The sequence below is a fragment of the Streptomyces sp. NPDC094034 genome (assembly GCF_040303865.1).
In the GTDB taxonomy this organism is placed as follows: domain Bacteria; phylum Actinomycetota; class Actinomycetes; order Streptomycetales; family Streptomycetaceae; genus Streptomyces.
Window position 1 is genome coordinate 113552 of the sequence record NZ_JBEOUD010000006.1, and the last position, 57671, is coordinate 171222.

47 protein-coding genes, 4 tRNA genes and 1 pseudogene (2 of these 52 running past the window's edge) are annotated in these 57671 nt (G+C 69.7%); 23 read left to right on the forward strand and 29 right to left on the reverse strand.

Features of this window, described 5'->3' with window-relative positions; translation table 11 throughout:
• From ABTZ59_RS08335 to ABTZ59_RS08365, 7 genes are all read right to left on the reverse strand, one after another.
• Window positions 1-1358, reverse strand: partial view of a bifunctional glycosyltransferase family 2/GtrA family protein gene (locus ABTZ59_RS08335; RefSeq protein ID WP_351392624.1) — the 5' portion only. It extends 16 nt beyond the left edge of the window; 1358 of the gene's 1374 nt are visible here — the first part of the coding sequence; it begins with the start codon at window positions 1356-1358; its stop codon lies off the left edge, out of view.
• 25 nt (window positions 1359-1383) lie between these two features.
• Window positions 1384-3213 carry a sensor histidine kinase gene (locus ABTZ59_RS08340; protein WP_351392627.1) on the reverse strand — a complete coding sequence of 610 codons (1830 nt, stop codon included), beginning with the start codon at window positions 3211-3213 and terminating at the stop codon, window positions 1384-1386.
• A complete protein-coding gene (locus ABTZ59_RS08345; protein ID WP_351392630.1) occupies window positions 3210-3965 on the reverse strand; it encodes a response regulator transcription factor in 756 nt (251 codons plus the stop codon). The genes ABTZ59_RS08340 and ABTZ59_RS08345 overlap by 4 nt, the downstream gene beginning before the upstream one ends.
• Before the next feature lie 168 nt (window positions 3966-4133).
• A complete protein-coding gene (locus ABTZ59_RS08350) occupies window positions 4134-5084 on the reverse strand; it encodes an amidohydrolase family protein (protein ID WP_351392632.1) in 951 nt (316 codons plus the stop codon).
• A 17-nt stretch (window positions 5085-5101) separates the two neighbouring features.
• Window positions 5102-6202 (reverse strand): DUF2797 domain-containing protein, encoded by a 1101-nt coding sequence (locus ABTZ59_RS08355; protein ID WP_351392635.1) that lies wholly within the window; start codon window positions 6200-6202, stop codon window positions 5102-5104.
• Window positions 6198-6270: transfer RNA gene (locus ABTZ59_RS08360), tRNA-Arg, on the reverse strand. Before ABTZ59_RS08360 ends, ABTZ59_RS08355 begins: the two co-directional genes overlap by 5 nt.
• A 286-nt stretch (window positions 6271-6556) precedes the next feature.
• Window positions 6557-6647: transfer RNA gene (locus ABTZ59_RS08365), tRNA-Ser, on the reverse strand.
• A gap of 192 nt (window positions 6648-6839) precedes the next feature.
• On the opposite strand from ABTZ59_RS08365, the gene ABTZ59_RS08370 reads away from it, so the two are divergent.
• Window positions 6840-7355 (forward strand): SSI family serine proteinase inhibitor, encoded by a 516-nt coding sequence (locus ABTZ59_RS08370; RefSeq protein ID WP_351392638.1) that lies wholly within the window; start codon window positions 6840-6842, stop codon window positions 7353-7355.
• 421 nt (window positions 7356-7776) lie between these two features.
• Window positions 7777-12480 (forward strand): PAS domain-containing protein, encoded by a 4704-nt coding sequence (locus ABTZ59_RS08375; RefSeq protein WP_351392641.1) that lies wholly within the window; start codon window positions 7777-7779, stop codon window positions 12478-12480.
• A gap of 217 nt (window positions 12481-12697) precedes the next feature.
• On the opposite strand, the gene ABTZ59_RS08380 is transcribed toward ABTZ59_RS08375, so the two are convergent.
• The 3 genes from ABTZ59_RS08380 to ABTZ59_RS08390 all read right to left on the reverse strand — a co-directional run bounded on the left by ABTZ59_RS08380 (window position 12698) and on the right by ABTZ59_RS08390 (window position 15891).
• Window positions 12698-14344 carry a long-chain fatty acid--CoA ligase gene (locus ABTZ59_RS08380; RefSeq protein WP_351392644.1) on the reverse strand — a complete coding sequence of 549 codons (1647 nt, stop codon included), beginning with the start codon at window positions 14342-14344 and terminating at the stop codon, window positions 12698-12700.
• 332 nt (window positions 14345-14676) lie between these two features.
• Window positions 14677-15303 carry a SigE family RNA polymerase sigma factor gene (locus tag ABTZ59_RS08385; RefSeq protein ID WP_351392647.1) on the reverse strand — a complete coding sequence of 209 codons (627 nt, stop codon included), beginning with the start codon at window positions 15301-15303 and terminating at the stop codon, window positions 14677-14679.
• A 273-nt stretch (window positions 15304-15576) separates the two neighbouring features.
• Window positions 15577-15891, reverse strand: coding sequence for a hypothetical protein (locus ABTZ59_RS08390; protein ID WP_351392650.1), 315 nt, complete (start codon window positions 15889-15891; stop codon window positions 15577-15579).
• A 326-nt stretch (window positions 15892-16217) separates the two neighbouring features.
• On the opposite strand from ABTZ59_RS08390, the gene ABTZ59_RS08395 reads away from it, so the two are divergent.
• Window positions 16218-17336, forward strand: a complete 1119-nt coding sequence (locus ABTZ59_RS08395) for a bifunctional DNA primase/polymerase (protein ID WP_351392653.1) — start codon at window positions 16218-16220, stop codon at window positions 17334-17336.
• Window positions 17337-17397: 61 nt separating this feature from the next.
• Here the strand turns inward: ABTZ59_RS08395 and ABTZ59_RS08400 are convergent, their stop codons facing one another.
• The 3 genes from ABTZ59_RS08400 to ABTZ59_RS08410 form a co-directional block, all read right to left on the reverse strand.
• Window positions 17398-18075, reverse strand: a complete 678-nt coding sequence (locus ABTZ59_RS08400; protein WP_351392656.1) for a histone deacetylase — start codon at window positions 18073-18075, stop codon at window positions 17398-17400.
• Window positions 18076-18495: 420 nt separating this feature from the next.
• Window positions 18496-21210, reverse strand: a complete 2715-nt coding sequence (locus ABTZ59_RS08405; protein WP_351392659.1) for an ADP-ribosyltransferase — start codon at window positions 21208-21210, stop codon at window positions 18496-18498.
• Between the two features lie 443 nt (window positions 21211-21653).
• A tRNA-Ser gene (locus tag ABTZ59_RS08410) sits at window positions 21654-21744 on the reverse strand.
• A 154-nt stretch (window positions 21745-21898) separates the two neighbouring features.
• Between ABTZ59_RS08410 and ABTZ59_RS08415 the strand changes: the two genes are divergently transcribed.
• Window positions 21899-22378 (forward strand): hypothetical protein, encoded by a 480-nt coding sequence (locus tag ABTZ59_RS08415; protein ID WP_351392662.1) that lies wholly within the window; start codon window positions 21899-21901, stop codon window positions 22376-22378.
• An 86-nt stretch (window positions 22379-22464) separates the two neighbouring features.
• On the opposite strand, the pseudogene ABTZ59_RS08420 reads toward ABTZ59_RS08415, so the two are convergent.
• Both ABTZ59_RS08420 and ABTZ59_RS08425 read right to left on the reverse strand, forming a co-directional pair.
• Window positions 22465-22602: pseudogene (locus ABTZ59_RS08420) on the reverse strand (tyrosine-type recombinase/integrase); the annotation flags it as partial.
• 158 nt (window positions 22603-22760) lie between these two features.
• The gene (locus ABTZ59_RS08425; protein WP_351392665.1) at window positions 22761-22976 is read right to left on the reverse strand and encodes a hypothetical protein; all 216 of its coding nucleotides are present in this window, start codon (window positions 22974-22976) and stop codon (window positions 22761-22763) included.
• A gap of 797 nt (window positions 22977-23773) precedes the next feature.
• Between ABTZ59_RS08425 and ABTZ59_RS08430 the strand changes: the two genes are divergently transcribed.
• Window positions 23774-23911: a hypothetical protein gene (locus tag ABTZ59_RS08430; RefSeq protein ID WP_351392668.1), complete on the forward strand. Its 138-nt coding sequence runs from the start codon at window positions 23774-23776 to the stop codon at window positions 23909-23911.
• Window positions 23912-24750: 839 nt separating this feature from the next.
• Here ABTZ59_RS08430 and ABTZ59_RS08435 read toward each other — a convergent pair.
• The 4 genes from ABTZ59_RS08435 to ABTZ59_RS08450 all read right to left on the reverse strand — a co-directional run bounded on the left by ABTZ59_RS08435 (window position 24751) and on the right by ABTZ59_RS08450 (window position 26798).
• The gene (locus ABTZ59_RS08435) at window positions 24751-25053 is read right to left on the reverse strand and encodes a hypothetical protein (protein ID WP_351392671.1); all 303 of its coding nucleotides are present in this window, start codon (window positions 25051-25053) and stop codon (window positions 24751-24753) included.
• Complete coding sequence (locus ABTZ59_RS08440; protein ID WP_351392935.1) at window positions 25050-25751, reverse strand: GntR family transcriptional regulator; 702 nt, start codon at window positions 25749-25751, stop codon at window positions 25050-25052. Before ABTZ59_RS08440 ends, ABTZ59_RS08435 begins: the two co-directional genes overlap by 4 nt.
• A gap of 28 nt (window positions 25752-25779) precedes the next feature.
• Entirely contained in the window at window positions 25780-26004 is a 225-nt protein-coding gene (locus ABTZ59_RS08445) for a hypothetical protein (protein WP_351392674.1), read from the reverse strand.
• A 515-nt stretch (window positions 26005-26519) separates the two neighbouring features.
• Complete coding sequence (locus ABTZ59_RS08450) at window positions 26520-26798, reverse strand: hypothetical protein (protein WP_351392677.1); 279 nt, start codon at window positions 26796-26798, stop codon at window positions 26520-26522.
• 79 nt (window positions 26799-26877) lie between these two features.
• Here ABTZ59_RS08450 and ABTZ59_RS08455 point away from each other — a divergent pair, with 79 nt between their 5' ends.
• The gene (locus tag ABTZ59_RS08455) at window positions 26878-27633 is read left to right on the forward strand and encodes a GntR family transcriptional regulator (RefSeq protein WP_351392686.1); all 756 of its coding nucleotides are present in this window, start codon (window positions 26878-26880) and stop codon (window positions 27631-27633) included.
• A 146-nt stretch (window positions 27634-27779) separates the two neighbouring features.
• Here ABTZ59_RS08455 and ABTZ59_RS08460 read toward each other — a convergent pair.
• Window positions 27780-27866 (reverse strand) — tRNA-Ser (locus tag ABTZ59_RS08460).
• 475 nt (window positions 27867-28341) lie between these two features.
• Between ABTZ59_RS08460 and ABTZ59_RS08465 the strand changes: the two genes are divergently transcribed.
• Complete coding sequence (locus tag ABTZ59_RS08465; protein ID WP_351392689.1) at window positions 28342-28803, forward strand: hypothetical protein; 462 nt, start codon at window positions 28342-28344, stop codon at window positions 28801-28803.
• A gap of 428 nt (window positions 28804-29231) precedes the next feature.
• Here ABTZ59_RS08465 and ABTZ59_RS08470 read toward each other — a convergent pair whose 3' ends face one another.
• Window positions 29232-30815 (reverse strand): trypsin-like peptidase domain-containing protein, encoded by a 1584-nt coding sequence (locus ABTZ59_RS08470; protein ID WP_351392692.1) that lies wholly within the window; start codon window positions 30813-30815, stop codon window positions 29232-29234.
• 216 nt (window positions 30816-31031) lie between these two features.
• Here ABTZ59_RS08470 and ABTZ59_RS08475 point away from each other — a divergent pair, with 216 nt between their 5' ends.
• From ABTZ59_RS08475 to ABTZ59_RS08485, 3 genes are all read left to right on the forward strand, one after another.
• A complete protein-coding gene (locus ABTZ59_RS08475) occupies window positions 31032-31937 on the forward strand; it encodes a glycerophosphodiester phosphodiesterase (RefSeq protein WP_351392695.1) in 906 nt (301 codons plus the stop codon).
• A 95-nt stretch (window positions 31938-32032) separates the two neighbouring features.
• Window positions 32033-32737 carry an ATP-binding protein gene (locus tag ABTZ59_RS08480; protein WP_503002375.1) on the forward strand — a complete coding sequence of 235 codons (705 nt, stop codon included), beginning with the start codon at window positions 32033-32035 and terminating at the stop codon, window positions 32735-32737.
• Between the two features lie 363 nt (window positions 32738-33100).
• The gene (locus ABTZ59_RS08485) at window positions 33101-34066 is read left to right on the forward strand and encodes a DUF5926 family protein (protein ID WP_351392701.1); all 966 of its coding nucleotides are present in this window, start codon (window positions 33101-33103) and stop codon (window positions 34064-34066) included.
• Window positions 34067-34269: 203 nt separating this feature from the next.
• Here ABTZ59_RS08485 and ABTZ59_RS08490 read toward each other — a convergent pair whose 3' ends face one another.
• Together ABTZ59_RS08490 and ABTZ59_RS08495 are read right to left on the reverse strand one after the other, a co-directional pair.
• Window positions 34270-34752, reverse strand: coding sequence for a hypothetical protein (locus tag ABTZ59_RS08490; RefSeq protein ID WP_351392704.1), 483 nt, complete (start codon window positions 34750-34752; stop codon window positions 34270-34272).
• 640 nt (window positions 34753-35392) lie between these two features.
• Window positions 35393-36076 (reverse strand): bifunctional DNA primase/polymerase, encoded by a 684-nt coding sequence (locus tag ABTZ59_RS08495; RefSeq protein WP_351392707.1) that lies wholly within the window; start codon window positions 36074-36076, stop codon window positions 35393-35395.
• Window positions 36077-36703: 627 nt separating this feature from the next.
• Between ABTZ59_RS08495 and ABTZ59_RS08500 the strand changes: the two genes are divergently transcribed.
• A complete protein-coding gene (locus ABTZ59_RS08500; protein ID WP_503002378.1) occupies window positions 36704-38302 on the forward strand; it encodes a PP2C family protein-serine/threonine phosphatase in 1599 nt (532 codons plus the stop codon).
• A gap of 95 nt (window positions 38303-38397) precedes the next feature.
• Entirely contained in the window at window positions 38398-39879 is a 1482-nt protein-coding gene (locus ABTZ59_RS08505; protein WP_351392712.1) for an aminopeptidase P family protein, read from the forward strand.
• Window positions 39880-40025: 146 nt separating this feature from the next.
• Here ABTZ59_RS08505 and ABTZ59_RS08510 read toward each other — a convergent pair whose 3' ends face one another.
• Window positions 40026-40535 (reverse strand): ATP-binding protein, encoded by a 510-nt coding sequence (locus ABTZ59_RS08510; RefSeq protein ID WP_351392715.1) that lies wholly within the window; start codon window positions 40533-40535, stop codon window positions 40026-40028.
• 351 nt (window positions 40536-40886) lie between these two features.
• On the opposite strand from ABTZ59_RS08510, the gene ABTZ59_RS08515 reads away from it, so the two are divergent.
• The 9 genes from ABTZ59_RS08515 to ABTZ59_RS08555 all read left to right on the forward strand — a co-directional run bounded on the left by ABTZ59_RS08515 (window position 40887) and on the right by ABTZ59_RS08555 (window position 51293).
• Window positions 40887-41711, forward strand: coding sequence for a hypothetical protein (locus ABTZ59_RS08515; RefSeq protein WP_351392718.1), 825 nt, complete (start codon window positions 40887-40889; stop codon window positions 41709-41711).
• A gap of 204 nt (window positions 41712-41915) precedes the next feature.
• Window positions 41916-42575, forward strand: a complete 660-nt coding sequence (locus ABTZ59_RS08520; RefSeq protein WP_351392938.1) for a YcnI family copper-binding membrane protein — start codon at window positions 41916-41918, stop codon at window positions 42573-42575.
• A gap of 170 nt (window positions 42576-42745) precedes the next feature.
• The gene (locus ABTZ59_RS08525) at window positions 42746-43426 is read left to right on the forward strand and encodes an SCO family protein (protein WP_351392720.1); all 681 of its coding nucleotides are present in this window, start codon (window positions 42746-42748) and stop codon (window positions 43424-43426) included.
• Window positions 43423-43917 (forward strand): copper chaperone PCu(A)C, encoded by a 495-nt coding sequence (locus tag ABTZ59_RS08530; protein WP_351392723.1) that lies wholly within the window; start codon window positions 43423-43425, stop codon window positions 43915-43917. The genes ABTZ59_RS08525 and ABTZ59_RS08530 overlap by 4 nt, the downstream gene beginning before the upstream one ends.
• Before the next feature lie 14 nt (window positions 43918-43931).
• On the forward strand, window positions 43932-45980 hold the full coding sequence (locus ABTZ59_RS08535) for a copper resistance CopC/CopD family protein (protein WP_351392726.1): 2049 nt from the start codon (window positions 43932-43934) through the stop codon (window positions 45978-45980).
• A 78-nt stretch (window positions 45981-46058) separates the two neighbouring features.
• Complete coding sequence (efeB, locus tag ABTZ59_RS08540; RefSeq protein ID WP_351392942.1) at window positions 46059-47318, forward strand: iron uptake transporter deferrochelatase/peroxidase subunit; 1260 nt, start codon at window positions 46059-46061, stop codon at window positions 47316-47318.
• Between the two features lie 72 nt (window positions 47319-47390).
• A complete protein-coding gene (pheA, locus tag ABTZ59_RS08545; protein WP_351392728.1) occupies window positions 47391-48326 on the forward strand; it encodes a prephenate dehydratase in 936 nt (311 codons plus the stop codon).
• 733 nt (window positions 48327-49059) lie between these two features.
• A complete protein-coding gene (gene serS, locus ABTZ59_RS08550; protein ID WP_351392731.1) occupies window positions 49060-50337 on the forward strand; it encodes a serine--tRNA ligase in 1278 nt (425 codons plus the stop codon).
• A gap of 161 nt (window positions 50338-50498) precedes the next feature.
• The gene (locus ABTZ59_RS08555) at window positions 50499-51293 is read left to right on the forward strand and encodes an HAD family hydrolase (RefSeq protein ID WP_351392945.1); all 795 of its coding nucleotides are present in this window, start codon (window positions 50499-50501) and stop codon (window positions 51291-51293) included.
• A gap of 366 nt (window positions 51294-51659) precedes the next feature.
• Here the strand turns inward: ABTZ59_RS08555 and ABTZ59_RS08560 are convergent, their stop codons facing one another.
• From ABTZ59_RS08560 to ABTZ59_RS08580, 5 genes are all read right to left on the reverse strand, one after another.
• A complete protein-coding gene (locus ABTZ59_RS08560) occupies window positions 51660-52352 on the reverse strand; it encodes a hypothetical protein (RefSeq protein WP_351392734.1) in 693 nt (230 codons plus the stop codon).
• 326 nt (window positions 52353-52678) lie between these two features.
• On the reverse strand, window positions 52679-53398 hold the full coding sequence (locus tag ABTZ59_RS08565; protein ID WP_351392737.1) for an ABC transporter permease: 720 nt from the start codon (window positions 53396-53398) through the stop codon (window positions 52679-52681).
• 25 nt (window positions 53399-53423) lie between these two features.
• Entirely contained in the window at window positions 53424-54335 is a 912-nt protein-coding gene (locus tag ABTZ59_RS08570) for an ABC transporter ATP-binding protein (protein ID WP_351392740.1), read from the reverse strand.
• Window positions 54332-55243: an ABC transporter permease gene (locus tag ABTZ59_RS08575; protein ID WP_351392743.1), complete on the reverse strand. Its 912-nt coding sequence runs from the start codon at window positions 55241-55243 to the stop codon at window positions 54332-54334. Before ABTZ59_RS08575 ends, ABTZ59_RS08570 begins: the two co-directional genes overlap by 4 nt.
• The gene (locus ABTZ59_RS08580; protein ID WP_351392948.1) at window positions 55233-56249 is read right to left on the reverse strand and encodes an ABC transporter ATP-binding protein; all 1017 of its coding nucleotides are present in this window, start codon (window positions 56247-56249) and stop codon (window positions 55233-55235) included. The genes ABTZ59_RS08575 and ABTZ59_RS08580 overlap by 11 nt, the downstream gene beginning before the upstream one ends.
• 232 nt (window positions 56250-56481) lie before the next feature.
• Here ABTZ59_RS08580 and ABTZ59_RS08585 point away from each other — a divergent pair, with 232 nt between their 5' ends.
• The gene (locus ABTZ59_RS08585; protein WP_503002425.1) at window positions 56482-57312 is read left to right on the forward strand and encodes a M24 family metallopeptidase; all 831 of its coding nucleotides are present in this window, start codon (window positions 56482-56484) and stop codon (window positions 57310-57312) included.
• Between the two features lie 14 nt (window positions 57313-57326).
• On the forward strand, window positions 57327-57671 hold the 5' portion of the coding sequence (locus ABTZ59_RS08590) for an SDR family oxidoreductase (RefSeq protein ID WP_351392749.1). It continues 1455 nt past the right edge of the window; 345 of the gene's 1800 nt are visible here — the first part of the coding sequence; the start codon lies at window positions 57327-57329; its stop codon lies off the right edge, out of view.

Below are 57671 nucleotides of genomic sequence, written 5' to 3' on the forward strand. Positions count from 1 at the left end.
GGGTCGAGGTCGGCGGAGTCGGAAGCGGAAGCGGAAGCAGGAGCGGGAACGGTGGGGGAGGCTGTGGCTGTGGCTGTGGCGGAGGACGTGGCGGTGTCGCGGGCGGGGAAGTCGTCCGTGCGGCGCTCGGGGAAGACCCAGGCGCGCAGGAGCAGGAAGCGCAGCACCGTCGCGGCGAGGTTGGCGGCTATCAGCACGGCCAGCTCCGTGGAGTGGGAGGGGGTGCCCGTGGCCGCGTCCAGGGCCGCCAGTGAACCGCTGGTCAGGGCGAGTCCGATGGCGAAGACGACCAGGCCCTGGGCCTGGTGACGTACGGCGCGCTCGCGGCCCCTCACCCCGAAGGTGAGCCTCCGGTTGGCGGCGGTGTTGGCGATCGCGGAGACCAGCAGAGCGGCCGCGTTGGCGAGTTGTGGACTCGCCATTGATCGGAAGCCGGAGTACAGCAGAAGATAGAAGAGCGTGGACAGGGCGCCCACGAAGCAGAAGCCGACCAGTTGCCTGGCGAGTCCGCCGGGCACCCCACCGATCCGGCGGTCTCTCGGGTCATCCCCGAATGGCCTGGCCAGCCGGTCCAGAGGCAGCGCGCCCACCGCCAGTGCCCGCCCCACCCGCCAGACGCCCTTCAGATCCTCGGCCGCGGTCTTGACGATATGCACCGTGCTGTCGGGGTCGTCGATCCAGTCCACCGGGACTTCGTGGATCCGCAGTCCGGCGCGTTCGGCGAGCACGAGCATCTCTGTGTCGAAGAACCACCCGGCGTCCTCGACCATCGGCAGCAGCCGCTGGGCGACGTCACCCCGTATGGCCTTGAACCCACACTGCGCGTCGCTGAAGCGCGCGGAAAGAGAGGACTTGAGAATGAGGTTGTAGGCCCGCGAGATGAACTCGCGCTTGGGTCCGCGTACGACCCGTGACGAACGGGACAGCCGCGACCCGATCGCCAGATCCGAGTGGCCCGAGATCAGCGGCGCCACCAAGGGGAGGAGTGCGTTGAGATCCGTGGACAGATCCACGTCCATATAGGCGAGGACGGGCGCGTCGGAGTGCGACCACACGGTACGGAGCGCCCTGCCGCGGCCCTTCTGCTCCAGGCGGCAGGCGCGCACCTCCGGAATCTCCGTGTCGAGCCGGGCCGCGACCTGCGGGGTCCGGTCGGTGCTGGCGTTGTCGGCGATCGTGATGCGAAAGCTGTACGGGAAGGTGCGGGCGAGGTGTTCGTGCAGGCGCCGCACACATGGTTCGAGGTCCTGCTCCTCGTTGTAGACGGGGATCGTCACGTCAAGTACGGGGGCATCGGTCACCTCGACCGGGAGATGCTCCCGGGCCGGGAGTGTGCCCCATGAAGTGTCGGTTCGCATGGCTCGACATTCGCGAGGCGCGCTGTCACGGCAGTGTGGTGAGGCTGTGCCCCGTCTGTGAGTCACGGCCGGGCCCCGACGAGCGCTGCTGGGGCCGATGCTGATGCCGCTGTCCGGGTGAGGGGTGGCTCTGCCCCTGGCTGGGCGGGCCGGGCAGACGTACGGAGAACACGGTCCGGCCGGGGACGCTCTGCACGGTGACGGTCCCGCCGTGGGCGGTGACAACCGCTTGGACGATCGCCAGGCCGAGGCCGGTGGAGCCGGCCGCGCGGGAGCGTGACGCGTCTCCGCGCGCGAAGCGTTGGAAGACATGCGGAAGCAGTTCGGGAAGGATGCCGGGGCCGTCGTCCTGCACTTCGAGGACGACGGAAGGGCCGCCGCCCGACGACCACACATCCCACGGTCCGCCGCCCCAGTACCCGCCGTCGCTCCTGCGGACGCGTGCGGTGACGGTGGTGCCTGGCGGGGTGTGCGTACGGGCGTTGGCGAGGAGATTGACGAGCACTTGATGGAGGCGGGAGGCGTCGCCGTACACCGTGGCGGACGGCTCGTCCGGCTCGGGCAGTTCAAGGCGCCAGTGATGGTCCTGTCCGGCGGCGTGCGCGTCGCTCACCGCGTCCACGACGAGAGGGGAGAGATCAGTGCTCTCGTACGAGAGAGGGCGTCCGGCGTCGAGCCGCGCCAGCAACAGCAGATCCTCGACCAGGCCGGTCATCCGTTCCGCCTCGGCCTCGATACGGCCGAGCGCGCGCCGGGTGTCGGGGCCGGTCTCCTCGCGTCCGCGCCGGGTCAGCTCGGCGTATCCCCGGATCGAGGCGAGGGGCGTACGGAGTTCATGGCCCGCATCGGCGACGAACTGCCGTACCCGCGTCTCGCTCTCCTGCCTGGCCGCGAGCGCGGAGCCGACATGCCCCAGCATGCGGTTGAGGGCCGCGCCGACCTGTCCGACCTCGGTGCGTGGATCGGCCTCCGCGGCGGGGACCCGTACGAGCGGTGCCACCTCACCGCTGTGCAGAGGCAGTTCGGAGACCCGGGTGGCGGTCGTGGCCACGCGCCGGAGCGGTCGCAGCGCGACGCCGACGAGGGCGCTGCCCGCGATACCGGCCGCGATCAGCCCGGCGACGGTGACACAGACCTCCACGAGGACAAGGGTGTTGAGACTGTCCTGCACTTGGGCGGCCGGTATACCGACGAGGTAGGCGCCGTTGACGCCGTCGACGTACTGGATCCGGTAGTCGGCGCCGTCCGGCAGCGTGACGGTGTGGGCCGCGTCGTCGCGCGGGACGGCCGCTATGGCCGCCATCTGCGCTTCGCTGAGCGGCGTTTCGGCGACCGGCGGCCACGTGTTCTCGTTCTTCTGCAGGGCGCTCATCAGCCCCCGGCCGACGGAGCCGTCGGCCGCCAGCTCGACAGCGACCGTACCCACGGGTGCGCCGCCGCCCGTAACGACTTTCAGCGGGTCCTTGCCCTCGGGGGTGGTGTCGGATGACCGATCGCTGTCGCCGGTGCCGTTCCCGGTGCCGTCCTGCACCCCGTTCCCCGCGCCGTCCTGCGCCCCGTTCCCCGCGCCGTCCTGCGCCCCGTTCCCCGGGCCGTCCGTCGGTCCGTTCCCTGCGGCGTCCGTCGGTCCGTTCTCGCCGTTGTCCGCCGCCCTCCCTGGCGGCGGCCCCGCGGCCCGTTTGGCGACGGCCTGCACCTGCGTGTCCAACTGGTCGTACAGATACGAGCGGTAGGCGATCGTCGTGACCGCCCCGATCACCGCACCGACGATCGCGATCAGCGCGACCGCCGACACGACGAGCCGGGTCCGCAAGGACCAGCGCCGCTTCGTCGCCCCGCGCCGACGGCCCTTCATCGCGGGGCGTCCCCCGGCTCACCGGGCTTGATCAGATAGCCGGCCCCGCGCCGGGTGTGGATCATCGGCGGGCGCCCGGCGTCGATCTTCCGCCGCAGATAGGAGATATACAGCTCGACGACATTGGCCTGGCCGCCGAAGTCGTAGGACCACACCCGGTCCAGGATCTGTGCCTTGCTCAGCACCCGCCGCGGGTTACGCATCAGATAGCGCAGCAGCTCGAACTCGGTCGCGGTCAGATGGATGGACCGCCCGTCACGGGTGACGTCATGGCTGTCCTCGTCGAGCGTCAGATCCCCGACGACCAGCAACGACTCACTGCGCACAGCCGCCGCGCCGGACCGCCGGATCAGCCCGCGCAGCCGCGCCACGACCTCCTCCAGGCTGAACGGCTTGGTGACATAGTCGTCACCGCCCGCGGTCAGTCCGGCGATCCGGTCCTCCACGGAGTCCTTCGCGGTGAGGAAGAGCACGGGCACCTGCGGCAGCTCGTGACGCAGCCGCCCCAGCACCGCCAGCCCGTCCATGTCGGGCAGCATCACGTCCAGCACGACCGCGTCGGGACGGAAGTCCCGCGCCGAACGCATGGCGCCCGCGCCGTCACCGGCGCTGCGCACCTCCCAGCCCTCGTACCGCAGGGCCATGGACAGCAGCTCGGTGAGCGAGGTCTCGTCGTCGACGACAAGCACGCGGACGGGGCTCCCGTCCGGCCTGAGCATTTCGGTACGCCCCCGGGGCGAGGTGATGGTCATGCTTTTCACCCTGGGGACGACCTCTGAGATTGACCTTGTCGCTTCCTGTGAAATCCCTGAGAAACGAATACGGGCGAGAGGGGCCCGGGAGGCCGGGTCTCCCCGAACGCCGGGCCTGGAAGCCGAGCCTGGAGCCGGGCCTCCCCGAAGGCCGGCCCGGAGCCGGGCCTAGAGGCCGCGGTCGGCGATCCCGAAGAGCCGGGCCCCGTTCTCGTAACAGACCGCCCGCAGCCACGCGTCCCCCAGCTCCAGTCGCTCCAAGGCCTCCAGCTGATGAACGTACGGATAGGGGATGTTCGGGAAGTCCGTCCCCAGCAGGATCCGGTCCCCCAGATCCGCCAGCCGCGCCCTCGCCTCCCGCGGGAACGGCGCGAAGGCCTCACTGAAGTCCGTGAACGCCATGGTCGTGTCCAGCCTGACCTCCCCGTACCGCTCGGCGAGGTCCAGGAAGTCCACGTACTCGGGCATCCCGAGATGCGCGACGATCAGCCGCAGCCGGGGGTGGCGCGCCAGCAGCCGCCCCACCGGCTCGGGCCCGGTGTACTTGCCGGGCGCCGGGCCCGAGCCGCAGTGCATCACCACCGGTACGGCGGCGTCTGCGAGCAACCCCCAGACCCGGTCGAGCCGCTCGTCATTCGGGTCGTACGCGCCGACTTGGAGGTGCGACTTGAAGATCCGGGCGCCGCCGTCCCCCGAACCGCCCTCGACGGCCTCACGTACGTACGTCTCGACGCCGTCCTCCGGGAAGAGCGTGGCCGTCCGCAGACAGTCCGGCGTACGTGCCGCGAACGCGGCGGCCCAGCCATTCAGCCATTCCGCCATCCCCGGCTTGTGCGGGTAGAGCATCGAGGTGTACGCCCGGACGCCGAACGCGCGCAGCAGAGCGACGCGTTCGTCCTCCTCCCGCCGGTAGGAGATGGGCCACTCCCGCCCGATGAGCGGCCCGGCGGCGTCGAAGTACGCCCAGACCTTCTTGAGGACCCGCTCCGGCATGAAGTGCGTGTGTACGTCGACGAGGCCCGGAAGCCCCGTCCGCTCCCGGAACCGCCGTACGGCCTCGACTTCACCCTCGTCACCTTCGACACCCTCGTCACGCTCGTCACCCTCGTGACCACGCATGCAGGCCCCATCCCCCTTCAGAAGAGCTCGTCCTGTACCCCGCCGCCGTCCACGTCCCTGACCGGCACGGTGACCACGCCGTCGCCGCCCGCCATCGCGGTCAACTCCCACCCACTCATCAGCCGGGTGTCCAGGACAATCATCCCGCCGTCCGCGGTGGCGAGATGGAGATCGGGCCCGGCGGCGGCGACCAGCCGCCCGGCGACACACCCCGCGTCCACCAGTTCCACCACCACGCCGGTGGCCGGCGCCAGCCCGGCCAGACCGAAGGCCCCGGCATGATCGACCGCCGCGAACTCCAGCCGTTCCAGCGACGGCGGCCACCCTTCCAGCGCCACCGCCCGTACATACAGCCGCTCGATCTCGGCCACCCGCTCCTCCGGCGCCGGCAGCGCGGCCCGTACGGCCCGCTTCCGCGCGTACGGGATACGGTCCGGCACCCCCAGCGCCCTGCGCAGCAGATCCTCGGTCCGCCGCGCGGCCATCAGCGGGCCGCGCCCGAGCCAGCTGAACGCGACCGCTCCCTGCTCCAGGAGGCGCGCGGACCCGCGCTCCTCGGCGGTGATCCCCACCTTCACCATCCCGGGCCCGAACCACGCGAGATAGACGCGGTACGTCCGCGGATCATCGGCGATGGTGTCGGCGGCCACGGAGTGCGCCCGGTCCAGCCGCGCGCACTCGGCGCACTGCCCGCTCGTACCGCGCCCGGCGACCAACGCCCCGAGGGGACACACATTCCCCCGCGCCCCGACGCACATGCGCGCCCCGACGGCACGGAACCCCACGTCACGCCCGTACTCCAGAACACTCTCCCGCCGGACACTCTCCCGCCGGACGCCGCCCCTGGCCCCGTCCCCGCCCCGCCGCCATCCGAGCACGGGCGCGCCGCCGCCCCAGCGAAGCCCCTGGCACTTCCATCCCCTACCCAACCCCGTCACCCGCTCACCCACTCCCCCTGCGAACCCCCACGCCACCGCCGGATATCGCGGGGCGGGTTGGCAGGCGAAGGTCCGCGAGCCGACATCCGAGAACCCGTCGGCTCCGTCGCTGTACTTCGCCGCTGTACGGCCCAACGCGAGAGGCCCCCGGATTTCTCCGGGGGCCTCATCTGTGTGCACTCGGCAGGATTCGAACCTGCAACCTTCTGATCCGTAGTCAGATGCTCTATCCGTTAAGCTACGAGTGCTCGGCGTTCCGGGCTTTTCTTCCCGGTCGGCGTTGCGGGAACAACATTACATGACCTGTGGCGCCAGGTGAAATCCATTCGCCAGACCCCAGCTGACCTGCGAAAACGCCTCAGAATCCGTTCCTGGGCGGCGCGTCGGCAGGGGCGTGGACGATCACTCGTCGGGGCACTCACCCGTACGGGTCATCGCTGCCGGAGCGCGGGAACGACCGAAAGCGCGGGAACGCCGGAGCGCGGGAACGACCGAAGCCCCGGCTGTGGGGCCGGGGCTTCGGTGATCAACACGCGGAGGCGGAGGGATTTGAACCCTCGATGGGCTTTAAGACCCAAACCGCATTAGCAGTGCGGCGCCATAGACCGGACTAGGCGACGCCTCCAGCACACCCGCGCGGGCGCGGATGGTGCGTGCAGATGATGACACAGCCAGGTGGGGTGTCACCAATCGCTTCTCACGGTACTAGGCGGGTGGCCCGCAGAGCAAAGCGCTTCCGCGTGCGAAACGCCGGGGCTTGACGCGCGTTAGACACGGCGGGGCGTTGGCCCCGGATCCGTCACCGTCAGGAGCTCCCATGCCGCGTCGCCTCGTCCTCACCGCCGCCGCCTCCATCGCCGCTTCCGCCGCCCTGCTGGGCGCCGTCGCGCCCGCCGCCTCCGCGGACGCCTCGGCCCGCGCCGACACCGGCGCCTTCATCGAGTCCGCCGACTCCACGCTGACGCGGCTCGCGCCCGTACCGCTGCCCCTGGCCGAAGACGCCCCGGACGAGTTCACCGTCACCGTCGCGGACTCCGGTCTCCGGGGCGCCGACGGCACGTACCGCCTGAAGTGCCGGCCGGCAGGTGGGACGCATCTACAGGCGCGGGCCGCGTGCGACCGGCTGGCGCAGCTGGCGAGCGAGCAGAAGGATCCGTTCGCGCCGGTGCCGAAGGGCGCGCAGTGCACCATGCTGTACGGCGGTGACGCCACCGCGCGCATCACCGGCACCTGGCAGGGCCGCGCCGTCGACGCCGCGTTCAACCGGAAGAACGGGTGCGAGATCGCCCGCTGGCAGACGCTGGAGCCGGTACTGCCGAGCACCCGCGGATAAACCCCGGGCCAGGACCGTACGTCGCTCATGTAGGCCCGTGCGCGCGCGGAGCGACGTACGGGCTTGGCGCCCCGGGCGTACGGGCATGGCACCCCGGCGTACGGGCATGTCGCCCCGGCCCTACCGCTCGTCGGCTCGTCCCTACCGTCGGCTCGTCCCTGCCGTCGGCTCGTCCCTGCCGCTCGTCGCCCAGTCGCCGGGCAGTACGTCCCACAATGAGGCAATCGCGAGGTGCGGGAGGCCGCGTGAAAGGCCAGTGGCACAAGCCATTCGCACACAACCCCTGCGAGAGCTCCCGCTCATCCGCCGTCGCGGCCACTTCCCCAGCCTTTAGACTCCCTTCCGTGACAGGCCGGAACCCGAGGGGCAAGATGGGTGCCGCGGTCCGCAAGGTGCAGTGGTTCAGGGAGGAAGCGTCGTCGTGAGCAGCAGGCCATCCCGAGGCGCTGCTCGCCTCGCGGCGATACTCGACGCACTCCCCGACGGCTTGGTGCTCGTCAACGCCAACGGCACGGTCGTCAACGCCAACACCATCGCGCTGGAGATGTTCGAGACCCCCGGCACCGCGCTGGTCGGCCGCGGGCTGCTCGATCTGCTGCCCGAGTTCGACTCCAAACTGATCCCCGGTTCGATGCGCCGCCCGGAGACGGCGGACGCGCGCGGCCGTACGAAGCCGACGCGGATGATCGCGCGGCGTACGGACGGCGGTGAGTTCCCGGCCGAGGTCACCAGCGCGAGCCTGGAGGACGGCCGCGACGCGTACAACGACTCGCACAGCTACACCGGCGACGAGCTGCTGATGCTGGTCGTACGCGATCTCTCCGGCACGATGGACACCGAGGCCGAGCTGGCGCGCTCGCAGCGGCAGACCGAGATGATCCTGCGGGCCGCTTCGGAGGGTGTCGTCGGTACGGACACCGAGGGCCGGGTCGTCCTCGTCAACCCCGCCGCCGCGCAGATCCTCGGCTTCCGCGCCAGCGATCTGGGCGGCCACCGGCTGCACCCGCTGATCCTGCACTCGCGCGCGGACGGCGAGCCCTTCCCGTACGAGGACTCACCGCTCGCGGACACGCTCAGGTCGGGCCGCAAGCATCGGGTGCGGGGGCAGGTGCTGTGGGCGAAGAACGGCAAACAGGTGCCGGTCGATCTGACGACCGCGCCCGTACGGGACGGCGACCAGCTCGTCGGCGCCGTGATGACCTTCACCGACCGGCGTCCGTACGACGATCTCGCCAAACAGCACGCGACCGAGCTGGCGACCGCCGAGGAACGGCACGCGGCGGAGCTGACGGAGACGACGGAGCGCCTCACCACCGAGCTGACGGACGCGACCGCGGGCCTCCGCGCCGAGCTGGCGGAGACCACCGAGCGGCTGCGCGCCGAGCTGGACGAGGCGACCGAACGGCACGCGGCGGAGCTCGCGGACCGCAGCGACCGGTACGCGGCCGAGATCGAGGAGCTGACGGAGCGGTACGGCGAGACGTCCGACCGGCACGCGCAGCTGACCGCCGTCCTCGGCGAGTCGCTGCGCGGACCGCTGGTCGAGTTGCGCGGCGAACTGACCACGCTCGCCGCCGACCCGGCCGGCCAGCTCTGGCCCGAGGCCAACCAGATCCTGCACCATCTGGCCGCGGGGTACTCCCGGATGACGACGCTCGTCGACAACGTCCTCGGGTATCAGCGGCTCGACGCGGGCACGGAACAGCTGATCAAGACGAACACCCTGCTCGACGGGGTCGTGGCGGCCGGGGTGGAGGGCGCGGTCGAGCTGATCGGCCCTGGCCGGGCGCAGTTCGCGGTGCACGCCCCGCCGATCGAGGCCGAGGTGGACCCGGGCCGGCTGGCGACGGCGCTGGCGCATCTGATCGCCGATGTCGCCGGGGTCGACTCGACGGGCCGGGCCAGGCTGGTGCCGGGCGGCGGATACGTCGACTCGACGATCGTGGTGGCCGCGGCGCAGCGCAGCGATGTCGTACGGATCGAGGTGCGCGGCCCGTTCGCCGGGGGTGATCCGGTGCATGAGCCGATCGTGCGCGGGATCGTACGGGCGCACGGCGGGGTGCTTCAGACGCACGAGATGCCGGGTATGGGCGGCAGCGCCTACGTACTGGAGCTGCCGCTCGGCGAGGGCGCGGGTACGGTCAGGCCGCCCGCCGGGCTGCCGGGGTCCGCACAGCCCGCCCTTCCCGCGCAGGTATCGGGCACAGGCACAGGCGCGGGTACGGGTACGGGGACGGGGGCGGGCACTTCGGGTGGCGGCGGCAGGCGGCGCGCCCGGCGATCGTCCACGGACGCCTTCCTGGCGTCCGCGACGGAGGACGCAGGGGAACCAACCGGACGCCGCCGGGCGCGTGCGGCCGAGCCAGGGGCTGAAGCGGCGCTCGGGACCGGCGCGGCCGGGGCCGGGACAGCTGGGGGCGGGACTGACGGATCCGGGGCCGGGGCCGGGGCGGAGACTGCCGGTCCAGGAGGCCCGGGAGTCCGGCAGGACCTGATCCCCGCGCAGGACAGCGGCGGCGGCAGTGGTACGGGGCGTCGGCGCGGCCGTCCGAGCCCTGCTGAGGACGCCGCGGCAGCCGCGGGCGCCGGGTCGGGTGTCGGCGGGTCGGGTGTCGGCGGGTCGTATCCGGGGTCCGCTGTCGCGCTGCCGGCCGCCCCGGCCTCCGAGGGGTCGGTCGTGACGGCTGCCGAGGGAGCACATCCGACGGGTCGGGCGGCACTCGGCCAGGCCGTCCCGCCGCAGGGCGTGCCCACGGACGCCGCCGGGACCGGGCGCAGGGCACGGCACGGAGGCCAGGGCGGCCCGGGCGGCCAAGCCGACCAGGGCGGACGAGGTGGCCGGGCCGGACAGGGGCAGCGGGCGCTTCCCGCGCTTCCGGCCGGTCCGCTGACTCCCACCGCTCCGATGGCATCCGCCGCCCCCGCCTCCGCGCCCGTTCCAGCGCCCGTATCCCCGCCCGCGCCGACCGGTGTCGCGACAACCGCCGCGCCCACTGCGGCTGCCTCGCCCGGCGTGCCTGCCATTCCTCCCGTTCCTCCCGTTCCTCCCGTTCCTGCCGTTCCTGCCGTTCCTCCCGTTGCTGCCGGGCCTGCCGCCGCCGTTCCACGACCGGCATCGGCGCCTGCGGGCACGGCCGCTCCGGCGCCCATGGCACCGCGTTCCGCTCAGCAGGCGCCACCGGCCGGGCGCCGTGCCCGGCGTGCGCTCGCCCCCGCGCAGGAGCGGCACATCCCTGTGCCCGCCGAGCCGGAGGGCGCGCGCAGCCCGTTCGCGCTGCCGCCGGCCGACGCCGACCGCACGCCCGGACCGGGCCACGGCCATGTCCCCGGCCTCGCCGCGGGTCCAGGTCATGGTCCCGTTGCCTCGCCCGCGCCCGGTGCCTCGCTGCCCGGTCGCCATGACGCCGTACGGACGAACCCGGACGACGACCACACCCCGCCGCAGCCACACCCGCTGCCGTCGGGGCGCGGGCGCGGGGGGGCGTTCGCCGAGACCGAGGACGCCCCGAACCCGAACGTCTGGGGAAGCCCCGCCCCGACCCCGCCCGGCCGGTTCGCGCAGGATCACGGTTACGGCCATGGCGCGGACGCGGCGCCCCGGACCGGCCCGGCTTCCGACGGCCAGGGCATGGCCTCCGACCACCAAGGGATGGCCTCCAACGGTCAGGGGATGCCGACGACTTCCGGCTTCGGCACGATGGCCGCGCCTCCGGGCTGGCCCGACGACCCCGCCGCGACCAACCCCCCGGCCAACTCCCCGACCAACTCCGGGACCAGCGCGCCGGGCAACACCCCGGGCAACGCCACCGGCAACGTGTCGGTCCCGTCGGCTGCGCGTACCTCCGCGGCGCCCGGGGAGGCACCGGAGGACCCTTCCGCCCAGTCCCAGTCCCAGTCCCAGTCCGCCGCCCCCGCTGTCGCCGTACCGAATCCACGGCGCGGCGCTCATCAGCCGCTCCCGCCCGCGCAGCCCCTGCCCGAAGAGGCGCCGGTCCCGGCGGACTCCACCCAGGGGCGGGCCTTCAGCGTGCGGACCCTCGGCCAGGGTGTTCCCTTCACACAGCAGCCCCCGCACCAGCAGAACCAGCCCCAGGCCCCCGGCCAGCCGCCGAACCAGGCCCCGGGCCAGCCGCAGTCCCTCGGCTCAGGCCGCCGCCGCAAGCTCGGCACCCCGCCCGACGGCACCGAACGCCCCGACCCGAGCGGCCCCGGCGCGCACCCCGCCGTCGGCGCGGGCGCGGCACCGGGCGGCTCGCGCCTGCCCCACGCTCACCCCGAAGGCCGTTCGTACGCGATAGGAGCACCCGACGAGGGCGCCGAGGGCCCCGAGCCGCTGGACGGGCCCGGAGGCGCGGTCGAGGTGGCCAACCGCCCCCAGCCGCGGCCCGTCGACGACGAACTCCCCCCGGAGCCGCTCGACAACCCGCGACGGCTGCTGGTCTGGCCCGCGCCGGACGTCTCCACCCAGCAGGCGCTGAGCGACCGCGGCTACCGCCCGGTGGTGGTGCACTCCCGCGAGGAGGTCGACGCGCAGATCGCCGCGTTCCCGGCGGCGCTCTTCGTCGACCCCCTGACCGGACCGATCACCCGCACCGCGCTCCAGTCACTGCGCCAGGCCGCGGTCGCCGCCGAGGTCCCCGTCCTGGTGACGGCGGGTCTCGGGCAGGCGACCCGCGAAGCGGCGTACGGCGCCGATCCGGCCGTACTCCTCAAGGCCCTGGCCCCGCGCGACAGCGAACAGCACCCCCCTCGCGTCCTGTTGATCGAGGAGAACGAGGAGATCGCGCTCGCCCTGACGGAGACGCTGGAGCGGCGCGGCATGCAGGTCGCGCTGGCGGCCACCGACAACGAGGCGGTCAACCTCGCCACCCAGATGCGGCCGAACTTGGTGGTCATGGACCTGATGCAGGTACGCCGCCGCCGCGCCGGGATCATCGACTGGCTGCGGGCGAACGGCCAGTTGAACCGAACGCCGCTGGTGATCTACACCTCGGCCGGAATCGACCGTACGGAGCTGCCGCGGCTCGCCTCCGGGGAGACGGTGCTGTTCCTGGCGGAGCGCTCCACCAGCGACGAGGTGCAGTCCCGGATCGTGGACCTGCTCGCGAAGATCGGAACGAACTAGAAGAGCTAGAAGAGCTAGAAGAACTGGAAGAACTGGAAGAGCTGGAAGAACTGGAAGAGCTGGAAGAGCTGGAAGAGCTGGAAGAGCTGGAAGAGCTGGAAGAGCTGGAAGAGCTGGAAGAGCTAGGCGAACCAGTCGAACCAGACGACCGGGACAGACCCTGCCCAACCAGACGGACAGGGCCGAAAACACCCGAACACACCCGAACACAAAGACCCTAGACGCGAGTGACGTCCAACTCACCGTCCGCGTACTGCTTGCGAATCACCTTCTTGTCGAACTTCCCGACGCTCGTCTTCGGCACCGCGGACACCACCGTCCACCGCTCCGGCAGCTGCCACTTCGCGATCTTCCCGGCGAGGAACTCCTTGAGTGACACGTAGTCGGCCGTCGCCCCGTCCTTGAGAACGACCGTCGCGAGCGGCCGCTCGCCCCACTTGTCGTCCGGTACGGCCACGACCGCCGCCTCCGCCACCTCCGGGTGGGCCATCAGCGCGTTCTCCAGCTCGACGCTGGAGATCCACTCGCCCCCGGACTTGATGACGTCCTTGGCGCGGTCGGTGAGCGTGAGATAGCCGTCCGGGGCGATCCGCCCCACGTCGCCGGTCTTGAGCCAGCCGTCCTCACTGAACTTGTCCGCGGGCTTGATCTGTTCACCGTCCGCGCCCCCGTAGTACGCCCCGGCGATCCAGGGACCCCGTACCTCCAGCTCGCCGGCCGACTCACCGTCCCACGCCAGCAGGTCGCCACCGGGACCGGTCAGCCGGGCCTCGACACCGGCCGGGAAACGGCCCTGGGTGATGCGGTACGGCCACTCCTCCTCGGCGGTGAGCCCGGCGGGCGGGTTGGACATCGTGCCGAGCGGCGAGGTCTCCGTCATGCCCCAGGCGTGGCAGAGCCGTACCCCGAGCCTGTCGTACGCCTCCATCAGCGAGGGCGGACAGGCCGCGCCACCGATGGTGACGCGGGCCATCGAGGTCAGATCGCGGGGCCGGGCGGTGACCTCTGCCAGCAGCCCCTGCCAGATGGTGGGGACCGCGGCCGCGTGCGTGGGCTTCTCGCGCTCGATCATCTCGGCGAGCGGGCCCGGCTGGAGGAAGCGGTCGGGCATCAGCATGCCGACGCCGGTCATGAAGGTGGCGTGCGGCAGGCCCCAGGCGTTGACATGGAACTGCGGGACGACGACCAGCGTGGTGTCCCGGTCCGTCAGCCCCATCGACTCGGACATATTGACCTGCATGGAGTGCAGATAGATGGAGCGGTGGGAGTAGACGACGCCCTTGGGGTCACCGGTGGTGCCGGAGGTGTAGCACATGGCCGCGGCGGACCGCTCGTCCAGCTCGGGCCAGGCGAACGTGGTGGGGCGGCCGGCGATCAACTCGTCGTAGTCGTGCACGCGTACGGCCGCCCCGTCGAGCGGCGCGCGATCGCCGGGACCGGAGACGATGACGTGCTCGACGGTCGGCAGATGCGGGAGGAGCGGAGCCAGCAGCGGCAGCAGCGACCCGTTCGCGAGGATCACGCGGTCGGCCGCGTGCTGGACGATCCAGATCAACTGCTCGGCCGGGAGCCGGGGGTTGAGGGTGTGGAGGACCGCGCCCATCGAGGGGATCGCGAAGTACGCCTCGACATGTTCGGCGTTGTTCCACATGAGGGTGGCGACACGTTCGTCGCCGACGACACCGAGCTCGTCACGCAGGGCGTTCGCGAGCCGCGTCGCGCGGGCGCCGACCTCGGCGAAGCTGCGGCGCTGCGGCTCGCTCTCCCCGGTCCAGGTCGTGACCTGCGACGTTCCGTGGATGGTCATCCCGTGGTGCAGGATGCGGGTCACAGTCAGCGGTACGTCCTGCATGGTGCTCAGCACGGCGTCCTCCCGGTGGGCGCTTGCGCTACATGGCAGTTATGGGTTGCGGAGATTCTGCGCACGTACCGTGCGGTATGTCACTACCCGGGAGTAGAAACGGCGGTCGGAAGTCAAAGTCTCGGGGCCACGGTCTGCGGGCCAAGGGCTGCGGGCCAAGGGCTGCGGGCCAAGGGCTGCGGGCCAAGGGCTGAGGGCCAAAGACTCGGGGGCAGAGACTCGGGAGCCACGTAAGCCAGGCGCGAGCCGCGTGGCGCGCCCGGTGCGGGCCCGGTGCGTCGTGCCCGGTGCGAGCCCGATGCAGGCCCGGTGCGGGCCCGGTGCGAGCCAGGCCGTCAGTGGACGGGCGAGAGCTCCGGGTCCTCGCGGAGCTTTCCGAGCGCGCGGGACACCGCGCTCTTGACCGTGCCGACCGAGACCCCGAGCACCTCGGCGGTCTGGGCCTCGCTGAGATCCTCGTAGTACCGCAGGACCACCATGGCCCGCTGGCGGTCGGGAAGCCGCATGACCGCGCGCCACATCGCGTCGTGCAGCACCTGCTGCTCGGCCGGATCGGGCTCCGGCTGACCGGCGGGCTCGGGCAGTTCCTCGCAGGCGAACTCGTCGACCTTGCGCTTGCGCCACTGCGAGGTCCGGGTGTTCAGCAGGGCGCGGCGGACGTAACCGTCCAGTGCCCGATGGTCCTCGATGCGGTCCCAGGCGACGTACGTCTTGGTGAGGGCCGTCTGCAACAGGTCCTCCGCGTCGCACGGATTGGAGGTGAGCGAGCGCGCCGTACGCAGCAGTACGGGCCCCCGCGCCCGTACGTACGAGGAGAACGACGCGAAGGGCGGGTACGGCGAGAAGTGGGCACTCTGGGCGCCGTGGGCGCCGTGGCCGGAGGCCGGCGGGTGACTCGGGTACGACGAGTGCGCGGCCGGCTTGGCGGCTTGAGAGGCGCTCGTGCAGACAGGCGTGGTCATGGCTCAACGCTAGGAGCGAGGCCCACCTCAGGGGATCGGCCCCAGGTCCCGAAGCCTTCTCCGCCTCAGGGTGTACTGAGGGTGCCGACTGCACCTCCTGTAGGTGGAGGAGCGGTCGGGGAGACCGTCAGGGTCACCCTGTGGGAGGACGGATCCAGCACTGTACGAGAACGATCGGTCACGCGAAAACGCCCTACGCGGCGGCACCGGAGAACCGGTACCGCCGCGCAGAACGTATCTCACCCCTCAGTCACGCCCCCGTCGGGCCGCACTTCACCACCAGAGGTTGTTGAAGCTCACCGAAACGTTCTCGTTGGACTGGTCGATCGACGTGAAGCCCGAGCCGATCACGTTCGCGGTGTTGTTCTGATTGGACGCCCCTTCACCGGTCGCTACCTGCTGGGTCGTCGTCGAGTTGCCGAGGTTGTGTCCGCCCACCCCACTGCCAGTGAGATTGGCCACGGTCGCGTTGGATCCATCACCGGAGAAGGCGCCGTTGTCGGCCTGAGCAACCCCGGTGAAGAGCGCGGCGGCGAGGGGCAGCGCGGCGACGACGGCGAAGGCACGGGCGGTACGGAAGCTTGCCATGACATTTCCTCCAGGAACCAGAAGTACGGCTTTTTCCGAAGCAGTTGGCCGACTGCCTCGGTCGTGGTGACGACGTCGCGACCTCAGAATTGCCCACCGAATCCCTCTCGAACCAGCCCGGAGAGCCTGATTCCCTCGCAAGCGTGAGGACATGTCGATAAACCCCTAATGCGCCCCCAAAGCCCGGAGCCGCGCGCGCCAGGATCGTGCGACCCGGCTCGCGATCCCCTCCCCCACAAGGGAAGAAGCGTTTCCGCACCCCCTCCGCTCGACCTCCTCGAACCACCCCCCTTCCCTTCTTCGAACACTTGTACGAACATAGACCCATGGCCATCACCGCCGGGCACCCCGCCACCCTGGCCCTCGCACACGCGCTGTCCGCCGCCGAGCGTGGGCTTCCCGTCTTCCCGCTGTCCCCCACCAAGCTCCCCGCGCTGCGCTCGCCACACAGGGGTGAGCCCGAACCGGTCGTCTGCCACGGCGAATGCGGGCAGCCCGGCCATGGTGTGCATGACGCCACCACCGATCCCACCGGCGTGCGCTCCTTGTTCGCCGCCGCCCCCTGGGCGACCGGCTACGGCATCGCCTGCGGCCGGCCGCCGCACCATCTGATCGGCATAGACCTGGATGTCACCTCCGGACGGACGGAACCGACGGAACCGACGGGGCGGGCGGGGCGGGCGGAACCGCTGGCACGGGCGGGTGGGGCGGGACGGACGGAACCGACCACCGAAACGGCGCCCACCTCGAACCAGGTCTCGACCTGGGCCACGAACCAGGTCTCGAACGGGGTCGCGAACGGGGTCAGGAACGAGGTCAGGAACGGGGCCTCGACCTGGGAATCGCCCCTCGGCTCAACGTTCGACTCACCCCCCGACTCGGTGGCCGCGCTTCAGCAACTGGCACTCCAGCATCTCTTCACGCTCCCGGAGACCGTGGTGATCCTCACCCCCAGCGGTGGCCGTCACATCTGGCTCACAGGCCCGCCCGACGTGGTCGTACCGAACTCCGCGGGCCGGCTCGCCCCCGGCATCGACGTACGCGGCGCAGGCGGCTATCTCGTGGGCCCCGGCTCGGTCACGGCGCGGGGCGCCTACCGGCCGGCCCCCGGTACGGCCGAACTGGCGCCCGCACCCTGCCCCCGCGCTCTGCTCCGTCTGCTCACCACCCCCGCGTCCCCTCCCCGCTCCCAGCGCCACCGGCACCGCGCGGGCGCGGAACAGGAACAACTCGCGCGCGGCCACGGCCTGGTGCAGTTCGTACGCGCGGCGCACTCGGGTCAGCGCAATACCCGGCTGTTCTGGGCCGCCTGCCGCGCGTACGAACACGGTTTCGGCGAGACGCTGACGGAATCCCTCGTCGATGCCGCCGTGTTCACCGGCCTGACGGAACAGGAGGCCCGCGCGACGATCGCCTCGGCCGCCCGCCTCACCGCGGGCCCCTGACCCGACGGCACGCCCGACGAACCAGGCCGCGCCACGGCCGGCCCCACCCGCCACGCTTCCCTCAGGAGGTGGCGATCAGGTCCGCCACATCGCGCGCGTTCCACTGGCCGGCCGCACCTGGGCACGCCGCGAGATAGCGCGCGACGCTGTCCAGCTCCCAGGCGCCCGCCTCCAGCAGACCGGAACCCAGCATCCTGACGTACGGCGCGGAAGGCGCGTTCCACTCCAGCTCGCTCACGCTCCACGGAGCGGTGAAGGTAACCACCGGAATCCCGTCCATCGCCCCTGGGCAAACAAGCGTCTCGTACCGCCCGTCCCCGAGCACCGCCCGCCCGTCGGTCATCACTTCCGTCAGATCGAGATCGTCCCCCGGCTCGCGGTACATCTCCTGTGCCGCGATGTCCGAGAACTGCCCGACCGAGACAAGGTGCGCCCTCGCCAACACCCTTCCCCCGACACCGGGGTCGTAGAAGGCCCTGCCGCCTCCCCAGACGAGCGATTCGGTGGCGAAGTACATGACACCGTCGAGCTCCACCGGCACGGAGGCCCTCGGCGGACGCTTGTCCCTGCACCCCGGATACCCCTTGGCGGCGCCCGGCGGCCGTCCGCCGGTGATGTAGTACGAAAGCCGCTCAAGGCACGTATTGGAACCGTAGGACGTGTACCAGACCTGACTCGGCGAAGCGCCGCCGCTCTCTCGACTCTGTACGGCACGGGGGACGGCACGGGAACTGCTCACTGATCCACCGATCGCTAGGTCCTGCGCGGTCGCTCCCGCGCCGGTCACGGCCATTCCAACGCGACGAGCGCCCATACTCGCGGACGATCCGCGGCCTGGGTGTCGTCCCTCGATGTCCTCCGTGCCGAGCGACTTTGTCGAGCGCCCGGTCGGGGCCACGGATACGCGGGGCCATCGCGAGGCCGAGGACCACGGCGTCGAAGTGCTGGTCGGTCGCAAGCTCCTTGTCCGACTGCCGCCCCCGGTGGCCCGGATCGTCACGGCGTCGGAGGCCCGTACGGTGCAGCGGCCGGACGGCTTTGCGCAGCTCCTCGGGGCCGTACGCGTGGCTCAACTCACCTGGCTGAATCCAACGGGCTCAGTCCACCGACCTCAATCCACCGACGTCAACCGACCTCAAGCGACCTCAACCGACCAGGCTCAACCCACCTGCTTCACCTGGATGACCTTGTACTCCTTGCCACCGATGATTTTCGTCGTCTCGCCCGTTTTCACGAACTTGCCGCCGCGCGGGATAAGGACCTCCGACTCCCTGCCGCGGTAGCGGGAAAGAGGGTCGATGTTGCGGCCGTTGTCCGTGGTGATTTCCATCAGCACATTCTCGCCCGTTCGACCGTTGGCCTTCGCGTTCTCGGCGGCGCGGTCGGCCTTCGCCGGGTCGCTGGTGGTGCTGAGGTACTCGGGCATCTCGACCTCTTCGCCGTTGGCGAACCTCTCCATCAGCTCGTTCGGCATGAATGTCCCCCGGTAGAACGTCCCGTTGACCGGCGGCAAGTGCTCCAGAGCACGGTCCATTTTCTCGATGAACTCCGGGACGCGCTCCGCACGGCGGCCGGAGATCGGCTGACCACGCAGGTACTTGTTCGCGTCCTCGGCCCACGGGCCGGTGTAGTCGGCGATGATGAGCGCGTCCTCGGCGGTGAGATCCTTTGTCAGCGAGTTCTCGTCGGCCTTCTTCTCGACCTCCTCCGACCACTTCGTCCTGTCCCCATTGCGGTACTTCGGGACATCGTCCAACGCGGTCATCGGGTTGGGGCGGTCGGAGCAACTTCCCCCGTCCGGACCCGGTTCGGGCTCGGGCTCCGGTTCGGGTTCGGGCTCTGGTTCGGGCTCGGGTTCGGGCTCGGGTTCGGGCCTCGGCTCAGAAGTGAGGCCAAGAGCGATGACGACCCTGTCCTCCACGCTTTGGAACGTATCGACACCAGCGAGGGAGGATCGGGACAGCGCCTGCGCCGCGTCCATCGGGGAAGCGCCTCCGGAGTCGGCTGCGAGCGCGACGCCGCCAACGACAACGCGCGTCTGGCCTGCGGCCGAAGCAAGCGTGTAGCGACCGTCGCCGGCCGCGCCGGTGCTCACGGGGCTGGAGAACGCGACATTGGTGGCGTTCAGGCAGTCGTCCTTGTCCTTGTTGTCGTCCTCGTCCTCGTCCTTGTCCTTGTCATCGTCCTTGTTGTCGTCCTCGTCCTCGTTCTCGTCCTTGTCCTTGTCGTCGTTCTTGCCGCCGCTGCTCCCGCTCGTGCCACCGGTGCTTCCGCTGGTGCCCGTTTCCCTGCAGCTCTGCATGATGCCCCAGGGGGCCATGACCGGATTGCACTCGTAATCGCCACCCGACCCACCACTGTCCGAACCGCCATTCGAGCCACCACCACTCGAACCACCGCTGCTGGAACCGCCACTACTGGAACCACCGCTGCTGGAACCACCGCTGTTCGAGCCACCGCTGCTGGAACTGCCGCCACTCGAACCACCACTACTGGAACCACCACCGTTGGAACCACCGCTGCTGGAACCGCCACCACTCGAACTGCCGCCGCTCGACCCGCCACCGTCCGAACCACCACCACTCGAACCACCGTTGCTGGAACTGCCGCCATCCGAACCACCGTCGGAACCACCACTGTCGGATCCACCGTCGGAACCACCATTCGAGCCACCACCGCTCGACCCGCCATTGGAACCACCACCGCTCGACCCACCGCCATTGGAACCGCCGCCACTCGAACTGCCGCCGCTCGACCCGCCACCATCCGAACCACCACCATCCGAACCACTGCCGCCATCCGAACCGCCGCTGTCGGACCCACCGTCCGAACCGCCGTCGGAACCACCATTCGAGCCACCACCGCTCGACCCACCGTTCGAACCACCACCACTCGAACTGCCGCCGCTCGACCCACCACCGTCCGAACCACCACCATCCGAACCACCACCGTCGGAACCACTGCCGCCATCCGAACCGCCGCCGTCGGACCCACCGTCCGAACCGCCGTCGGACCCGCCATTGGACCCACCGCCGTTGTTCCCACCACCAGAGTCGCCACCGGAGTCACCACCGCCGGAAGCGCCACCACCGTTGTCACCACCACCCGAGGCACCGCCTCCGTTAGCGCCTCCGCCAGAGTCACCCCCACCGGAGTCACCCCCGCCGCTGCCGCCACCACCCGACTCGCCGCCACCCCCGGCGACCGTGTCGCTCTCGCAGTCGCCGCCGAGGATGTTGCAGACCGCCGTCTGAAGACCACCAGCAAGCTGAGTCCCCACACCACTGAAAACAAGCGCGCCAATGATCAGGGCAACAACACCGATCATGCCCACGTACTCGACCGTCGACTGACCCCGGTTCCGCCGCCACCCGATCATGTGCGGAATCGACGGAAACGCCTCCCGACGCAACCGCTCCCGCGTCCACCGCGGCCTCAGCGCCCGCTGCTCCTCCGGCAGCTCGAACCACGCCCGGCTCGCACCCGCACTGATCAACGCCAACAGAGCACCCGGCAACAGAAGCTGGCTCAGCCCCCGCTCCGAACCCCCGTACAGATTCACGACACTGCCGACCAGCAGCCACGCCTGAAGCCCAACCAGCGCGAACCAGACGACCTTCCCACCGGTCCACAACCACCGCGCCAGAACCACCGCAACGATCCCCGGCGCCACCGCGTACAACGCCACCAAAGAAAGTACCGGCGTGATGTGAGTACCCAGCTCCAACAACGAGTTCACCACACCCACACCGCCCAGCAGCGTGAGAGCGAACATCAGATAGAGCAGAACCCGGGTCACGACGAGCGATCTCGGCAACTCCCAGCGACGCGTGGGTATGCCGACCTGGACCGCCAGGCTTTGCGAGTCCGACACGGGAAACCCCTCCAGCAAACTGCCTAGGATGTCCAGCCCAGGCGTCCAGTCGTCGCCTCTATCTCGGCACAGTACGGAGACGCACGACCCATTCCGAAGGGCCCACGGACCCACTTGGGGCCCAAACCCCGGCCCGCACCGCGTCTCAGCGACTCTCCGCGTCCCCGAACGACTCGGGTGACCGACCTGGGCGGCGGCTGCGTTGCACAGGTTCGCCGGATGGACGAATCGCTGGGCGGGCGAAGGCGGTCAATACCCGAACAGCGGCCCGCGACGGGCGCGGGGAACACCTCGCGCGACCGTCCTGCGGCGCAGCGCGGCTGGGGGACGCGTACTGATCCACAGCGGTCCAGAGGCGAGAAACCCGGAGAGCAGGAGCAACACGGAAAGGGGCGCCTCCAAGCCGGAGACACCCCTTCTGACCAGCACGTACGCTGGCCTGCTGCGGTGGGTGTGGGATTTGAACCCACGGTGACATCGCTGCCACGACGGTTTTCAAGACCTTTCGGCCGCCGGGCGGCCGCTCACCTCCGCCACAGGTCAGACGGGTACCGGTACCCAGGCGTCGTCGTTGTCATCGTTGCCGTGCCCGCTACGTGCCCCTCGCTCGTGACGGTGTCCGTTGAGCCAGGAGTCCGCTCCTTCCATGACCCGGACCGCAGCCTCCCTCGAAGGTACGTTGCCAATCATGACCACCCAGATCTTCACCTTGGTCGGCGTCCTCATCGGCGCCCTGACGTCCTACTTCGCAACAGCAGTCGCCGAACGGGCCAAGTTCCGGAGGGAGATGGCCACGCGATGGGACGAACGAAAGCTTGACACGTACATCGAGTACGTGACGTGCATCAAGGAGATCCAACGGGCCGGCATGGCTGCTGGGCGGGCCCGTGACCAAGGAACGGACGCGTCTGACGCGTTGAAAAACATGGAGGAGAGCGAGAACAGAAGATCGATCCTCTTCGAGACCTTTGTCCTGCTGAGCAACGAGAAGGCTGCCACCGCCGCTCACTCGGTCAACCAGCGAACATGGGAGCTGCTGGAGATGGCCCGGATCCCCTCAAGCGGGGTAGCCGAAATCCACCCGATCCCCTTGGTGCAGGCGCTCAACGTGCTTCACGAGGCAGCACGATCAGATCTGACGATATCGAGCAGCATCATCGCCCGGTGAAGTCTGCGTACGCACGACGACGTACAGCGGCACCCGACCACTTGTGTGATCAGAGGCCGTTGAACAGAGCGAGTGTGGCGTGACGGTCAGTCTGAAGTGGCGTCCGCAGAGCCGTCAGCATCGGTGCCCGATCCACTCAGCCAGGTATCCGCCGCTTCCGCCACTTGATCGTCGCGACCGGCGACCGGCCGGGCGTAGTGCCTGGTGGCGACGCCGACGGACGACGGCGGACGCGCGCGGACGTCAGTGGACCGTCAGCGCAGGTGAGGACGACTCCAGCCCAAGGAAGCACCCTCACCTAAGTTGCTTCGGGACGAAGAGGTCGCGTGCCACAAGCAGGATGACGACGGGGCGGCCTGGTGAAGGGCCGCCCCGTGATGATCTAGGCAGTGCGCTTCATGTACGCCAAGACTCCCATGCCTGCACTGAACGCAGCTGCAAAGGCGCTGCCACTGCCAGCAAGGGCAGCCAGAGGGTCGCCGTCCAGCGCCATCACCATGATGGCGGCTGCGAGCGCCATCACGGCCGAGCCAAGCGTGACGATCGTGACATCCCGGGCCGGGTGGTTGCACGTCTGATGGACCGAGTTGGTCGACACCGTTCCTCCATTGACTTGTTCACTCGTTGGCTGAATGCAGACACACATCACCTAGGTGAGTGGTGCCAAAATCAGCCGCGCGTAACGGGCTAGGCAGCCCGCCACCAGCGAGGCGCTGGTAAGAACGCGCCTAACGAGGACGTCAATGAAGCCTCCAGACAGGCAGACGGGGGATTTGCGTTCGACAGCCTATCTGCCCGGCAAGTGACCAGCAAGGAGGGCATGTTGTTACGGACACGCGCGCCGGGCCGATCCATCACACCTCAGTAGCCAGCCAGCCGCCGGCACGGGGCGAGTGGTCCGTGCCAGATCCTGCGGGGAACCGTGGGGTATGGCGGGGAGGGGTTCGCCGGCAAGGCAGCCTCCGGTGCCGTTCCGCCACAGATCAGCCCAGCAATCGCTCGTCGAAGCCCCAAGTTTCCCAAGCTCAGGGCTTCGGCCGCCGGATACGCAGTGGCCAGCTGACTCGTGGTTCTGTACCTTGCCCCCGTGACCAACAACCGAAGGGGCAATGCCGCGTAGGCGCCCATCAGCCCTGCGGGGCGACCTCCCTAATCCGCCTCCTGAGGCGGCGACGGTACCCGTTTATCAATGGCCTTTCGGGATCTTGCACAGCTGACCTGCGTCGGCTGGAGCGGACCCGCTTCTGGCCCGAAGCCACGGAAGAAGCCTTCTGGCACTGGAAGGCCCTTGCCCATGGCCCTCTCGGGCAACTTGTGGACCAACTAGCAGGCTCTGGTTGCGGCATCCTTGGGTGCGGGTGTTACGGCGTCGACTTCCGCGGGCACCTCGAAGCCGTGCTTCACGCACTGCCCAGGAAGAGCGCACGTGAGTTGCGCGCCCTTGTGTGGACGCTCGACAAGAAGATCCTGGCGAGGACCGAGGTCATCCCGGCTGACAGCCTGGACGTGCCATGGTGGCGAGGACAGCTCTAGGACCATGGGCGGCCGTCTCAGTTTCCGTCTCATTCAGCGCCGCTCACGGCCGTTCAGAGGAGACCGCAAGCCGTGCCCGGCTCATCAGCCAACCGCGCATGAACCCAGGTGAACGCCCCTGTACACCCCCCAACGCCCCACCAACACAGTTGGAAAGCGTGCGCCTGCTTTCGCCTGGCGCCCTGCTCGGTGCGCGGCCGACGCTGGCAGGTCTCTCCTTAGCCATCGACGAAGCCCGGCCGTTGGTTAGGTCCCGGGTCGTACCCGGGCCGCCCCCAGACAGAACCGGGGATGCAACTGCTCTACAGAGCTGGACACCTCGGAAGCCGGCCGCGCGTCTGAGACCTTAGCCGTGCCCACTGACAACGCATCCCCGAACGTGAACTCAACGCCGTGCGCCCTGCACCACAAGCGCACCAGATAGAGCGGGGGACAGCTGGGAGCCACGGTGAAAGCAACCGGGCCCGACGAGGCTGCATCTCAGCCGTTCGACCAGGTCAGTGCTCAATCCGTCCCCAAATGCTCGCAGCTTCCCAAGCTGATCGCGCCGGTGGTTTGCTCACGAACCGGCCGTCGCAGCCTCAGCGTGGCTGAGGCCGGTGGGGGTGCAGCGAGGCACACGCGTGCGTGGTCGGTCGGCGCGCCCGCCGTCGTGGCTGACTGTCGTCGGCTGATGTTCAGGCGGTCGGGCAAGGGTTGTTCTCTGCGCATCGGGGCGCGGCGTGTCAGCCGGGGTCGGCATAACGCGACGGGGAGGGGAGTCCGAGTTGGTGCCCGGGTTCCCCTCCCCGCATGGCACGGAGGGCCGTCATCGGCAGGCGCCGTTTGCCGTCGGCTGCTCAGGTGCGGTGAGGTTCGCTCACCGCTAGCAGGTGACAGCGGCTGGTCGCAATGCCGTGCACGTCCCGCACAGCACCGGTCAGTTCGTGAACCAGCCGTCGCAGCTCCTCCGGGCCCGCGTCCTGGTCGTCGAGAGTTTCCGAGGCCTCCTTCAGCAGCTCGGCTGCCGTTCCCAGTTGCACCGCTTCGATGTTGTCCGCCAGGCGGGATATGTAGCCGTCCCTGTCGTCGGTGCTCAGGTAGTAGGGCTGGCCGTCTGGCCCCGACCATGGGAGGAGCCGAAGTTCGTTCGGTGCCGTCATCCTTGTGTCTGCCTCTCATCGGTCATGTGGTGGTCGGTGAAGTCCGCGTCGACGCGATCTCCCGGGAACACCAGAAGCGCGGGCTCAACGACCCGCCCGGTGGCGTCGGTCGCGACGCGCGTGATCGCGAGAACTGCCGCGGCAGGGTGGATCCGGAGCGCCGACGCTTCTTCCGGTGTCGGCGGGCGGGCACATACCGTCTCCCGCACAGCTGCCGGCGGCGAGCTCAGGACGGCAAATCGCGTGACGGTCTCCCGCCATGGGGATTCGTCGCCCAGCGCTCCGGCCGGTACCAGATCGCGCGGGATGTAGATGCGGGCCAGTCCGTGCGGTGACTCTCCCTCGTGGCTGATACAGAAGAACTCGGCGAGAGGGCTGCCCGTCGGCACCTTGAGCAAGGTCGTCGGACGCCCGTGTGCCTGAACCGTGGTGGTGTGAACGGTGACGCGCAGGGCCGCGTCAGCGGCGATCCACGGGTCCAGCGTTCCCCATCCGCCGACGTACACGATCTTGTGGAGTGGCCGGCGTACGAAGTTGCCTTCTCCGTGGATCTTCTCGACGAGACCTTCCCCCTGAAGTACAGCGAGGGCACTGCGCAGTGTCACTGTGTACCGGTCGGCGAGACCAGCCTCGGACGGCAGACGTTCGCCGGGTTTGATACGTCCGGTCGTGATCTGGCGCCGGAGATCGTCGGCGATGTCGTGGTGCGTGAAGACACGGACAGGTTCACCGCCTTCTCAGCATTCGAACGGCGGAGAGGCGGGTACGCGTGTGTATGGTCAGCAGCTCGCCCGACTCGAAGAGGAGTTGCTTGGCGCTTTGGGGGAGTTGAAAGAGGTCAGTCACCCGGCAGGCCCTGCAGCCGAGTTGGATGGTGTCGCCACGCTGCACGGTGCTCGCGGTGACCTCGATGTTGGATACTAGCGCGCCGCCGGGTGCCCAGCCGCTCACCGCTTGACCTCCGCGGGCGTGGACCGGTCGGACACCGGGGGACACGGGCAGTCGCACGTCTCGTAGACAACCGGCACCTCGATCGGTGCGGTGACCGGGAAGGACTCGGAGCAAGCAAGTGGGTGCCGATATGGCACGCGGTCGACCGGTAAGGGACGGCCGAGGCATCGGTGATGTGGGGCTGTTGGCGAGGAGGCATCAGCGGACCCCGGCAAGGGACGACCAGGCTTCGGCGGGCAGGTGGGAAGCGACTACCACCGCGCGTTGATGTACTCGTTTCTCCCAAGCCAGCACGTACGGGCGAACAAGCGCGTTTTCCTCGCCCATGAGCGCGTGTCGGTGGTTCGCGGTGTCGGAAGCCCGGCCACCGTCGGCGAGTCAGTGGACGCAGGGAAGACGGAGGCGGCCGGCGGACGGGAGGGCATTAAGGGGCGGCGGTGCCCGCCCTTGGGGAAGTACCGCTCTCTGGTGAACGAGACGGCACGGTGGATACGGTTGAGCACGCTGCTCAGCTCCTATCGCTGATGGCCCGGTCCCCCGACATCGCCCGTCGTGGGGACCGCTTTGCGTACGACCGCCCAGGGGGTGCGGCCGTTCAGGCTGGTGGCCAGAAGCCCGAACCGATCGGCCTCGGCCACTACTTCGAGAACCTCCCGCCATGTCTCGGCGGTGAGCGCTTCCGGCACCTCCGCTTCGACTGACGTGTGCCGGCCGTGCTCCGCCACGCGTGTGGGAAGCCCGACGGCGGACAGCCGGGCCGCGATGGCCGCCGCGCTAACTCCCGAAGCGGGCACAGGGCAGCCTCCGTCACCGGCGAATCACTTTCAGTGAAGCTAGTTAACTAGATTAGAGCTAGTGGACTAGATTTTCCATATGCCTGAGCAGCCGCCCTATCTCCGCATCGCCGACGAGCTCCGGCGGCGGATCGCGGAGCACGAATGGGAGCCGGGAGACCGTCTTCCCTCCCGCGCCCAGATCGGCCAGGAGTGCGGCGTGGGCGAGAACGTGGTGCGCCGGGCACAGGAGTTGCTCATCTCCCAAGGCGTGTTGGAGGGCCGTGCCGGTTCGGGCACGTATGTCGCCGAGCCCCGGCAGCGGGTGCGGGTGGTCCGTTCCTCGGCACGCGAGCAGCCCACCGGGTCGCCGTTCCGGGCGGACATGAAGGCCTTGGGCAGGCAAGCGGATTGGGAGAGTCGGACCGATGCCAAGGTCCCGGCGCCGGCGGACATCGCTGCGCGGCTTGGCATCGACGAAGGCGGCCTGTGCGTCCGGACGACGTACGAATTCCTCGCCGACGGCAGGCCGTTGCAACTGTCGACGAGTTGGGAACCGTACGACCTCACCGCCGGCACTCTCGTCGTCCTCCCCGAGGGCGGGCCGCACGCTGGGGCAGGCGTCGTGAACCGCATGGCCGCGATCGGCGTCACCGTCAGTCACGCCGTGGAGCAGCCGGAGCCGCGACAGGCGACCGCCGAGGAGGCGTCACTTCTCGGGATCCAGAAGGCCGCGTTGGTCACGCACATCCGCCGGACGTATTACAGCGACCAGGGGCGGCCCGTGGAGACGGCGGACATCGTCGTGCCTGCCGCTCACTGCGAGATCGTCTACGAGATCCCGATCAACCGGTAGCCCCAGACCCCTTCAACTCGTGCCCTGCCCGTGCCCCTTCCGTGCCCGATCGAGCGGGAAACCGCGGGGAGACACGGTGACGAGCGGACATCGAGCAGCACAACGGCCCCCGACCGTCATGCCTGGTCAGGGGCCGTTCACCTGTGCGGTGGGTGTGGGATTTGAACCCACGGTGACATCGCTGCCACGACGGTTTTCAAGACCGTTCCCTTAGGCCGCTCGGGCAACCCACCCACGCCCCGCCCACCAGCGACGGAGCGGCTACAGCCTACCGGCTGCGCGATCTCGATGCGCGACCGTGGCCAGAGGATGGTCATGGCGCGCCTCCGCCGACCACGTCCAGCGAGGGATCACGGCTGCCGAGCGGACGCTCACGTCCTGGTGCACCTCCGCGCACCGAGTCAACCGTTGATGTCGGGACGAGCGGTCGGCAGCAGGAGGTCCCGGATGGTTCTCGCCCGTGACCTTACTTGGTACGGCCCGGCCAGGCGACACCTCCCGGCTCAGTCGGCGGTCGCCTCTCCAACTCCCCATACCACGAGGGGCGTTGTATCAGGTCGGCCCGTCGCGGAGCCGCCGCCGCGTCGGAGCGGGACGGTCGGGACGCGGCGGGCAGGGCCGCTGGGGGGACTGGTGGACCCCTGCTCCGCGCCTACCGCTAGAGTGCGATGCTTGTTCGATTCGCCGGGGGGCGAAGGGGGAGGGGTCGTGAGCGTGCAACTGAGAGACATCGCCGGGGAGTTGGCGGCGGTGTTGTGGCGGGAACACACCGTGTACCGGGAGCGGTCCGGCGGTGTGGTCATCCGGGGCGAACATGTACGGCGATGGATCAGCCTCGCTCCGGCGGGCGGCCGGGACGAGGTCCTCGTACGCGCGGGGCGCATCCTGGACGGCGGTACCACCGCTCCGGCGCGTTCGGAGGCCGTGGTGCCCCTCGCCGCCGGTACGGGCGTGCTCGCCGCGACCTGCCGTCGCCTGCTCGCCGAGACGGCGGCCGATGCGGCGCCTGCCGCGCCGGGACGGGGAGCGCCCGGGCGGTCGAAGCGGTCCGGGAAGGGATCGCGGCCCAAAAGCAGGGGGAAACACACCAGTTTCGGTTCATGGGTGATCCTCGCCTGCGTCGCCGGTGTGATCGCCCTGTACGTCTACAGCACCGCGATGCGCGGCTAGCCGGTACGCGGCCAGCCGGTACCAGAGGGACACGTCACGCAGGCAGGACGGTTCGGGGGCATCTCCGCTTCTCCGAACCAAACCCAGGGTTGCCAACATCAACAGACGTGCCGCCGGGGTGTCCCTCGCGCCGCACCCAGTCCTGCGGCCAGATACGGACCAGCACCATCACGCCGTACACCAGCGCGGCACCGGTCGCCGCCCACCCGACCATGAAGGCCGGTCCGAAGAAGAACATTCCGAAACCCGTGCCCGGCCAGATGCCGCACCGTTTCGAATGGCTCCCCCCGGCCGGCTCGCGCTGGTTCCCTCCGCTGGTTCCCTCTTGGCAGGCGGGCCGCCAGGGCTCGACGGGACGGGCGCCGGTCGGCGGCTGAGCGTGTCCCACGCCCCGCCGCCGACCCACGTTACGAGTACGAGCCCGCCGGTCAGCTCTCGCCCTCGCGCTCGCCCAGGATGACCTCGGTCGTGGACTCCTTGCCGTCGCGCTTGTAGGTCAAGGTGACCTTGTCGCCGGGACGGTGGGTCCAGATCTGGCCGATGAGGGTGGGGCCGCTGTCGATCGGGGTGCCGTTGAACTTGGTGATGATGTCCCCGGCCTTCAGACCGGCCTTGGCGGCCGGGCCGTTCGCGACGACGGCCGGGCTGCCGCCGTCATTGCCGGAGATCGCGGCGCCTTCGCCGCCCTCGGCCATCGAGACCGTGGCGCCGATCACGGGGTACACCGGCTTGCCCGTCTTGATGAGCTGATCGGCGACGTTCTTCGCCTGGTTGATCGGGATCGCGAAGCCCAGCCCGATGGAGCCCGCCTGGGACTGCCCCAGGCCGCCGCTGCCCGCCGACTGGATGGCCGAGTTGATACCGATGACCGCGCCCCGTGAATCCAGCAGCGGACCACCGGAGTTGCCCGGGTTGATGGAGGCGTCGGTCTGGAGGGCGCTCATGTACGAGTTGCTCGACCCGGAGCCGTCACCGGAGGCGACCGGGCGGTTCTTGGCACTGATGATGCCGGTGGTGACCGTGTTGGACAGGCCGAACGGGGCGCCGATCGCGATCGTCGAGTCCCCGACCGCGACCTGCTCCGAGTTGGCGAGCGGGAGCGGAGTCAGACCGGAGGGCGCTTCCTTCAGCTTCACCACCGCCACGTCGTAGCCCTGGGCGCGGCCGACGACCTCGGCGTCGTACTTCTTGCCGTTGGAGAAGGTCGCCGTGAGGTCACCTCCGTTCGCCGCGGAGGCCACCACGTGGTTGTTGGTGAGGATGTGGCCTTCCTTGTCGTAGACGAAGCCGGTGCCCGTCCCGCCCTCGCCGTTCCCCTGCGCCTCGATGGTGACCACGCTCGGCAGCGACTTGGCGGCCACCGAGGCGACCGTACCGGCGTCACGCTTGACCTCCTTCGGGGCGTCCGCCGCGGAGACCGTCGTCGAACCGGTCGAGCCGTCGTCGTTGCGCTCGGCCGCCCAGTAACCGATTCCGCCGCCCACCCCGCCCGCGATCAGCGCGGCCACGAGCACGCCTGTGATCAGCGCGCTCTGGCGCTTGCGCGGGGGCCGGGGCTCGTGTCCCGGCTCCGGCGCGCCCCACGCCGGACCGCCGCTGCCCGCTCCGCCGTACGAGGGAAACTCGGGCGGCGGCGGGGGCCAGCCCGCGTCGGCCGCACGCGGCGGCACGGCGGCGTGCTCAGGCGCCGGACCGTGCTGCGCCGAAGCCGAAGCCGAGGCCGGAGCCTGGGCCGGAGCCGAGGTCGGCGACTGCGACGAGGGGTACTGGCGGGGGGCGGGCTCGCCGTAATGGCCAGGCTGGTCGCCCGTCGACGCCGCCGTCTCATGCGTCGCAGGCTCATGCGCCGCAGGCTTACGCGTCACAGGCTCGTGCGCCGCCGGCTCGTGCGCCTTCGGCTCATGCGCGGCCCCTCGCGGAGCGGACGCGGGCGTGCCCTCGGGAGCGGCATCCGGCACGGGAGGTACGGACGGGTCGGCTGGGACCGCGTTGCCCTCGTTCTCAGTGCTCACAGCTCTTTCTCCTCGGTTCCACGTCGTCTTCGGCAAGAGTCCGCTGTGCAAGTGTCCGCGGTCAGCTTTTCCCACAGCACGTCAGGCCACTGTAAGCAGGACCTGTGCATCTGTCCGCCATCCTTTACTCCGGACAAAACGCTCGCACCTGGACCGACCTGCCGTGAGACACCAGCCGTTCACTCGTCTACCCCCTCACGATGACACCATGACGCGGTGACTCAAGCACGCCAGCACAGCATCCAGGTCGTCGCCCACCGCGGAGCCTCGGAGGACGCCCCCGAGCACACCCTGGCGGCGTACACCAAGGCCATCGAGGACGGCGCGGACGCACTTGAGTGCGATGTACGGCTCACCGCCGACGGTCATCTCGTCTGCGTCCACGACCGCCGGGTGAACCGCACCTCCAACGGACGCGGCGCCGTCTCCGCCCTGGAGCTCGCCGATCTCGCGACCCTGGACTTCGGCTCCTGGAAGGACAGCGAGGAGAGCCCCGACTGGCGGGACCCGGAGTTCACCTCCGTACTGACGCTGGAGCGCCTGCTCGAACTGATCGCGGACGCCGGCCGACCCATCCAGCTGGCCATCGAGACCAAGCACCCCACCCGGTGGGCCGGGCAGGTGGAGGAGCGACTGCTGCAGTTGCTGAAGCGGTTCGGACTGGACGACCCCACACACGGCGGCCGGACCCCGGGCGCCCCCACGCGGGGTGGCCGCATCCTGGGCGGCGCGTCACTGGGCGAGCCCTTCCGGGGCCGGTCCGCGCCGGGCGGAGCCGTTCCGGACGAATCGGCCGTACGGATCATGAGTTTCTCGGCGCGCTCACTGCACCGGATCGCCTCCGCCGCACCCCAGCTGCCGACCGTCTATCTGATGCAGTTCGTCTCACCCCGGCTGCGCGACGGACGGCTCCCCGCCGGAGCCAGGATCGCGGGTCCCGGGATGCGGATCGTCCGTAACCACCCCGGCTATATCGCCCGACTGCACAGGGCGGGCCACCGTGTCCATGTCTGGACGGTGAATGAGCCGGAAGATGTCGATCTCTGCGTCCGTCTCGGAGTCGAGGCGATCATCACCAACCGCCCCAAACAGGTTCTGTCCCAACTGGGCCGTCTTGCCTGACATCTCCCGACTCCGTGCCTGAATCCCCCGACTCCGGCTCACAGTCAGTGATGAAGAGTGCACCGGCGCGTTCGCTCCGTGTTCGAACGCGATGAGTGCGTCAATGGCCTTCCCCTGGCCGGTTTCCGGTCCAGGCCATCGGGGCATCCAACCCGTGGCGTGGGGCAAAGGAGGTCTCGGGGGTGGCGTTTGTGGTGGCACAGGAAGTGCCCACGTCGTCGTGCATGGCCGTACCCCATGGCCCTGCGGGCGTGGGTGAAGCGCGACATCGGATGCGCGAGCAGTTGAGGCGCGGCGGGATGTCGGATTCGGTGGTGGACGACGCCGTACTGATCCTTTCGGAACTTCTCAGCAATGCCTGCCGGCACGGCAGACCGCTGGGGCACACGGAGATCGGTGACGGCGACATACGTGCCGCGTGGCGTGTCGACAAGGCAGGCCGGCTGATCGTGGAGGTGACGGACGGCGGTGGTCCTACGCGGCCCATCCCCGCCACACCCTCGGTCACGGCACGCGGCGGGCGCGGGCTGAACATCATCTCGGCCCTCGCCCAGGAATGGGGGGTACGGGACAGCGCCTCCGGCGAAGTCACGGTGTGGGTCATCGTTACGGATGGGTCCCGTCGCGACGATTTCGCTACGCGCGTCACCTCCCCTCGCCAGCCGCTGGAGAGGCGCGACGGCCTGGCGGAATTGGACGGCCTGGACAGACTGGACGGCCTGGACGCGCTGGAAGGTCTCAACGGCATGGACGGTCTGGACGAGCTGGGTCTCGCGGACGTCTTGGAGGACCGGGACTGACAGCGGCCGGGGGCTGACGACAGAGGCCTGGGACTACTGACAGAGGCCGGGGGCCGACGTCGCGCCGGGGCTGACCGACGCCTCGGACTGACGCACGCCGACGACCGACAGACGCCCCGGACTCACGGACCCCCAGGACCGACGCCGCCCGCGACGACAGACGCCCGGGACAAACAGACGCCCGGGACTGACAGCCGCCCGTACTCACGGACCCCGGACTCACGGACCCCGGACTCACGGACCCCCGGGACCGGCAGAATGCCCGCCTCGCCCGTTCGCGCGGCCGCATCGCGCCCCCTGCAATCCCCGTACGGCTAGGCTCGCGCCGACACCGCATAGCCGCTACCGGGAGAAAGCCACACCATGGCCAAGAAGCGCCCCCAGACGAAGGCCGCGAAGGCTCAGCTCAAGGACGGACCTATTCCGGTGGTGGGGGCCCGTGAGCCCTGCCCGTGCGGTTCTGGCCGTCGCTACAAGGCCTGTCATGGCCGGGCCGCCGCGCACGCCGTCACCGAGCTGGTCCAGCGCCCCTTCGAAGGACTCGCCGGTGAGTGCGACTGGGTCGCGCTGCGCGAGCTGGTGCCCGCCGCGACCGCCGAGCTGACCCTGAAGGAGGGACTGCCCGAGGGAGTTCCCTCCGTAACGCTCGCCACGGTCCTGCCGATGGCCTGGCCCGCGCTGCGCCGCGACGACGGCTCCGTGCTGCTCGCGCTCCAGAACGACACCTCGTCCGGTGATCTGAGCCGTGACCTCGCCGACACGCTCCGGCGTGCGCTGACCGCGGAGCCCGGCAACCCGGTGGCCGCTCAGCGGGTGCCCGCCGACGGTCCGCGCCTCCAGGACATGCTCGCCCCCGACGCCGCCTTCACGCCGGTCGTCCACTCCGGATTCGAGTTCTGGGTCCCGGACGCGCAGAACGCCTCGGCGGAGGTGACCGCGTCCCTGGAGCGCGCCAACGCCGCCGCCATCCCCACCGCGCTGCTCTCGGGTACGGACGCCGCGTACTGGTGCGAGACACCGGAGAAGAACCACCTCCGCTGGGTCATGCCGTACGCCGAGGAGAAGCTGCTCGACGCACTCGCCCGGCTGCACGCCGCGGGCACATCAAGCCTTGGTGAGGACACCCGGCTCGTCGGATCCTTCCGGGCACATGGGCTCACGGTGCCGGTGTGGGACCTGCCGAGCACGATGGGCGCGGAGGAGTGCGAGAAGCCCGCGGCGGAGTTCGCCGAGCGGCTCACCGCCGCGCTCGCCGTCGACGCGCCGCTGACCGGGGACGAACGCCGGGCGCGCGGCGGGCTCACCAACCGCCAGGTGACGCTGAGCTGACAGTCCCGACGGACTGTGACGCGTTCCACTGAAGTCGGTGACACCTGTCACAACTTCCTCTACCGGCAGGTAATTCATTGTCCGAATACACCGGATCGAATTTGCTAACCGCCGATCTCTTGTTACCGTTCTAGAAGCCCGGTCGCTGGTGCATCCCCCGTCGCCAGCGACCGGGCGTCCGCGTTCTCGGACGCTCCGGCCCCTCAATGAGCCGCCGGGGCCGGCGAGTTGCTCCCCGATCTCAGCAGCAGCGGCTCGATCTCCGTACCGCTGCCGTCGATCCCCCCAGCGATCTGCCCCTCGTTCTCCCCGCCATCCCCGCCGTCGCCGCCGCCGTTCCCACTGTTCGCGGGCGCGGAGAACTCCGCCACCGCCAGGTAGGCGGTGCGCTCGCCCCGGGACGGCTCGCGCGGCGTCTCACAGATCGCCGGTTCGCCGCCGGCGTCAATCGGGCAGCGGGTCTGTACGGTCCGTCCGTAGGGCCCCATCAGGCTCAGTACGGCGAGCAGTTCGCCGCCCGTCTCATTGCGGTAGTAGGTACGCGCCCAGGTGTCGGGCCCGTCATCTCTGGCGCGTGGCGAGGTCAGGACACAGGTCTGCGCCTCGATTCCCTCGGGAGAGGCGACCTCGGGCCCGCATCGTTCGGTCGTACGTGCCACAGCGCCCGTACCGCGCGCATCACGCATACCACGCGCACCGGCGGTCACAGCGTTCCCGGCGCTCCCGGGCGTAGCGGACCCTTTAATTCCGGACACAGACGAAAGCCCGGCCTTCGCATCCGCAAGGAGCCCGGTCGCTCCGCTCGCCTCGCCGCTCATGGCTCTGCCTGCCACGCCGTCCTGCCTGCCCCCCATCGCGTGCGTGCCGCCCGTCGCTTCCGCGTCCGACCATGGACCGTCCACGGGGCCGGCGGAGGCGGCGAGCGGAAGCAATGCGGTGAACACCACTACGGCCGCGAGCCCGATCATGCGGAGATTCATGGTGGGGCCCACCTGTCCCTGCCGGGGAATTGCTGACGGTGGGCCGAAGATATCGACGGAATGGGGTGCCCACCGACCGCGCGCGCCCAATTCCCCCGCAACTCGGCCTTACTCGCACCCGTACGAGTGACAGAGCGTGAACGCGTCCCGGCCCCCTGGAGCGCCGGGATACGGTCCGCCCCGCCCCGACCGGTCTGGATCAGACCGGACCGGACCGGGGCGTAGAGCCGTCAACCACCCCGGGCCGTCAACCACCTCGGGCGATCAACCACCCCGGGCGGTCAACCACCCCGGGCCGTCAACCACCCGGGCGGTCAACCCCACACCGGCGGATGACGCGCGGCCGTCAGTACGCGAGCCTGCTGCCGCCGTCCGGCGCGCTCGTGCTCGCCTCGACGAGCGCGTCCACGACCGCCTCCACATCCGGCAGCCAAGGCGCCGCCGAGCCCTCCAGAGGCGCCCGCTCCCAGCGCACCTGTCCGCCGGCCGCCTCGGACGGCGGCAGCACCAGATAGCCGCCCTCGCCGTGGAACCGCAGCGAACTGGGTACCCAGTCCTTGCTGTAGAGGAGCTCACCGAGTTGTTCGAGGCTGTACGGAGCCACCAGCAGTGACCAGCGGGTCGGGGTCGCGACAACCGGCCCCAGCCGCATGCCCATCCGGTCCAGCTCCACCAGCGCACGCGCGCCGGCGACGGCGGGCAGGCTCACCGCGCACGGGGCGCCGCCGCCGGTCGCCAGCACGATCGGGGCCGTGGGGCGGTTGCCCCACCACCAGCGCACCATTCGCTCGTCGGTGGTCGCGGCGAGCAGCCCCGGATCGAAGGGGTGCGCGCCGGGCACGACGCATTCGAGGTCGGGGCAGGCGCAGCCGTGGCCGCGCGTCCCGCGTCCGCCGGCCGACTTGAGTCCGGCACCCGGCAGTACGGGCCATCTCCACGCGGTGGCGCAGGTGAGCGCCGCGTCGAGTTGGGCAGCCCTCCCCTTGCGCCGGAACCGGAGCCTGCGTCGCCTTCCGAGGATCTCGCGCATGAGCGCTCGTTCCTTTCCGTTGAACGCCGAGGTCCACATGACACTGACACCATGTGTGTGCATCACTTCACCGTGCGTACATTTCGACGCGTGGCCGCCCCTTGCCCGAGGCACGAACAGACCGTCTCGGTCCGTGGCGCGTCGCACCGTCCCTGAACCGAACTCGGACTGTCTTCATTAAACGCGTGGCGAGGGGTGGCGTGCGCATGGCGCTTACTGTCCCGGTGCCGTACCGCTGTTCTCTTCCCGCCACTCCGGAGGATGGGTGCGGGCTACGGCGGTTAAGACGCCCAAGCCGGTCGGCAGGTTCCGAGGCGGTCCCAACTGCCCCTGTCCGTCACCGTTTACGTACCCATCACGTTCGGAATGACGCTCCACACGGGTCGTACTCGAACTCAGCACTGAAGGACTCCCAGTTGAGCGCCCTTAGTCGACCGCAAAACCACATCACGGGGGTCAATTTTTGGCCAAGTTCGGCACCTCGCAGACACTCGTCGCTCCTCTAGGACAATGCTGGACATCACATCAGCTGTGCGTGTAGATGTGGATCTATTGATAGCTGCGCAGAATGACATGGGGGTTTGCAATGCTATTGAGTGAAATGCACCGTCCCGGAAGTCGGCTGACATGAGCGCTCCACACATGCCGAATGTGGCTGGAATCGACTCTGCGGTCCCTGCCCCCACACAGACTGTCCCGCCCTTCGACGCCCTTCCGGTCGCGCCGGGCCCACCGATCCAGGACCGGCTGGCGGGCTGGGTCTCCGATCTCACGACCCTCCATGAACTCACCGAAGGCCTGGCCAGGACCCGTTCCCTGGACGGCGCGCTCCATGAACTGCTGCGCGCAGGCGCCGCCCTGGTCGGTGCGCGGCGGGGTCTGGTCCTGTTCGAACCGGCCGACGGTCTCGGTCCCGTCACCACCCTCGGGCTCGGACTCAGCCACGCCGATCTCGGCCTGCTGGAAACCGTGCCGCGCCGCGCCACCTCGTACGGCAGATTCCTCCACGACCCCGACTGCCCCAGCAGCCACAGCAGCCACAACTGCCCCGACAGACCGGCCGAATCCACCGACCCGGTGGAACCGGCCGGACCGGTGGCTGTCCCCGATCTGCTCGCCGACATGGATGCGGGTACGGGTACGGGTACAGGTACAGATGCGGGTACAGGTACGGACACAGGTATGGCGACGGATCCGCGCCAGCGCGAGGTGGCGGCCCGGCTCGGCCTGGGCGCCAGTTACGCCGTACCGCTGGTGGCCGGTGGGGCCGGGCGCGATCCCCGTACGGCCACGGCGCCCCCGGGCGCGCCCGCTCGGTCGGCTCGGCCCGCGAAGCTCGGCGCCGCCGTCTGGTTGTACGACAAGCCCGCCGAGCCGACGGAACGGCAGCGCCATCTGATCGGTCTTTACGTCCGTTACGCCGGCGAACACCTCGCCCGCCTGCTGGAGCTGGAACGTGCCCGCGCCCACGTGACCAGTCTCACCCGCGAGCTGCTGCCCGGTCGACTGCCCCGGATGCCCGGCGTACGCATCGCGGTGCGCCATCGCACCACGGCGGCCGGCGGGGGCGACTGGTACGACGCGCTACCGCTCCCCGAGGGCGCCCTCAGCCTCGCCGTCGGCTCGGTCAGCGGCTCCGGGCCCGGCGCGCTGGCCGCGATGGGACGGCTGCGCGCCGCCTTGCGGGCGTACGCGGTGATGGAGGGCGAGGACCCCATCGCCGTCCTGTCCGATCTGGAGCTGCTGCTCCGGCTGACCGAGCCCGCGCGTACGGCCACGGCGCTCTTCGCATACGCCGAACCCGCCCGGCGCACGCTCGTACTGGCCGGAGCCGGGCACGCGCCCCCGCTGGTCGTCGGCGAAGGGCGTACCGAGTTCATCGAGACGTCGCTCTCCGCGCCGCTCGGGATGCTCTCCTGCTGGCAGGCGCCGAGCGTGGAGCTGGTGACCGCCCCCGGAGAAACGGTGCTGCTCTATACGGACGGACTGCTGCGCCGTACGGGCGAGCCCATGGACCGGGCCTTCGCCCGGCTGCACACAGCCGCCGCGAGTGTCCCCACGACCGCCAGGGACGATCCGGGAGCGGTCGCCGACCACGTACTGCGGGCCCTGCTGCCCGCCCTCCCCGCGGAGCCCGACGGACCCGGAACGGCCGGTCTCGCGCAGCCCTGCCATCCCCCGGAGCCGGACGAGGACTTCGCACTGCTCGCCGCCCGCTTTGAGTGATCATGACGGATTCCTCACAGAGAGCCGGGGCCTTCCTCCCCTCGCACATACGATGGAAAAGATGGTCCAGATCCGTAGTCGTATGAGGAGAAGACGTGGCTGAGGAGCTCACACCGGAGACCCCGGAGCCGGAGACCCCTGAAACAGAAGAAGCCCCCATCAAGCCGAGGAAGAACGGTCTGTACCCGGGCGTGTCCGATGAGCTCGCAGAGAACATGAAGTCAGGCTGGGCCGACACCGAGTTGCACGGCCTGGAGCCGATCGCGCAGGCGTCCGAGACCGCCGCCCGCCGTGCCGCGCTCTCCGCGCGCTTCCCCGGCGAACGCCTGGTGATCCCCGCGGGCAACCTCAAGACCCGCTCCAACGACACCGAGTACGCCTTCCGTGCCTCCACGGAGTACACGTACCTCACCGGCGACCAGACCCAGGACGGCGTCCTCGTACTGGAGCCGAAGCCCAACCAGGGCGGGCACGACGCGACCGTCTATCTGCTGCCGCGCTCCAACCGCGAGAACGGCGAGTTCTGGCTCGACGGCCAGGGCGAGCTGTGGGTCGGCCGCCGGCACTCCCTCACCGAGGCCGAGCAGCTTCTCGGCATCCCCGCCAAGGACGTACGGGAACTGCCCGCCGTCCTCAAGGACGCCACGGGCCCCGTCCGCAACGTCCGGGGACACGACGCCGGTGTCGAGGCCGCGCTGACCGACAAGGTCACCGCCGAGCGGGACGAGGAGCTGCGCGTCCATCTCTCCGAGGCTCGCGCCGTGAAGGACGCGTTCGAGATCGGCGAGCTCCAGAAGGCCGTGGACTCCACCGTCCGGGGCTTCGAGGATGTCGTGAAGATCCTCGACAAGGCCGAGGCCACCAGCGAGCGCTACATCGAGGGCACGTTCTTCCTGCGCGCCCGCGTCGAGGGCAACGACATCGGCTACGGCTCGATCTGCGCGGCGGGACCGCACGCCACCACCCTGCACTGGGTACGCAACGACGGTGACGTACGCCCCGGCGATCTGCTGCTGCTCGACGCCGGTGTGGAGACCCACACCCTCTACACCGCGGACGTCACGCGCACCCTGCCGATCAACGGCCGCTACAGCGAGCTCCAGCGGAAGATCTACGACGCGGTCTACGAGTCCCAGGAGGCCGGCATCGCGGCGGTGCGGCCGGGCGCGAAGTACCGCGACTTCCACGACGCCTCGCAGCGGGTCCTCGCCGAGAAGCTCGTCGAGTGGGGGCTCCTTGAGGGGCCGGTCGAGAAGGTCCTGGAGCTGGGCCTCCAGCGCCGCTGGACGCTGCACGGCACCGGTCACATGCTCGGTCTGGACGTCCACGACTGCGCGGCCGCGCGCCGGGAGGCGTACGCCGATGGCACGCTGGAGGCCGGTATGTGCCTCACCGTCGAACCGGGGCTCTACTTCCAGGCCGATGATCTGACCGTGCCCGAGGAGTACCGCGGCATCGGCGTCCGGATCGAGGACGACATCCTCGTCACGGAGGACGGGAACCGGAACCTCTCGGACGCGCTGCCGCGCCGGGCCGACGAGGTCGAGGCCTGGATGGCGGCGCTCAAGCAGGCCTGAGCCCGAGCACGACCCCCGGTCCCGGTCCGGTCCCGATCCCTGTCCCGGTGTCTGAGCCGGGGCTTGAGCCCGGTCCTGCTGGTCCTGCCAGTCCTGGTGGTCCTGCCAGTCCTGGTGGTCTTGGCGGAGGGCGTCCCGCTCGGAGTTCACATGGCTCTGAGCAGGGCGCCCTCGCGCCATTTCAGGATCTTGTCGAAGCTGACCACCGCGCCGCGCCCCGGCCGGTTGCCGAACTGCACATGATCGGCGAGTTGCTCGATCAGCCCCAGCCCCCTGCCGTTCTCGGCCATGAGCGCGGGAGCGGGGGCAGGGGCGGGGGCGGGGGCGGGAGCGGGAGCCGTACGACCCGCGGGGGCGGGGGCCGTACGCCGCAGCACCCTTCGGGCGGGAAATCCCGGGCCCGAGTCGGCCACTTCGATACGGCATCTCTCGCCGTCCAGATACACGGTCACCCGGTACGCCCCCGGAGGCTCACCGGCCCCCTCGTTCCCGCCGTGCTCAACGGCGTTCGCACAGGCTTCGCTGAGCGCGACCGACAGATCGAAGGAGATGTCGGGGTCGACACCCGCGGTGTCCATGGCGCCGAGCAGAAGGCGGCGGGCGAGCGGAACGCTCGCGGCTTCGCGCCGCAAGTGGACAGACCACCAGATGCTCATGCTCCAGCCTCCAGGCTGCGGCTCGACATACCGGCGCTCGACATATCGAGGCTCGACATACCGATACGTATTGCCCCGCGCCTCCGGTCTAAGCACGCGGTTGACGTGATAGCCCTCATTCGGCGGACGCGTCCGTGGCGCACCGCGGTGTATGGGGCGGAGTAGCGGTGTATGGGGCGGAGTAGGGGACGGGGCACAGCGGTATGGACAGAGACCTGGCGGGGACCTGGCGGGGATCTGGCGGGGACCTGGCAGAGATCGGGGCGGAGATCCGGGCAGAGATCGGGCAGAGAGTGACCTTCCGGACCTGCCCTACGGCGCCCGGGGCCGCAGTGCGATGATGACCCGGCCATGTCCAGTCCCGTCCGCATGTACGCCGGAGCCGCGCCGCGGCTGCTGAGGGCCGCGGTGTTCACCGCGGTCTGCGTCGTGCTGTCGGCGACCGGGCATGTACTCGCCGCCTGTGCGCCGGTCCCCTGGTGGACTCTGCTCCTCGGCTTCCTGGGAGTGTTCGCGGTCGCCGCCCCGCTCGCCGGACGGGCGCGCTCGACCGGCTCCATCGTCATCGCCCTGATGGGTGGTCAGCTCGGCCTGCACAGCCTGTTCGGCATCGGCCAGCAGCACCTCAAGGCGCCGGCGGGCACGGACGACGCGCTGATCAGACTGGCCGCGAAACTGGTCTGCGGACCGGGGCCTGCCTCACTCAGCGCGGTCGACGCACAACGGATCGTCGCCAACGCGGGGATCAGCCCGGTGGGTTCGACGACGAGTACCCATCAGCACATGGCGTCCGCGTTCGGACCCGCGGCCTCGACCACCGCGTCGGCCACCATCGCGGGCGAAGGACTGCTGCCCTCCCTCCCCATGGTGCTCGGGCATCTGCTTGCCGCCCTCGCGACGGGCTGGCTGCTGCGCCGCGGGGATCTCGCTCTTCTCCGTCTCGCCCAGCTGTCGACGCAGGGTATCGACGAAGTCACCGACAGTGCGTTGCTGCGGGCCCTGCGCGCGGCTCTCGCCCTCGTACGGGCCCTGCGCGCCGGGCTGCCCGGGCTGCCCGCGCCGCAACCGCACGCCTGGCGTGGCCCGTACCGTACTCTCCCGCCGCCGTCCGGCGAGACGCTCCAGCACACGGTGATCAGACGCGGCCCTCCGGCCGTATTCGCTCTCGCAGCCTGACGCGACACCCCCGCGCTTCCGCGTGCCGATGGACATCGGACAGGGACCGGGTGAGGTCGCGATGCCGTCGCACACCGATGCGGCGACCCCGTCTGTTCACCCCTCTCTCCTTTCTCTCGCACCGTGGAGTGTTCTGTGTTCTCTGTAAAGAACGTCACCCGCGTCTCCGTCGCCGGCGGTATCGCCGCGACCGCCCTTCTGCTGATGGCCGGCTCCGCCTCCGCGCATGTCAGCGTGCAGCCGCAGGGCGAGGCTGCCAAGGGCGGTTCCGTGACGGTCAACTTCAAGGTCCCCAACGAGCGCGACAACGCCTCCACCGTCAAGGTCGAGGTGAATCTCCCCGACGACCACCCGCTGGCGTCCGTGATGCCGCAGCCCCTCCCGGGCTGGAAGGTCGAAGTCACCAAGACCAAGCTCGCCAAGCCGCTGGAGATGCACGGCAACACGATCACCGAGGCCGTGTCCAAGGTCACCTGGACCGCGGACGGCGGCAAGATCGGACCGGGCCAGTTCCAGCAGTTCCCGCTCTCCGTCGGACAACTCCCCGAGGACGCCGACCAACTGGTCTTCAAGACGATCCAGACGTACGACAACAGGGACATCGCCCGTTGGATCGAGGAGCCCAAGGAGGGCGCGGCGGAGCCCCTGAGCCCCGCGCCCGTGCTGAAGCTCACCGCGGCCACCGGGGACGGGCACGGCGCCTCGGCCACCGCCGGGACCGAGGCGAAGGACGAAGCGAAGCACGCGACGGCCTCCGCCGACGCGAGTGACACCACCGCCCGTGCCCTCGGTCTCATCGGCATCCTCGTCGGCATCGCCGGGGTGACCTTCGCCGTGCTGGCCGGCCGGCGCCGTACGGCCTGACGCTCCCCTCACGCGCTACGGCCACTGCTGGGGCCACTGCTACGGCGACGGCCACGCGCACCACGGCACCAACCGCACCACGTATCCGAGGCGCCCGAGACACGCGGGGCCGGGAATCAGACCCGGCCCGCGTGTCCGGTGCCCGTACTCCACGACCAGGAAATATCCCCATGCGCACGAAGACAGTGACGTCCCGCAACAAGGCGGTGGCCTCCGCCGCCGCCCTCGTCGCGGCTCTGGCACTCACCCTGACCGCCTGCGGCGGTGGCGGCGACGACTCGGCGAAGCCCGTCGCCGATGTCTCCGCCGAGCCGAAGACCCAAGCCGCGACCGTGCTCGACACACCGTTCAAGAAGCCGAACCTCGTCCTGAAGGACACCAAGGGGGAGTCGTACGACTTCCGCGAGGCGACCAAGGGCAAGCCGACGCTCATCTACTTCGGCTACACCAACTGCCCGGACGTCTGCCCGACAACGATCAGCAATATCGCCATCGCCCGTAAGTCGCTGCCCAAGGCCGACCAGGACAAGCTCCAGGTCGTCTTCGTCACCACCGACCCGGAGCGGGACACCTCCGCCGAACTCGGCAAGTGGCTGGCCAGCGCGGGCGATCCGTCCTTCGTCGGTCTCACCGGTGACTTCCCCACCATCCAGGCGGGCGCGCGTCAGCTCGGCATCGGCATCGACGCACCCAAGAAGGAGAAGGACGGCACCGTCGTATCGATGCACGGCGCGCAGGTCATCGCGTTCTCACCGAAGACCGACGGCGGGTATGTCCTCTACGGCGAGGACGCGTCCTCGGACGACTACGCCAAGGACCTGCCGAAACTCATCAAGGGTGAGACCCCGTGAACCGCCGTGCCCCGCTCGCTCTCGCGGCCGGAATGATCGCCGCGCTCGCGCTGGCCGGCTGTTCCTCGGCATCATCCGCTTCCTCCTCTTCGTCCGACTCTTCCGCCAACCCCTCGGGCAACGCACCTCAGTTGAAGGTCAGCGGTGGCTATATGCCGCGCCCGGTCGGCGATCTCGCGGCAGGCTTCCTCGTCGTCACCAACAGCGGGGGCGCCGCCGACACGCTCACCTCGGTCACCAGCGACATCTCCGACGACATCACGATCCACAGCACCGAGAACCAGAAAATGCGGAAGGTGAAGTCCTTCGACATCCCGGCCGGCGGCAAGCTGAACCTCGCGCGTGGTGGCAACCACATCATGTTCATGAGTCTCAAACGCCAGCCGGAGCAGGGCCAGAAGGTCGGCATTGAACTGCACTTCGAGAAGGCCGACCCCATCAAGGTCGAGCTTCCCGTGAAGGAGATCAACTACAACCCGGCCCAGCGATGAGGGACTGAGGGACCATGACAGCCACCGCCCCGCGCTTCGGATCCGCACCGTTGGTGCGGCTACTGCTCATTGCCACGGTGCTTCTCGGCGCCGTCTTCACCGTGCTCTCCGGCACGGCGTCGGCGCATGCCGCACTGACCGGGAGCACCCCCGAGGACGGGGCGGTGGTCGCCACCGCTCCCAAGGACATCAGCCTCACCTTCTCCGAACAGGTCGCCATGGGCGACGACTCGATCCGTGTGCTCGATCCGGACAACAAGCGCGCCGACGCCGGGAAGATCCGCGACCTGAGCAGCGGCGGCACCGTCACCTACGGCATCGACCTCCACGCGGGGCTGCCCGACGGCACCTACACCGTCGCCTGGCAGGCCGTCTCCGCCGACAGCCATCCCATTTCCGGCGCCTTCACCTTCTCCATCGGAGCGCCTTCGACCACCACGGCCGCCGTGCCCAGCGGGGAAGCCGGCGGGGGACTGGTCGGCACCCTCTACGACATCGCGCGCTATATCTCGTACGCCGGTTTCATCCTCCTCGTCGGCGGTGCGGCCTTCGTCCTCGGCTGCTGGCCGCGCGGCGCGTCCGTACGTCCCCTGCAACGGCTCGTCGTACAGGGCTGGCTCACCCTCACCGCCGCCACGCTCGTGCTGCTGCTCCTGCGCAGCCCGTACACCGGCTCGGGCGAACTGGGCGACGCCTTCGATCTCGGCGGACTACAGGACGTCCTGGCCACCAAGACGGGGGCGGCGCTCGTCTCCCGGCTGCTGCTGCTCGGCGCCGCCGCGCTGTTCGTCGCCGTCCTCTTCGGCGCGTACGCGAAGCGGGAGACGCCCCGGGACGAGGAGGAGCGCAAGGAGAGGAAGGACCTCACCTTCGGACTCGCCGTGGGTGGCACGGTCGTCGCGGCCGGGATCGCCGGAACGTGGGCGCTCGCCGAGCACGCCTCGACCGGGATCCAGACCGGTCTTGCCATGCCGGTGGACGTCCTGCATCTGCTGGCGGTGGCGGCCTGGCTCGGCGGGCTCACGGCGCTGCTCGTCGCGCTCTACCGGGCGCCCTCCATCGAGAACGCGGCGGTGCGGCGCTTCTCGCGCGTCGCGTTCATCAGCGTCGTCGTACTCGCCGTGACCGGGCTCTACCAGTCCTGGCGTCAGGTCGGATCGTGGTCGGCGCTCTGGGGCACGTCATATGGGCAGCTCCTTCTGGTCAAGGTCGGGCTCGTCGCTGTGCTGGTCGGGATCGCTTGGTTCTCCCGGCGGTGGACGGGACGGCTGGGACAACGGGCTGAGGCAGGGGCAACGGAGGCAGAGGCAGGGACGGGGACTGGGGCAGGGACAGGGACAGGGAGAGAGGAAGGGGTAGGAATCGAGGCGGATGCGGATGCGGAGGCGGATGCCGAAGCCAAGGCCGGAGCCGAAGCCGCGACGGGATCGGAGACTGGGAGTGGAACCAAGCCCGCCGCGGCGACGACCGTCGTTGGTGACAGTGAGAGAGCTACCCAGCTCGCACGGCAGAAAGCCGCACTGGCGTCTGCTCGCCAGAAGCGGATCCGCGACGCCGACCCAGGGCGAATCGGACTGCGCCGTTCCGTATTGGCCGAAGCCGGAGTCGCCGTGGTGCTCCTCGCCGTCACGACCGTACTGACCTCCACCGAACCGGGCCGTACCGCCGAGCGGGAAGCCGGTGCGACCGGCGGCACGGCCGCCACCACGCCCGCGTCCGAAGGCCCCGTCAACGTCACGCTGCCCTTCGACACCGGCGGCGAGAACGGCGAGGGCACCCTGCGGCTCACCCTCGACCCCGGCCGCTCCGGCGCCAACGCGATGCATATCTACATCGACGGCCCGGACGGACAACCACTGGATGTGCCCGAGGTGAGGGCCGCCTTCACCCTCACGGCCCAAAAGATCGGTCCGCTGCCGATCGTCCCCGAGCGCTTCGCTCCCGGACACTGGAGCGCGGACGCCGTACAGATCCCGATGCCGGGTGAGTGGCAGCTCCAGCTGACCGTTCGTACCTCCGACATCGACCAGACGACCGTCGACAAGAACGTGAAGATCGGCTGACCCATCGTGAGCGAGACAACCCGGCAGGACCACGACAACCGGCACGGCCACGACGACGACCGGGCCCCTCTCGCCGGTATCTCCAGGCGGCGGCTTCTCGGCACCGCGGGCGCCGTCGGCGCGACCGGACTCGCCCTCGGCGCGGTGGGCGGAGCCGGCGCCTACGCGGCGAGCCGCCCCGCGCCGACGACCGCGCTGACCAGCGTCGGCACGGACTCCGTCCCCTTCCACGGCGCACATCAGCCCGGCATCACCACGCCCTCGCACGCCCGTGGGCATCTGATCGCCTTCGACCTGGCCCCGGGCGCGGGACGGAAGGAAGCCGCCGCGCTGCTGCGCCGCTGGTCGGCCTCGGCGCGGACGCTGATGGCCGGTGAACCGGCCGCGGGCGGCGGCGCGGGAACGGGCGGAGCGGACGGCGGCCATGACACCGGTATCGCCCTGGACGCGGGGCCCTCCTCCCTCACCGTGACCTTCGGATTCGGCCGCACCTTCTTCGACCGTACGGGCCTGGCCGCCCGGCGCCCGGCCGCTCTGGATCCGCTGCCCGCCTTCTCCTCGGACCATCTCGACGCCGGACGCAGCAACGGTGATCTCTGGATCCAGATCGGCTCCAACGACGCGCTTGTGGCCTTCCACGCGCTGCGCGCGCTCCAGAAGGACGCGCGCGCGGCGGCCCGGGTGCGCTGGCAGATGAACGGCTTCAACCGCACCCCCGGCGCCACCGCCCACCCCATGACCAGCCGGAATCTCATGGGTCAGATAGACGGCACCCGCAACCCCAAGCCGTCGGAGCCCGACTTCGACCGGCGGATCTTCGTCCCGGCGACCCCGGCGGCCGGCACCCCGTCCTGGATGGCGGGCGGCTCCTACGCGGTCGTACGGCGTATCCGTATGCTCCTGGACGACTGGGAAAAGCTCACGCTCACCAAGCAGGAGCAGGTCATCGGCCGCCGCAAGTCCGACGGCGCGCCGCTCACAGGCGGTACGGAGACGACCGATCCGGACCTGGACCGGTTGGGACCGGACGGCAAGCCCGTCATCCCCAGCAACGCGCACGCCCGGATCTCGACACCGGAGGCCAATGGCGGGGCCGCGATGCTGCGCCGCCCTTTCTCCTTCCACGACGGGATCGGGCCGGACGGGACCCCGGACGCGGGGCTGCTCTTCGTCTGCTGGCAGGCCGATCCGCTCAAGGGGTTCGTACCGGTGCAGCGCAAGCTCGACCGGGGGGACGCCCTCTCGGCGTTCATCCGACATGAGGCGAGCGGTCTCTTCGCGGTGCCGGGGGGCGCGCGCGAGGGGGAGTACGTAGGGCAGCGGCTCCTGGAGTCCTGAGCCCGCACGCCCCCCACCTCGGGGTTTACGAGCCCGGATTCACGAGAGGCGTCGGCCTATTAGGGTGACCGTATGTCGGCCACGCGCTACACGTATCTCGGCCCCGAGGGCACCTTCACGGAAGCGGCCCTCCGTACGCTCCCGGAGTCAGCCACGCGGGAACTCGTCCCCATGGTCTCCGTACCGGCGGCCCTCGACGCCGTGCGGAACGGGGATGCCGCGGCCGCACTGGTACCGATCGAGAATTCGGTGGAGGGCGGGGTCACCGCGACCCTCGACGAGCTCGCCTCCGGCGAACCGCTGATGATCTACCGCGAGGTGCTGCTGCCGATCACCTTCGCCCTGCTCGTACGGCCAGGGACGGAGTTGTCGGACGTGAAGACGGTGACCGGTCATCCGGTAGCGCAGCCGCAGGTGCGGAACTGGCTGCGGGCCCATCTGCCGGACGCCCTGTGGGAATCGGCCGCGTCGAACGCGGACGGGGCGCGGCTGGTGCAGGAGGGCAGGTTCGACGCGGCCTTCGCGGGTGAGTTCGCGGCGGCGACGTACGGCCTTGAGCCCCTCGTCACCGAGATCCATGACGCGGAGAACGCGGAGACGCGCTTCGTTCTGGTCGGCCGGCCCGCGCGTCCGGCGGCGCCGACGGGCGCGGACAAGACGTCGGTCGTCATCTGGCTGGGCGACGACCACCCGGGTGCGCTGCTCGAACTGCTCCAGGAGTTCGCGGTCCGCGGCGTCAACCTGATGCTGATCCAGTCGCGGCCGACAGGCGCGGGAATCGGCAATTACTGCTTCGCCGTGGACGCCGAGGGTCATATCTCGGACCGGCGGGTGGGTGAGGCGCTGATGGGGCTGAAGCGGATCTGCCCCAAGGTGCGGTTCCTCGGCTCGTACCCGCGGGCGGGAGTGTCCCCGGCCGATGTGCCGCCGCTGCGGCCCGGGACCTCGGACACGGCGTTCATCGAGGCATCGGACTGGCTGGCGCGCAGCCAGGACGGCCGCGCCTGAGGCCCGACCGCCGGGGCGCCGGCCCGGGCCGGCCCAGTCCAGGCCGGGCCGGGACCTGCCCGGTGGGATGGGGTCACTGCCGCCCTACGCGCCGGGCCCTCGTCCGGCCGGGTCCTCGTCCGGCCGGGTCCTCGTCCGGCCGGGTCCTCGGCACGCCACGCCCGCGCCCGGTCGTATCGTGTCGCAGGACCTGTGGATGTATCGCGGAGTTATCCACAGGCCTGGTCGTCACCCTGGGGACAAGTCGACAACACGGACCTGCGCAGTCGACAAATCGCTCCTGCCACCCTCTCTCCGTCCACAGGACACCGAGGAGCCTCGCGTCACCTCAATTCCCGTGATCAACTCGTTAGAGCGAGCAATTCCCACCCGAATGAGTGCGCAAAGCGGGTTTGAGAAGAGAATCAGTCCGACTGTCCCCGGCTTTCGAGGCAACCTTTTCGGCGATCCACAGATCCTCCACACAGCCTGTGGATAACTCTGGAGCCCTGTGCATTTCTGTGGACAACTCACGCCGCAACCGGCTCAAGTCCCGTTCCCCACAAGGGAAGTGAGTCAAGGCGGCTACACCGGAATGCCTCGTTCCGGGGAATTGTGCCCCCTTTATTGACGAACACCGAGCAACCGGCGACGATTTTCCCGACAGGTTTACCAATTCCGGCAATTAGGACAAAGTGGAGCGCCTGTCGATATCGGGTGGGTCGGCGTCAGTGCGCACCGGTAGCCTGGTGGGGTGATTGACCTTCGCCTGCTCCGTGAGGACCCCGACCGTGTTCGCGCCTCCCAGCGCGCCCGTGGAGAGGACGTCGCGCTCGTCGACGCCCTGCTCTCCGCCGACGAGCGGCGCCGGTCGTCCGGCCTGCGCTTCGACGAGCTGCGCTCCGAGCAGAAGTCGCTCGGCAAGCTCATCCCCAAGGCGTCCCCGGAGGAGAAGGCGGAGCTGCTCAGGAAGGCTGAGCAGCTGAAGTCGGACGTCAAGGCCGCCGACGCCGAGCAGCATGAAGCCGATGAGGACGCCAAGCGGCTGCTCCTCCAGATCGGCAACATCATCCACCCCGACGTTCCGGTGGGCGGCGAGGAGGACTTCGTCGTCCTGGAGACGCACGGCACGATCCGTGACTTCGCGGCAGAGGGCTTCGAGCCCAAGGACCACCTGGAGCTCGGCGAGGCGCTGGGCGCCATCGACGTCGAGCGGGGCGCCAAGGTGTCCGGCTCGCGCTTCTACTATCTGACGGGTGTCGGCGCGCTGCTGGAGCTCGCCCTCGTCAACGCGGCGATCGCGCAGGCCACCGACGCCGGCTTCATCCCGATGCTCACGCCCGCGCTGGTCCGCCCGCGCGCCATGGAGGGCACGGGCTTCCTCGGCCAGGCCGCGGAGAACGTGTACTACCTGGAGAAGGACGACTACTACCTGGTCGGTACGTCAGAGGTGCCGCTCGCCGCGTACCACATGGACGAGATCATCGAGGCCGAGAAGCTGCCCCTGCGATACGCGGGCTTCTCGCCGTGCTACCGCCGCGAGGCCGGGACGTACGGCAAGGACACCCGGGGAATCTTCCGGGTCCACCAGTTCGACAAGGTCGAGATGTTCTCGTACATCGATCCTGCCGATGCCCAGTCCGAGCACCAGCGGCTGCTGGACTGGGAGAAGCAGTGGCTGACCAGCCTCGGGCTGCCCTTCCAGGTGATCGATGTGGCCACGGGCGATCTGGGTGCCTCGGCCTCGCGCAAGTTCGACTGCGAGGCGTGGATCCCGACCCAGGGCAAGTACCGCGAGCTGACCTCGGCGTCCAACTGCGACAGCTTCCAGGCCCGTCGGCTCTCCGTCCGGATGCGGGACGGCAAGCAGGTCAAGCCGCTGGCGACACTGAACGGCACGCTGTGCGCCGTTCCGCGTACGATCGTGGCGCTTCTGGAGAACCACCAGCAGCCGGACGGCTCGGTGTGGGTGCCCGAGGTGCTCCGCCCGTATCTGGGCGGCCGTGAGGCACTGGAACCGATCGCCAAGTGAGCACGGACTCCACAGCGGCGCCCGCGCCCTCACAGTCTCCCGCGCCGACGTCCCCGCCCGCCTCGGGGCCGTCGCCGGACGGGCCCTCGTCGTCCGGGCAGTCGTCGTCCGGGCCCTCGCCGTCCGGGGCGTCGTCCTCGGAGCCGTCGTTCCCGTACAGGCTGGTCGCGACCGATCTGGACGGCACGCTGCTGCGTGAGGACGGCACGGTCTCCGGGCGTACGCGCGAAGCGCTCGCCGCCGTCACCGCGGCGGGCGCCGCGCACATCATCGTCACCGGACGCGCCGTGCCATGGACCCGGCACATACTGGACGATCTGGGGTACGAGGGTCTCGCGGTATGCGGCCAGGGTGCGCAGGTCTATCACGCCGGTGAGCACAGGCTGCTGACGTCACTGACGCTGGACCGTCAACTGGCCGGGCTGGCGCTGGCCAAGATCGAGGGAGAGGTCGGCCCGCTGGCACTGGCCGTGAGCCGGGACGGACTCGACGGCGATGTGCTGGTCGGCCCCGGCTACCGACTACATGACGGCCCGCTGCCGACAGTGCTGGTCGACGATCCGTCGGAGATGTGGTCTGCTCCGCTGAACAAGGTGTACATCCAGCATCCGCGGCTGGACGACGACGCGTTGGCGCACGCCGCGCGGGCGGTGGTCGGCAATCTGGTGGACGTGGTGATGGCGGGCCCCGGGGTCGTGGAGATCCTTCCGCTGGGCCTGAGCAAGGCCACCGGACTCTCGCTGGCGGCGCGCCGGCTGGGCGTCAAGGCGGCGGACACGATCGCCTTTGGCGACATGCCGAACGACATCCCGATGTTCGGCTGGGCACGGCACGGTGTGGCGATGGCCAACGCACACGAGGAGTTGAAGGCCGTGGCGGACGAGGTCACGGCGTCGAACGAGGACGACGGCATCGCGCTGGTGCTGGAGAAGCTGCTGGGCCAGAGCCGGGCCTGATCGAGAAAACCGTCCCCAGGACTTGTGGGTCCGGTGCGGCTCGGTAGGCCGTTGCCCCGCCGGTCGGCGAATCCTCCGGGAAGGGGCGGCCCGCGCGGATGCGCGCTCGAAGCGGCCGCCCCCTGGGCAGCGCGCCGGCGGCTGCGCGGAGTGGTGATGGCTACTCCGGTGCCTACGCGGTGCTGCCCCGCTGGGAACTCGACGGACTCGGCCTCCCGGTCATCGCCGCGCTCCGCTCCCGGTCCGGGGTGTGTTGTGACACAACTACTCTGACCGGCAGGGCGGTTCCACGCCACCGAATATCGGCGGCACGGTCCGCGCCCGTCCAAGAGATGCGACGGACGGACGCGGACCGTCCTAAAAGGATCAGCGGCGCTTACGCCCGCGACGCAGATCCCTCAATTGGTGGACGACGTCGTCCACCCTGGCGTCCACGCGGTGGATGTCCGCGGACATCTCGCACAGCCGGTTACCGATGGCTGCGACAACCCGATTGGTCGCGTCGAGCCGCCGGTCCAGACTGTCGAGCCGGTACGACATCCGGTTCAGAACCGGACCCAACTCCCGGAGCGCGACCCCGACCTCACCGAGGCATGCCTCGACGTCGGTGACCCGACGGTCGAGGTCCACGTACCCCTTCCGCAGAGCGTCCTCGGCATCGAGGAGATACGTACGGACGCACCGCGCGATGTCGCTGTCGCGAAGGAGCATCGCGATGTTGAGGACGGCGCGACGGGGGTAGAGCGTGAGGCTGGAACGCCTCTGTGGATAACTCCCGTCGCCCCCGGATGAGAGTGACATCTTGTCACTCTGATATTCCCGCAGGTCAGAGCCTCGCAGTACATGCATCCCGTTCTCGGACAGCTCCGCGCGATGCCTTGCGGTCAACTGCCTGATGACGTCTGTGGATACTTCGAAGTACCGCGCGACGCCCTCGGTCGCGATGTGTACGCCGTCGTGCAGCAGCCGCAGCGCCTTGACCTTGTCGAGCGCCTCGACCCGCCCCACAACACTGTCGCGCATCGCTCGCGATTCGAGCAGAGCACCTTCAGGTGGCATGGATATGCCTTCCCCTTGTAGAACCGATGATGGTCGGCCCTGTCCCCGGGCTTCAGGGGCGGAGGTCGGCTCACGGTGGCTACTCACTCAATGACCGGTGCGGCTTTCGATCCGGCACCGGCAATCCCCAGTTTCACAAAGGCTCGACGCTACGACTCCCAGTTGCCTCCACGCACTCCGAACAACGAGCCGATAAGCGTACAGTTACGCCGCAACCCCCGCCTATCAGGCAGGGGTTGCGGCGTAACGACGACGGCATACGTCGGATGACGCGCCAGACAGAAGCAGACAAGGGCAGGCGAAGACAGCGGAGGCGAGCCTTCGGCTCACTCCTCGCCCGCGAGCGTCAACGTCCGTAGTTTCTGGCCCGCGTACCAGGTCGCGACGACCGAGACACCCACCAGCAGGACCACTGCCAGCGGCAGTCCGACGTCCGAGGTGATCGTCGTACCGTCGCCGATCTTCTGGGCGAGGGCCAGGGACCACTGCTGGACGCTGAGCGTGCGCGCGCCCGCGACCAGGCTGCCGAAAAGGGTCTCCCAGACCAGCGCGTAGACGAGTCCTATGACCATCGCGTGCCGGCTGACCGTACCGAGCAGCAGGAAGAGCGCGCTGTAGGCGATCGAGGCGACCAGTGCCGCGACCGTATAGGCGATGGCGATCTGCTGGCCGTTGCCGTTCAGGATGAATCCGGCGATGAACGTGGGGATCGCGGAGAACGCCATCGTCACGGCTATCGCCACGAGCAGCTTGGTGAAGATGATCGTCGGCCGTTTCACCGGCTTGGACAGCAGATAGACGATCGAGCCGTCATCGATCTCGGGCCCGATCGCGCCCGTCCCCGCGATCACGCCGATCAGCGGCACCATCGTGGCCAGGGCGAAGCCGCCCAGCACGTCGGACGCGACCTGGTCGTCCACTCCGTTGAAGCCTCGGACGGCCGCCGCGATGAGGATCAGCAGAGCGGGCAGTACGAAGAGGATCGCGGCCCGGCGCCTGCCGAGCAGGGCCCGGTAGGTGAGCCGGGCGACTGTGGGGTTGTACATGACGTCACAGCTCCTTTCAGGCCGCTCAGGCCGCTACGAGGTAGGAGAAGACCGATTCGAGGGACTCGTCCGAGGGCGAGACCGCGAGCAGCCGGATGGAGTGCTCACGGGCGACCCGCGGCAGCAGTTCGGTGAAGCGGCCGAAGTCGACAGCCTGGATACGCAGTGCGCCCTCGGCGACGTCGACCTCGATACCGGCCGTTGACGGGTCGGCGATCAGCGCGGCGGCGAGCGCGCGGTCGTCGCTGGACCGTACGAGATAGCGGTGCGGCCGGTCGGTCATCAGGCGGCGGATCTTGCGGAAGTCGCCGGAGGCGGCATGGCGGCCGGCCACGATCACCTCGATGTGCGAGGCGAGTTGCTCGACCTCCTCCAGGATATGGGAGGAGAACAGGACTGTCCGCCCCGTGGCGCCCATACGCCGCAGCAGATCCATCAGCTGCATCCGCTGGCGCGGGTCCATCCCGTTGAACGGCTCGTCCAGGAGCAGCACCGACGGGTCGTGCACCAGCGCGGACGCCATCTTCACGCGCTGGCGCATGCCCTTGCTGTACGTCGCGATCTTGCGGTCCTGCGCGTACTCCATCTCGACCGTGGCGAGCGCCTCGCGGGCCGCCTTCGTGCCCAGTCCGTGCAGTTCGGCGTTTGCCACGACGAAGTCGAGACCGGTGAGGAAGTCGTACATCGCCTCCCGCTCGGGCACGATGCCGATCTGCCGGTAGACGCCCTCGTTGCGCCAGATCTGCTCTCCGTCGAGGGTGACGGTGCCCGTGGAGGGGGCGAGGAAGCCCGCCATCATGTTGATGAGGGTGGACTTGCCCGCGCCGTTGGGGCCGAGCAGGCCGGTGACGCCGGGGCCGATCGTCATCGTGACGTCGTTGACGGCCACCACATTGCCGAACCAGCGCGAGGTGTGCTCGATATTGATGGTGGTCACAGCCCGACCTTCCGGTAACGGCGCATGAGAACGGCGTACGAGCCGAGGACGAGCGCGAGAACGACCAGCAGATAGATCACGCCCACGCCGGCCGAGGGGCCCGCTTCGCCGGGGAAGGCGGAGGTGGCGCCCAGGAAGGCGGTCTGTACGCCGTCGATGAGCGTGACCGGCGAGAACAGACCGAGCCACTTGACGGCGCCGAGCGCGTCCGTCTGCCAGGCGATCGCCTGGATGGTGGAGACCGCGCCGTAGGAGATGGTCAGGGTGGCGATGACCGCGGCGACGCCGAAGCCGCGGCGCGGCGTGAACGCGGCCATCACGAGGCCGATCCCGCCAAAGAGGAGCGAGAGCAGCGCGACCGACACCAGTCCCTGGCCGAACCCCTTGGTCTGGTCGACGAAGTCCATCTTCGCCAGCAGAGAGCCCGCATAGAGGATGACGAGCGGCGACGCGGTCAGCACGAAGAGCGCGGAGGCCATCGCCCCGTACTTCGCGATGACGTAGTCGACCCGCTCGATCGGGCGGGAGAAGTACAGCGGCACGGTCTTGAAGCGCAGATCCCGCGAGACGGACTGCGGGGCCTGGGCGGCGAGATAGAGGCCGATGACGGCCTGGGTGACGATCGCGTAGCGCGTGTAGTCGAGCGGCAGCGCCTTGAGGTCGGTCGCGACGGCGACCGCGACGATGATCGCCGCGGGCAGGCACATCACCGCGAAGAGGATCATCGGCAGGACCTTGGACTTGGCCGAGCGGCCGAGTCCGTACGCGCCGCGCAGGGACTGCGAGTAGAGGGAGCGTCGGGCGTAGGCGCGGCCGAGCCGCGGCCCGTCGTAGTTGCGGTACCCGATGTTGTGGATCCGGGTGGCTCCGGCGCCTGCCCCGGCACCGGTCTCGGTCTCAGTGCTCATCGCGGGCGCCTCCCTTCTGAAGTGCGTACTCCGCTTCGTCGGCGCCCTGGCCCGGCTGGGCCGCTTCGGCGGACGGTTGCGAGCGGAAGACCTCCGCGATGTGATGCCGGCGCTGTTCCATCCGTACCAGCCCCAGGCCGAGCCCGGCGACGGTGTCGCGGACGACGTCGTACGTCTCCTCGCTCTTGGCCTCGATCAGCAGGATATGGCCCGCGCCGGGCAGTCCTTCCTCCATGCCCGCGTGCAGGGTGAGTCCGGCGGTGGTGAGGGCCTCGCGCAGGGACCGCGTGCCGTCGGGGTGCGCGTCCGTGTCGGTGACCTCGACCGCGAGGGTGGTGGTGATCTGGGTGAAGTCGCTGGTGGAACTGGAGCGCAGAAGCGTTCCGCCGTCGATGACGACCACATGGTCACAGGTGCGTTCGAGCTCGCCCAGGAGATGCGAGGTGACCAGTACGGAGATGCCGAAGTCGGTGTAGACGCGTCGGATGAGGCCGAGCATCTCGTCGCGGCCGACCGGGTCGAGACCGTTGGTCGGCTCGTCGAGGAGGACCAGTTGCGGGTCGTGGACCAGCGCCTGCGCGAGCTTGACGCGCTGCTTCATACCCGTCGAGTAGCCGCCGATGGGGCGGTAACGCTCCTCGTACAGACCGACATGGCGCAGCGTGTCGGCGGTCCGCTCGCGGGCGGCGGTCGGCGGAAGTCCGGACATGCGCGCCATGTGGACGACGAACTCGGTGGCCGAGACGTCCGGCGGCAGGCAATCGTGCTCGGGCATGTATCCGACGCGCTCGCGGATGGCGCCACCGCTGGTGGCGACATCGAGCCCGAGCACCGTGGCCCGGCCTTCCGTGGCGGGGGACAGACCCAGCAGGATCTTGATCATGGTGGACTTGCCGGCTCCGTTGGCGCCCACCAGGCCGGTCACACCCGGTCCGATGTCCAAGGAGAGCCGGTCAAGCGCGGTTACCCGGGGGAACCGCTTGCTCAGGCTTTCTAGCGCGATCACAGTCACGGTTCGACGGTAGTGGCGCGGGCCAAGGCGAGCGTCAGACCAGGCGGCTGTATCCATGTCAGCCTCCAGATGTAGGGAACCCGTAGGGGCCCCGGCCGCCCGCCGGTTATCCACAGGAATGCCCCGCCCCTTGACGTCGCCGCCAACCATTGTCACATTCATCAGTGTCACGTTACGAACACGTACCGCACACGGAACGGGGTGGGGACGGGTGGGAAGCGACGCAGTGACGGACGCGCGGACCGCGGAGCTGCGGGGGTTCAGAGAGGTGCAGCGCCTGGCGTACGCGTGCGCGGAGGCGGTCGCCGCGCGGCTGCGGCCGGGGGTGACCGAGCGCGAGGCGGCGCGCATGCAGCGCGAGTGGCTCCGTGCGCGTGGTGTGCGCGACTGGTTCCATCTGCCCTTCGCGTGGTTCGGGGACCGTACGGCGTTCGCGGGCTTCCGGATACCGCTCCAGTTCTTTCCCACCGGCCGGCGCCTGGAAGCGGGCATGCCGTTCATCCTCGATCTGGCACCGGTCCACCGCGGCTTCACGGCCGACGTCGGCTACTCGGGCTGTCTCGGGCCCAACCGGCTGCACGGCAAGCTGCTCGCCGACCTTGAGGCGCACCGTGAGCTGATCCTGCGGGAGGTGCGTGAGCGGCGCTCACTGCGGGAGATCTACGAGGATGTGGACCGGCTGATGGCGCGGCAGGGATATGCCAACAGGCATCGCGCGTACCCCTTCGGTGTCATCGCCCACAAGATCGACCGGGTGAAGGAGCGTCGCGTCTCGCCCCATGTGTTCGGGTTCGGCACCCAGTCGCTCAAGGGGCTGGCGCGCGATGCCCTGCATGGCCACCGGGACGGCTGGTCACCGCTGTGGAGTCCGTACAGATTCTCCGATCACCCGCCGAAGCCGGGGCTGTGGGCGGTCGAACCCCACCTCGGATTCCGGGGTAGCGGCGCGAAGTTCGAGGAGATCCTGGTGGTCACCGACTCCCGGGACCCGGAGCAGAGCGCGTTCTGGCTGGACGACGATCTGCCGCATGTGCGGCGCTGGGCGGAGGCCGTATGAATGGCGGAGGCCGTATGAGTAACGGTGCGGGCGAAGGCAGCGGCAGGGACAGCGGCCCGGCCGGCGCGCGGGAGCGCTGGGTGCGTACGGGCGGGATCGAGCTGTGCGTGGCCGAGTTGGGCGATCCCGCGCGGCCGACCGTCCTGCTGGTGCACGGCTATCCGGACAGCAAGGAGGTATGGTCCGAGGTCGCGGAACGGCTCGCGGACCGTTTCCATGTGGTGCTGTACGACGTACGGGGCCACGGCGGGTCGACGGCGCCGGTCCCGCTGCGCGGCGGCTTCACGCTGGAGAAGCTGACGGACGACTTCCTGGCGGTCGCCAACGCGGTGAGCCCGGACCGGCCGGTCCATCTGGTC

Coding starts and splice junctions, on each gene's coding strand:
- ABTZ59_RS08340 (WP_351392627.1), bottom strand. CDS start 3,213: ATGAAGGGCCGTCGGCGCGGGGCGACGAAGCGGCGCTGGTCCTTGCGG.
- ABTZ59_RS08345 (WP_351392630.1), bottom strand. CDS start 3,965: ATGACCATCACCTCGCCCCGGGGGCGTACCGAAATGCTCAGGCCGGAC.
- ABTZ59_RS08350 (WP_351392632.1), bottom strand. CDS start 5,084: ATGCGTGGTCACGAGGGTGACGAGCGTGACGAGGGTGTCGAAGGTGAC.
- ABTZ59_RS08370 (WP_351392638.1), top strand. CDS start 6,840: ATGCCGCGTCGCCTCGTCCTCACCGCCGCCGCCTCCATCGCCGCTTCC.
- ABTZ59_RS08385 (WP_351392647.1), bottom strand. CDS start 15,303: ATGACCACGCCTGTCTGCACGAGCGCCTCTCAAGCCGCCAAGCCGGCC.
- ABTZ59_RS08390 (WP_351392650.1), bottom strand. CDS start 15,891: ATGGCAAGCTTCCGTACCGCCCGTGCCTTCGCCGTCGTCGCCGCGCTG.
- ABTZ59_RS08395 (WP_351392653.1), top strand. CDS start 16,218: ATGGCCATCACCGCCGGGCACCCCGCCACCCTGGCCCTCGCACACGCG.
- ABTZ59_RS08415 (WP_351392662.1), top strand. CDS start 21,899: ATGACCACCCAGATCTTCACCTTGGTCGGCGTCCTCATCGGCGCCCTG.
- ABTZ59_RS08435 (WP_351392671.1), bottom strand. CDS start 25,053: ATGACGGCACCGAACGAACTTCGGCTCCTCCCATGGTCGGGGCCAGAC.
- ABTZ59_RS08455 (WP_351392686.1), top strand. CDS start 26,878: ATGCCTGAGCAGCCGCCCTATCTCCGCATCGCCGACGAGCTCCGGCGG.
- ABTZ59_RS08485 (WP_351392701.1), top strand. CDS start 33,101: ATGGCCAAGAAGCGCCCCCAGACGAAGGCCGCGAAGGCTCAGCTCAAG.
- ABTZ59_RS08490 (WP_351392704.1), bottom strand. CDS start 34,752: ATGCGTGATGCGCGCGGTACGGGCGCTGTGGCACGTACGACCGAACGA.
- ABTZ59_RS08495 (WP_351392707.1), bottom strand. CDS start 36,076: ATGCGCGAGATCCTCGGAAGGCGACGCAGGCTCCGGTTCCGGCGCAAG.
- ABTZ59_RS08500 (WP_503002378.1), top strand. CDS start 36,704: ATGAGCGCTCCACACATGCCGAATGTGGCTGGAATCGACTCTGCGGTC.
- ABTZ59_RS08510 (WP_351392715.1), bottom strand. CDS start 40,535: ATGAGCATCTGGTGGTCTGTCCACTTGCGGCGCGAAGCCGCGAGCGTT.
- ABTZ59_RS08515 (WP_351392718.1), top strand. CDS start 40,887: ATGTCCAGTCCCGTCCGCATGTACGCCGGAGCCGCGCCGCGGCTGCTG.
- ABTZ59_RS08520 (WP_351392938.1), top strand. CDS start 41,916: ATGGCCGGCTCCGCCTCCGCGCATGTCAGCGTGCAGCCGCAGGGCGAG.
- ABTZ59_RS08525 (WP_351392720.1), top strand. CDS start 42,746: ATGCGCACGAAGACAGTGACGTCCCGCAACAAGGCGGTGGCCTCCGCC.
- ABTZ59_RS08535 (WP_351392726.1), top strand. CDS start 43,932: ATGACAGCCACCGCCCCGCGCTTCGGATCCGCACCGTTGGTGCGGCTA.
- pheA (WP_351392728.1), top strand. CDS start 47,391: ATGTCGGCCACGCGCTACACGTATCTCGGCCCCGAGGGCACCTTCACG.
- ABTZ59_RS08560 (WP_351392734.1), bottom strand. CDS start 52,352: ATGCCACCTGAAGGTGCTCTGCTCGAATCGCGAGCGATGCGCGACAGT.
- ABTZ59_RS08565 (WP_351392737.1), bottom strand. CDS start 53,398: ATGTACAACCCCACAGTCGCCCGGCTCACCTACCGGGCCCTGCTCGGC.
- ABTZ59_RS08575 (WP_351392743.1), bottom strand. CDS start 55,243: ATGAGCACTGAGACCGAGACCGGTGCCGGGGCAGGCGCCGGAGCCACC.